This is a genomic window from Streptomyces sp. NPDC000345 (assembly GCF_042898825.1).
Lineage (GTDB): Bacteria > Actinomycetota > Actinomycetes > Streptomycetales > Streptomycetaceae > Streptomyces.
In genome coordinates, this window is the sequence record NZ_JBIAZE010000007.1 from 57672 (window position 1) to 113495 (window position 55824).

The window sequence follows — 55824 nt, forward strand, 5'->3', positions numbered from 1 at the left end:
ACAGAGCCGCTGGTGAAGCCGATGCGGTGGCCGGCGCCGACGATCCCGGCGCCGCCCCGGTGGCATCCTCATCGGAACCGGAGCCGAAACCTCAGCAGACAGTGAGGGTCAGCGCGGCGGCCGTCAGACACGCGGCGGCCAGGATGCGCGGCCGTGCCATGAGCGGTACACGACGTGCAGGGAGGTCAGCAGCTCGCCGCAGTCGTCGGCATGGGCCGCCTCCCGGGCCTCTCGCGGCAGCGTGGGGAGTGCCTGGCGGAGCAGGGCGACGACGCGCTACGTCCCGGCAGGACCCAAGCGATCCACGCGGCCGACGATCCGGCGGCCGACGCGACCGGTGTGCAGTCGAACATCGGGTTCTCCGCCTCGCTTACTACGTAGCTGGTCGCCAGAATCCAAAAGACCGTGGACGACGTACCCAGGCTGCAGTGGTCAGCAGCCGATGGCCCGCCCCGCGGGAGTCTCGCAGTGTGCCGATCGGCACCGGCCCCATCACAGCAGGATCGGTACCGTCATCGACTCCGCCAGGAAGCAGCGGCCGTCTTGCCTGAACGCGACGCCCCGATGGCCGATGCTGCAGACATCCACCACGTCGTCCCCGGGCCACTCGTAGTAGTGGATGAAGACCAGGCAGATCACGGTGCTGAAACAGAACGTGGTCCACCACGGGAAATACCGAGTCCCACGGCGGGTTCGCACTGACCTGCGGCGAGGCCCGGTCGGAGTTCACGGATACTGGGACGGAAGGTCCCGCAGAGGGCAGTCCAGGTAGTGAACAGGAAGGGCAACACAGCAAGCGGTACACGGCCGAGTTCCAGGAGCCCTCACAGAAACGTCGCCCTGCCAGGCCCCTCCTCGGTGAAGCTGCGCATCCCCCGCTCGCGGTCCTCCGTCGCGAACAGGCCGGCGAACCAGTTCCGCTCGATGGTGAGACCGGTGTCGAGGTCGGTCTCCAGACCCTGGTCGATGGACTCCTTGGCGGCCCGCAGGGCGAGTGCGGGGCCCTCGGCCAGCCGTGCGGCCCAGGCCCACGCCGTCCCCAGGTGGTCAACAACAGCGAATGCACCCAGCGGCAGTACGCCCTGCGCGGCCGGGCCGTCGCGCTGGGCTGGGAAGACTCCCAGATCATCGTGATCGACTCCGACGAGGGCCGCTCCGGGGCCTCGGCGGCGGGCCGGGACGGCTTCCAGCACCTGGTCGCCGAGGTATCCATGGGCCATGCCGGGATCGTCCTCGGGCTCGAGGTCTCCCGCCTGGCCAGGAACAACACTGACTGGCACCGGCTGCTGGAGATCTGTGCGCTGTCCGGGACGCTGCTCCTGGACGAGGACGGTCTGTATGATCCGCGGACCTTCAACGACCGGCTCGTGCTGGGCCTGAAGGGCACCATGTCGGAGGCCGAACTCCACCTGCTGGCAGCCCGGTTGCGGGGCGGGCAGCTGGCCAAGGCCCGCCGCGGCGAGCCGAAGCTGGGTCTGCCGGTCGGCTATGTCCACGACTATGCCGACCGGATCGTCAAGGACCCCGACGCTTCAGTGCGGGCCGTCGTCGAGCACGTCCTGACCCTCTTCGCGGCCACCGGATCAGCGCGCGGCGTCGTCAAGATCTTCGCCGCCGACCGTCTCACCTTCCCCTCCGGATTCGCACCGGCCCGCGCAAGGGCGAGCTGGTCTGGGGCCCGCTCAAGCACTGGCAGGTCCTCAGTGTGCAGGGCGGCCTCGATGGCGAGCGGGGTCAGCTCTTGCAGCAGCAGGGTGGCGATGGCCTGTTCGATGCCGGGAGCCCACCTCGCCGGCGACGTGCACCGGCTCTGGCACGATCCCGACACGCCGATGCGGGAACGCCAAAGCATCGCCCGCCTGCTCATCACGGACGTCACCCTCACCAAGGCCGAAACGGATCACCGCCCAAGTGCGGTTGTCCGCAGGCCGCCACCACACCCTCGACCTGCCCCTCCCGCTGGGCGGCGGGAAACAGTGGCAGACCCCGAAATCCGTCGTCGCCGCCATCGACACCCTCCTCGCGGACCACACCGACGTGGAGATCGCCGACATCCTCAACCAGCGCGGCCTGACCAGCGGCAAGGGACTGCCCTTCCACCGGCTCCTGGTCCGCGACATCCGCCAGGACTACCAACTCACCAGCCGCTTCGACCGGCTGCGGGACCGCGGCCTGCTGACCGCCCACGACCTCGCCGAACTCCTCGACGTCAGCGTCCCCACCATCTGGAAGCGCCACCGGGCCGGACTCCTCGAAGGCGAGAAGTACAACGACAAGAACGCATGCCTCTACCCCCAACCCGGGCCCAACCCGCCCCACGTCCAGCGAGGCATACGCCTCGACCACCGCCGACCAGCAACAACGACCTCAAGGCGAACCCGATAGGAGAAGAGGAGCAGTGTGATGACAAGTGCTTGTCCGCGCTGGTGCCGACCGCTCCCATCGACCGGGTCACCCCGAGTTGGCCGCAGGGATCGGCGAAGGCCCGGGAGCCATCTGCAGTGCGTCGGCGACCAGGCTGGTGCGCATGTGGTCGGCGATGGACCAGCCGACGACGGATCTTCCCCCTGAGTGGTGAACCCGCTGGTACCCGGTGGGGTGGAGCTGTCCAGGACTGCACCGCACGGAAGTCTTCGTGTCCCACCGTGATGCCCGGCTGACCGTTCACGGCAGGCGGCTGCTGGTCGGGCGAGTCTGCGCAGGCCGCCCGGTCGCGCATGTCGCGGCCGGGATGGGCATCTCACGAGTCACGGCCTGCGGGCGTGGTGGGGAGAGCCTGTTCAGCCCAGATCGTCTTGCCGGTGCGGGTGGGGCGGCTGCCCCAGCGCTGGGTGAGCTGGGCGACGAGCAGCAGACCGCGGCCTCCCTCGTCGAAGACCCGGGCTCGGCGCATGTGAGGGGCGGTGCTGCTGGAGTCCGAGACCTCGCAGATGAGCGCGGTGTCACGGATCAGGCGGAGCTGGATGGGGGATCCGCCGTACCGGATGGCGTTGGTGACGAGTTCGCTGACGACGAGTTCGGTGACGAATCCGAGGTCCCCCAGGTGCCAGGCGGTCAATTGTTTGCATGCCAGCGAACGGGCCCGGGCGACGGACGAGGGGTCCGCCGGTACGTCCCACGTGGCGACCCGGCCCGCTTCCAGCGCGCGGGTGCGGACCACAAGGAGGGCAACGTCGTCGGTGGGTTGGTCGGGCAGGTTGTGCAGGATTCCGTCACAGATCTCCTCCAGCGCACGGCGGGGCTCGCCGAGGGCTCCGCGGAGCAGGGCCAGTCCGTCGTCGAGGTCGCGGTCGGGGGCGTGGACCAGTCCGTCGGTGTAAAGGGCGAGGACGCTGCCCTCGGGGAGGTCGAAATCTGCAGTTTCGAACGGCAGACCGCCCAGCCCGAGGGGTGGTCCGCTCGGCAGGTCGAGGAAGGAGACGTGCCCATTTGGCGTGACCATGGCCGGGACGGGGTGACCGGCGCGGGCTGCGCTACAGCGGCGTGAGACGGGGTCGTAGACAACGTAGAGACAGGTGGCGCCGACCTCGCCCGGGCTCTGCAGTTCCCCGGCAGCTGCCGGTGCCCGCTCGGAGTCCAGGCGCAGGACGATGTCGTCAAGGTGAGTGAGGAGCTCGTCGGGGGCCAGATCGACATCGGCGAGAGTGCGTACGGCGGTACGGAGACGGCCCATCGTGGCGGACGCCTGCACCCCGTGGCCGACGACGTCGCCGACGACGAGAGCGACCCGTGCACCGGACAGGGGGATGACGTCGAACCAGTCGCCGCCGAGGCCGGCACGGGAGCTTGTGGGCCAGTAGCGGGACGCGACCTCGACAGCCGCCTGCCGGGGAGTGTGCTGCGGGAGCAGGCTGCGCTGGAGGGCGAGTGCCGTCTCGCGTTCCTGCGTGTAGCGGCGGGCGTTGTCGACGCAGACCGCCGCGCGCGCCGCGAGTTCCTTGGCGAGCAGCAAATCGTCGTCGTCGAAAGGCTCAGGCGTTCGATGGCGGCCTAGGATCGCCAGGCCGAGCGTGATGCCGCGGGCACGCAGGGGCACGACCAACAGGGCGTGGATGCCGTGTTCGTCGATGCTGCGGACGCTGTCGGGGGAGTCCGCGGCCCACCAGCGTCGGCCGGCGTCGTCGACCGCGTGGAACATGCCGCGGCCGTCGGTCAGCACGCGCCCTTGCGGCGAGCCCTCGCGGTAGCCGTGGAGGGCGCCGACGGGAATCGTCACCTCGGGGCAGCCCTCCAGCACGGAGCAGCAGGCGGTGCGACGGAAGACGGGCGCGGTAGGAGGCAGGGGCGCCGTCTCGTCCCCGGCCAGCGCGGAATCCAGCAGGTCCACGAGGGCGAAGTCGGCGAAGTGCTCCGTGCACACCTCGGTCAGTTCTTCGGCAGTACGGGTCACGTCCAGGGTGGAGCCAATGCGGACGCTGGATTCGTTCAGGACGCTCAGTCTGCGTCGGGCACGGAGCTGGTCCGTACTGTCCATGGCCGCCAGACACATGCCTCGCACGCGGTCGGCACTGTCCTTCAACGGGCTGAGGGACACCAGCCAGGCGTGTTCGCGGGGCTCCCCGTGGGGTTGCAGCCAAGCCTCGTACGGCACGGTCTCCCCCGTGCGCAGGACTCGCTGCCCCGCGTCACCGAGACCCTCGAATCCGGGAAGGCGCCGGAGGCTGTCGGCGGAGTCGCCCACCCGCTGGCTCCGCAGTTGCCAAGAGGGGCTGCCTGTCACCCTCTCCATCGCGGCGTTGGTCGACACTACGATCCCGTCCTGGTCGAAGAGAGCCACCGGTACGGGGAACTGCTCCAAAGCCCACTTCTGCAGCAGCGCAGTCGGCTCCGGCGCGGTGGCTCTCAGGAACCAGCGGACCGCGTTGTCCGAGCTCAGCAGCGGGTATGCCTCGAGCCGCACCTCGACGTGGTGGCCGTCCTGGTGCCGGACCGTGACCGTGCCGGTCCATCCGTCCGAGTCGGCGAGGCTGTGCCGGGCATCAGGCGGCAGGGGTTCGGCCAGCAGATCTGTCGCAGGGCGGCCCAGCACGTCCCTGGTCTCGAAGCCGAGTAGGCTGCGGGCCGCGTCGCTCCACGCGGTGACCAGCCCCTCGGCGTCCGCCTCGGCTGCGGCGGCGCCTCTCATCGGCGTGGCCCTGTGCTCGTCCACGCGTACACCCTTCTGCACGACACCGGTGCCGATACCCATTGTGCGCCGGGCTCACCTGGGTACGCGCTGTCACTCCGCGATTCGGATGGATGACCATGACCTGGTCGTTTTCCTGGAGGCCGCCGGGCTGCCCGCCCGGAAACAGCTCTCGAAGATCAGCCACCGTCGGCCGCAGCCTCCACTCCACCCCACCGACGTTCACCTCACAGGGCGGCCGTCAGGATGGGGTGACGGGCCTCGGTCACCGGCAGCCACAGCTGGAGAATCACCTCCACGACGGCGGCGATCGTGATGAGCCACAACCCGTACAGAAAAGTCCGGGCCGCGCCCGACGACGCGAGGCCGACCACACGGGCCACGAGGCCACCGAACCCGCGGCCAGGGCCACCACAACAGCGGTGGACAGTCCGTCCCTCATGGACTGCTCCCGCCGCATGGTGTCACAAGACGCGGGAGCAGGACGGGGCCCGGTGCTCACAGCGGACGAGCGCGGCACCCTTGGCGGACTCCAGGGGAAGCGCATCGCCCACCCCGCCCCCAGGGAACCTCAGCCGCAGATCTCCTCGACGGCCAGCCCGAGGGCGAGCAGTTCGCGGTCGGCTCCGACGGGAGCGTCGATCTCGAGGCCCGTCGGCAGGCCGTTGGTCGCCACGCCCATGGGGATGCTCAGGCCGGGGGCTCCGATGACGCTGGCCGGGCCGGTGTTGCGGATGAAGGTGGCGAAGGTGTCGGCGTCTTCGCCGCGCAGAATCATGCCCTGGTCACAGGTGGCCAGGTCAAGAGCGGTAGCCGGGGTGGTCGGGAAGGCCAGGCCGTCCAGGCCGTGTGCGGCGAACGTGTCCGCGTAGGCCGCGCGCAGGCGCTGCCGCTGGGCCAGGCACTCGCGGTAGACGTCCTCGGAGACCAGGCCCGGGGCCCCGTCGAGGATGCAGCCCTCGAAGACGCCGCGCACGTCGGGGCCCGCGATGAGGGCGGCGAGCGCGGCGAGGTCCGTCTGCGGCCGGTACTCCGCCAAGTAGGCGGACAACTCCACCCGGGCCTCGTACAGCACGATGGCCATACCGGTCTCGAACTCGCCCGCGGTGAACGAACTGACATCGACCGGGACCAAGTCCACGCCGGCCGCCGCCAGGTTGCGCAGGGCCGTCTCCCACTGGACGGCCACCTCGTCCTGCAGCGGCTCGGTGAAGTGACCGGTCGGCACCCCCAGCCGGATCGACTGCGGCGGACGGGCGACGACCGGAGCGCCGTCACCGCTGAGGACACCGTCCAGCAGAACCAGGTCCGCGACCCGGCGCGCCATGGGCCCGATGGTGTCCCTGGTACTCGACAGGGGCGTCACACCCTCCCCGGGGTAGCGCCCGACCGTGGGCCGCAGCCCGCAGATGCCGGTGACGGCCGCGGGAACACGCACCGAGCCGCCCGTGTCGGTGCCCAGGCCCGCCCGCACCACCCCGGCCGCGACGAGTGCGGCAACCCCGCCACTGCTGCCACCGGCGAAACGGCTGGGATCGCACGGGTTACGGACCGGGCCGAACGCCTGATTGTTGCTGGTGATGCCGAACGCCAACTCATGCATGTTGGCCTTGCCGAGGATGACGGCACCGGCGTCGCGCATCCGCCGGACCGCAGGCGCGTCGGACGGGGGGACGAAGTCCCGCAGGGCGGGGGTGCCGGCCGTGTTGGGCAGCCTGGCGACGTGGATGTTGTCCTTGATCGCGAAGGTCATGCCGGACAGCGGGCCCGGCTCGTCGGAAGTCTTGGCGGCGGCATCACGGTCGAGGGTGATGAAGCCGCCCAGGTGGGCCGCCTCCTCGGCACGTTCCAAGGACGTCTGCACGGCCTCGTGCCGACTGCACGCGCCGGCGAGCGCCGCCCGGCCGTTCTGCGTGCCGGGTTCCTTCGTGGTGGGTTCGCTCATGGCCTGCTCCTTCGTGCGGATCCGCTTCGACAGCTCACGGACGATCACTGCGCCGCCGCCCGTACGACGCCGGCTTTGGTGGCGGCTTCTTCGAGGGTTGACCACCCCCAGGGCTCATGTCATCGTTCGCTCACGCGATGACATGTTGGAGGAAATCGTGCCCCCCATCAAGCCCATCCACCGGTGCAAAATCGCCGTCGCCGTCACGTCGGCAGCCGCGCTCGCCCTCTCCGCCTGCGCCACCGACAGCGGCAAGTCGAGTGGCGTGCCCCAGCGCACCGACTCCGACGGCACAGTGAAGATCGGGCTGCTGACCAGCATGTCCGGCTCGGCCGGGCTCTTCGGACCGGCGACGCGGAACGTCGCGGAACTGGCGGCAGAGGAGATCAACGCCGCCGGCGGGATCCTCGGGCGCAAGGTCAGCATCGTCGTCGGCGACGACGCGACCAACCCGGACATCGGCAGACGGGCAGGGAGCCGCCTGCTGACATCCGACGGCGTCTCGGTGTTCATCGGCATGCACAGCTCCGCCACCAGGGAAGCCGTGCTGCCCGTGGCCAAGGCCGCCAACACCCTCTACCTCTACACACCCGTCTTCGAGGGCGCCACCTGCGACCCGAAGCTCTTCACCAACGGCGAGGTCCCCAGCCAGCAGCTGAAGCAGTCGATCCCCTGGACACAGCAGACCACCGGTCGCAAGAAGTGGTTCCTGATCGGCAACGACTACGCCTGAGGGCGTGCGAGCCTGGCCGCGGCCGAGCGCTACATCACCGCCTCCGGCGGGCAGGTCGCCGGGACGGCGTACGTGCCACTCGGTACCACCGACTACCAGGCCGTGATCCAGAAGATCCAGCAGGCGGACCCCGCACTGCTGCTTCCCGCCCTCGTCGGCGGTGACGCGATCGCGTTCGAGAAGCAGGCGTACGACGCCAGTCTGGGCAACAGTGACGTCCAGCGCCTGGGCATCCTCTACGAGGAGAACACCCTGGCCGGCATGGGACCGAAGGTCACGGAGGGGATGTACACCGCCCTCGGGTACTTCCAGAACCTGAACACCCCCGCCAACTCCGCCTTCCTGACGGCGTACCGGAAGAAGTTCGGCGCCGAGGCCCCGGTCGTGACCTCCCTGTCGGAGCAGACCTACGTCGCCATCCGAGCATGGGCCCAGGCGGCCAACGCGGCCGGAAGCACGCAGGCGGAGGACGTGGCCGCCAAGCTCGGCGGGCTCTCCCTCGACGCGCCCGCCGGCAAGGTCACGTTCGAGAAGAACCGGACCGCCACCCAGTCCATCTACATAGGGAAGGTGACCAGCGGCGCCATCAAGGTCGAGAAGACCTTCGCGGACATCGCCGCCGAGACCACCTGCAAGGGGTAACGGCCCATGAGCCAGACCATCCCCCTGACCCTGGGCATCCTGTCCTCCGCCGCCATCCTGGCCCTGACGGCCGTCGGACTGTCGCTGTCCTTCGGTCTGATGCGCATCATCAATCTGGCCCACGGCGAGTTCCTCACCGTCGGCGCGTACACCTCCGTCGTCACCGCGGAGCGCAGCCTGCCCTGGGGGGCGGGCCTGGCGGCGGCGGCCGTCGTCGGACTCGGAATGGGGGCACTGACCGAAGTGCTGCTGGTGCGCCGGCTGTACCGGTCACCGGAGCTGTCCATCCTCGCGACCTTCGGCCTGTCCCTCGTCGTCCGCCAGCTCATGCAGCTGGAGTTCGGCAAGGACTACCGCATGGTGGCCAATCCGCTGCCCGGCGCCACGCAGGTCCTCGGTGTCCCCTTCCCCACCTACCAGCTGCTGCTCACCGGGTTCGCGGTCACGGTCGTCCTGGCGGTCCTCGCCGTGCTGCGATTCACCTCCCTCGGTCTGCGGGTCAGGGCGGTCGCCGACGACGCCGCGCTGTAGGAGACCCTGGGCGTGCGCTCTGCGCGGGTGAATCTCGTCGTGTTCGCGGCGAGCGCGGCGCTGGCCGCGATCGCCGGGGCACTCGTCGCACCCGTCACCAACGTCCAGCCCGACATGGGCCTGGACTACGTGTTCACCGCCTTCCTCGTGGTCATGGTGGCCGGACGGCGTGTGGCGCCGGTGCTCGTCGCCGCGCTGGGGCTCGCGGCGGTGCAGAACCTGACGACCTTCTGGACCGACCCGCTCCTGGCCCGTGTGGCGGTACTGCTGCTGGCGTTCCTGGCGGTGCAGGTCCGTCCCTCCGCTCCCTACCGGGTGGCCGCATGAACCTCTTCGTCCGACATCTGCTGCCCGTGCCGCTGGCGGCAGCGGCGGCCGTCCTCGCCGGACCCTGGACGGGCGGGCTGCTGGCCCAGTTCCTGGTGCTCGGCACGGTGACCGCCGCACTGGCCCTGACCTGGGGCACCTGCGGGATCCTCAACCTCGGTCACAGCGTGACCTTCGGCGTGGGCGCGTACGCGGGCGCCTGGTTCAGTCTGCACGCGGGGGCATACGGATCGCTCGCCGGGCTGGGTGCCGGGGCGCTGCTCGGCGGCATCACCGCCCGGCTGATCGCCGCGGTGGGACTGCGGCGCAGGCTCGACCCGGTCGCCTTCGCCCTCGCCACCTTCGTCGTGGCCCTCGCGGCGGAGCAGGTCGCCAACCGCTGGACCAGGGTGACCGGCGGCTTCAACGGCCTCACCGACATCCCCCGCTTCCACGTCGGTGCGCTCGCGTTCACCGCGACGGCCGGACGGGGCGTCACGGCGGGCCTGTCGGTACTGGTGATCCTGCTGCTGGCGAGCCTCGCGCGGCGTCCGTACGGGGTCGCCCTGGCCGCCGTCCGCGACAACGAACGCCGGATGGCCGCACTCGGCTACGACGTGGGAGCGGCGAAGACCGGCGTGTTCACCTTCACCGGCGTCGTGGCCGGGCTGATGGGCGCGGTGTACGCGATGCAGGTCCAGTTCGTCTCCCCCGGCCTGATCGGCCTCGCCATGGGAACGAACTTCGTGGTCTGGGCGATGCTGGGATCGCCGCGGACCATCTGGGGGCCGGTAGCGGCCACAGTGGTGGTCAACGCCGGGGCCAGCGCACTGGCCGATGCGGCACTCGACTACTGGCTGCTGGTGACGGGCGCAGCCTTCGTCGCCGCCGTGGTCCTCGTCCCCGACGGGGTGACGGTCGTCGTCCGCCGCCACCTGCCCGCACGGTGGTTCCCACCCCGGCAGGTGGAGCTCGGCGCGGCGGCCCCGTCGACCCGTGGCCGGGTCGGCGGCGGACTGGTCGTACGGTCGGTCGGCTGCCGCTTCGGTCCCTTCACCGCGCTGCGGGGGGTGGACCTGGACCTCACCGAACCGGGCGTGCACTGCCTCATCGGTCCCAACGGGGCGGGCAAGTCGACGCTGCTGGACGTGCTGTCCGGGTTCACGCCGGCGACCGACGGATCCTGGCGGCTGAACGGGCAGGACGTCACCGGTCGGCCTCCGTGGGAACTGACCCGCTCCGGACTGGGCCGCAAGTTCCAGGCACCGAGCGTCGCCGGTTCACTGACCCTGGCGGAGAATCTCGCCCTGGCCCAGTGGGGCAGGACGCACGGTGCGCTCGCACTGGTGCGGCAGCGGTGGACGGCAGGCCTGCCGCCGGAGGCGTGGTTCGTCCTCGACGCGGCCGGGTTCGCGGACCGTATGGGCACCCCCGCAGGCAGCCTCTCGCACGGCGAGCAGCAGCTGCTCGAGCTCGCCATGACGCTGACCGCGGGCTGCGACGTGCTGCTGCTCGACGAACCCACCGCGGGTATGACCCGGAGCGAGACGGAGCAGGTCGCCGAGGTGCTGCGAGGACTCGTCCGCGACCACGGACTGCCGGTCCTGGTCGTCGAGCACGACATGGCCTTCATCCGCAGCGTTGCCGACCGGGTCACCGTGCTGCGCGGCGGCGAGGTCATGGCCTCCGGGACGGTGGCGGAGATCGAGTCGAATTCCGAAGTGTCGGCGGTCTACGTCGGCCGGGCGGCGGGAGGCCGGTCATGAAAACCCCCTCTTCTCCTGTCCGGGACGCTTCGCGTGTCCCCGGTGGGAAGGCGCTCGAGATCCGTGGGCTCACCGCCGGCTACGCGGGAACCACCGTGGTGCGCGGCGTCGATCTGTCGGTCGCGCCCGGCGAGGTCGTAACGTTGCTGGGCCGCAACGGCGTCGGGAAGACCACGCTGGTGTCCGCGGTCTCGGGCACCCTGGGTGCCGACGCCGGGGTGACGCTCCTGGGGGGCCTGGATGCCACCGACTGGTCCGGCTCCCGGCGCAGACGGGGCGGGCTGCGGGTGGTCGCCCAGGACCGGCCGGTGCTCGGCGGACTGACCGTGGCCGAGAATCTGCGGCTGGCCGGGATCCGCGATCTGTCGGAGCCGGCGGAGCTCTTCCCCTTCCTCCGAGGCCGGGAACGTCAACGTGCGGGAACCCTCTCCGGCGGGGAGCAGAAGATGCTGGCGATCGCCCGGACAGTCGCGGCTCCGGGCGCGGTGTGCGTCTTCGACGAGCCGACGGAGGGCCTCCAGCCCGCCAACGTGGACCGGTTGGCCGAGGCGCTGAGACAGCTCGCTGCCGCCGGGGTCGCCGTACTCCTCGTTGAACAGTACCTGGACATGGCGCTGGACGTCGCGGACCGGTGGTACCTCATGGAAAAGGGTCAGATCACCGAGGAAGGGCAGGTCCACGAGGGAATCCTTGAGCATGTGGCGGGCCGGATGGCGCCCTGAGCACCCGCCCCGGTCTGGCCCGGCGAGCAGGTGAACGGTAAAGTCAACGGGTACACATACATTGGCATGTTGTCGCTGAATCACGCTGCCGCCGCATTCCGAAAGGATGAGAGGTCCCAGGAAGTGATCGACCACAGCCACGAGAGCGACCTGGTATTCCGTGCCCTCAACGACGCGACCCGTCGGGCCATTCTGGCCCTGCTGGCATCGGAACACGAACCCACGGCCGGAGACATCGCGGCCGCGTTCCCGGCGATCGGCCGGACCGCGGTCTCGGCGCACCTGAGGGTCCTGCGGGACGCGCAACTGGTCTCCGAGATCCGAGACGGCAAACACCGGCGGTACCACCTGGGTCCCAACCGCGCGGACGCGGCGATCACGTTCCTGCGCCAGATCTATGAGCAGTCGCTGCCCGCGGACCAGGGGGTTGCAGCGGACAGACCGGAGGGCAGGCTGCGTGAAGCGAAGAGCGGATGACGGCCGACGGGCACGCCTCTCGGCGTGCCCGTCGGCCGCGCCGTGTCACGGCCTGCTGAGGAGAGCCCATGCACGAGATCGTCCTCGTCAACGAGACACACCTCGGTGTTCCCCCGCACGAGGCGTTCGGCATGTTCGGACGAACCGGCGGCCCGGGCTGGTTGTTCTCCGCGCGGTTCGAGCACGCGGAGCCCGGCGCGGCGGCCGGCATCGACATACCCCTGCCGTTCACGGCCTCAGGGGGTGAGACGACCGTACGGGGCACTGCACGCATCGTGGAGATGCGACCGTACCGGCGGATCGTGCTGCAACACGAGACGCCGTGGACCGGGCGGATCACCATCACCTTCGCCCGTGAGCCCGGGGGCACGCGGGTGCGCACGGTCACCGAACTCGATCAGGAGGCTCTCGGCTGGATGACGGGCAGCCTGGGCTGCGCGGCACCGGACGGCGAGAGCCGAGCCGACGAGATGTGTGTCGCCTTGCTGACCAGCATGTCGGGGAGCGCCGGCCTGTTCGGCCGGGCCGCCGCCAACTGCGCGGCGCTGGCGGCCGAGGAGATCAACGCCGAGGGCGGGATCGGCGGCTGGCCAGTGCGGGTCGAGGTGATCGACGATCGCACCCACGCCGCTACGGGGCTGGCCCGGCTGCGGGAACTCAACCAGCGGCGCGGCCTGGCGGCCGTGGTGGGCGTACACAGCTCGGCGACCTTCAACGCGGTGAGCCGCTACGCGCGGGCTTCGGGCCTGCTGTATCTCTACACCGCCGCAAACGAGGGCAGCCGCGTGCAGGACGGAACGCTGTTCCGGCTCGGTGAGTCGGTGGCGGACCAACTGGCGCAGGCGGTTCCGTCGCTGATGCGCGAGAGCGGCGGTCGCTCCTGGTACCTGATCGGCAACGACTACTCCTGGCCTCGGGCCGTCTGCACGCGAGGCCGCAGCATCGCGGAGCACCACGGCGGGCATGTCGTCGGCGAGCGCCTCGTTCGGCTCGGCGAGTCGTCCTTCGACGACGTGCTGGAGGACATCGAGGCGTCCGGCGCCGACCTGGTGCTCTCCAGCCTGGTGGGGTGGAGCTCGATCGACTTCGAGCGGGGGTTCCACGCCGCGGGGCTGCGCCGTCGTATCCGTACGCTCGCACCCCTGCTGGAGGAGAGCACCCGAGAACATCTGGGCGCCGCGGGCAGCGGGATCTGGTCCTGCCTGCCGTACTTCTCCGCCCTGGACACGGCGGAGAACGCCGACTTCCTGCGACGCTACCGGGCTGCTTTCGGTCCCTGGGCGCCGTCACCGTCGGCGCTGACGGAGTCGGCGTACGAGGGCCTGCATCTGTTCGCCCGGGCCGCGCGGAAGGCGGGGTCGCCGAGGGGCGGTGAGGTCTCCCGGACCCTGCAAGGTCTCCATCTGGCCGGACCGCGCGGCAGGGTCTCGGTGGGAGCCGACGGCCGGCTGCGGCAGAACATGTACCTGGCCGAGGCCACTGCCACAGGGTTCGCGATCCGCGGACAGATGCCGTCCGGTACCGCCTGACCATGCGCACGGCTTGGCGGGGCACTGGCCACCAGGTATGCCAGCCCAGTCGCCCCCCGCACACCCACCCAACGCAAAGTGCATGATTTGACCATCTCTATGGCAAGCCCACAAGGTGCGCTCTCCGTGGACAGTGGCAGTCGTCGACAACAGTCCGCGGGACACAGGCCACAGTGGCTGGCCACCGAGTACGTCGCCGCACCTTCCCTCGCGGACTGGGTGGAGCGGCACGGCCCGCTGCCCGAGCCGGTGGTCCGCGCCCTCGCGGCGGAACTCGCAGAGGGCCTGCGGGCAGTGCACCGGACGGGCCTCGCGCATCGCGACGTGAAGCCCTCCAATGTGCTGCTCGCCCGCCGCCACCCCCTGCTCATCGACTTCGGCATCGCCCGAGCCGCCGAAGACACCCGCCACACCCGGACCGGCGGGGTCATCGGCTCACCCGGATACATGGCACCGGAGCAGGCGACCGGAGGGCAGGTCGGCAAGAAGCCCTGAAATGAATGGAGTACCTTCGAGCACATCGGCGGGAAAGTCGCCCGGCCGCACGATGGCTGCTGGACAAGAACCGCAGCCACGGACTCCCGCTTCTGCGAGCTGCGTGAACACTTCGGCCGGCAGGCTGCCCGAGCCGCCACCGAAGCGGGTCGAGGGACGGCCGCGAGTGCCCGCCCGTCGGGGCGCGGGGCGACCTGGCTCAACGTCGTATCCGACCGGGTGATGGGCCTGGGAGGCAAGAGCAGGGGCCCGACCGCAGCGTTTCTCAATCGCGCTGCGCTTCGTCGTGTGACCGCCAGGACGGGTCATGGCACGTCCGTTGCGGTCAACTGCTGTTCGGCCCAGATGGTCTTGCCACGAGGAGTCTGGCGGCTGCCCCAGCGTTCGACGATCTGGGCGACCAGTAGCAGGCCGCGTCCACCTTCATCGAAAATGCGGGCCCGGCGCAGGTGCGGCGCGGTACTGCTGCCGTCCGACACCTCACAGATGAGTGTCGAGCCGCGGATCAGCCGCAGCTCGATAGGGGTGCTGCCATATCGGATCGCATTGGTTACCAGCTCGCTCACGATCAGTTCGGTGGCGAACACCGCCTCAGACAGGCCCCAGGCCGCAACCTGCTCACCCGCCATCCTGCGAGCTCCTGCAACAGCCGCAGGGTCCCGTGGTAGCTGCCAAGTACGAACCCTATCGGCGTCGAGTCTCCGTGTACGTGCAATCATGGGCACGATGTCGTCGGAGTGACGGCTGGTGAGCACGGTTCGCAGCACCCGGTCACAGGTTTCCTCCAACGCGCCGCCGACCGGGCTGCTCAGTGCTTGGTGCATCAGTTCAAGCCCGACCTCAATGTCGCGGTCGGCGGCCTCGACAAGGCCGTCGGTATACAGAGCGAGCAGGCTGCCCTCGTCGACTTCGACCTCGACGGCCTCGAACGGCAGGCCGCCAAGGCCAAGCGGGGGCCGGCAGGAAGGTCGAGGAACCGTACACTGCCGCCTGGGGTGACCAGGGCGGGCGGCGGGTGCCCCGCGCGGGCCATGGTGCAGCGGCAGGACACCGGGTCGTATACCGCGTACAGACAGGTGGCCCCCACTTCCCCCGAGGCCTCTGTCACCTTCCCTCGTGTTTCCGGGCCTTCCTCGCGGTCGAGCCTGATCACGAGGTCGTCAAGCTGGGTATCGTTGCCGATGCGTGAAGGCCATGGCCCACCACGTCACCGACGACGAGGGCAACCCGAGCGCCGGACAGCGGAATCACATCGAACCAGTCTCCGCCGATGTTCGTGCCAGGACCGGACGGGAGGTAACGATAGGCAACCTCCACTGCGGGCAGCGTCGGCGGCCGTTCGGGCAGGAGGCTGCGCTGGAGTGCCAGGGCCGTCCGTCGCTCACGTGTGTAACGGCGGGCGTTGTCCACACTCACCGCCGCCCTGGCGACGATCTCCTCCGCGAGCACCAGGTCGTCGTCGTTGAAGGGTTCCGCCGTACGATGGCGGATGAACTGCGCCAACCCCAAGGTCACTAGTTGGTCGAGGTCGCGGTAGTGGAGGGCGGCCATTCCGGCCTCGCGGGCTGCGGTGACGTTGGCTTCGGTGTCGTCGATGAACAGGCAGCGCTCAGCCGTGGCCCCGACGCGTTCGGCCGCGATGCTGTAGACGCGGGGGTCGGGTTTCGCGACGCCGATGCGGGCGGTGTTCACCACGGTGTGGGCAAGGCTGTCTAAAGGGCTGTCCCGTAACTGTGGTTGCGGAACAGCCCTCAGGCCCTCGGGTTCCTCCACAGATGTCGCTCGTCCAGGGTCCCGAATCGCACGTCTCCGCGTTCAAGGCCGACGAGGATGGGCCAGCAGTCCAACAGTTGCTCTCTCGCGTCACGCGAGGCGAGGTACTGCACAGAGTTGTAGGGCACGATCAGGAGCCCTTTGCCCTCACGGACCCGCTCTGTGTCGATGGCGAGAGGCGGCTCGTCATCGCGTTGGCTGTGCGCGAGAAAGGCCACCGCGAGTTGCAGGGCCTCGTCTTGCTCCATCATCCGTCTCCAGTCCGTCGACTCGGAGAAGGCACCCTAACCGGCCTGGGATGATCTTGATGTGGCCTGGTGTGATCATGGCGTCGGAGCCCTCCTGGATGGCCCCGTTCACCGGGGGTATCGCCGTTTCAGCAGATGAGCCGGACTGACCGCGAGCTGGTGCCAGCCATGCATGCGTTGTCAGCGGCAGCCCATAAGGTGCGCCCAACATCTCGAAGGAGGAACTGTCGTGGGATTCTCGGGTCATCTGGTTTTTGCTCACAGTAGCCGGCCTCTGTTGGAAGCTCCCGTGTTCGACAGCCTTGACGAAGAACTCAAGGGCACCGTGTGCACATGGGAGTCGCGGCCGGGCGGCTGGCAGACGCTCCAGTTTGATTTCGGGACATGGGACGACGCCGACCTGCCCGCCCTTGTTGAGTGGAGCAGGGCACCGGCCTGTGTCGCCGAGGTCTCCGACAGTGACGTGGCCCTCGTGACCGGGCTGGACGCCACTGGCCGCCGTTGGCAGGCATGGCTCAACCTGGACATCGCCGCCAGGCTTCTGGCCGAGGAGCCCGAAGATCTCGAAGATCAGCTCCTGTGGCTGGACACACCAGAGTTCTATGACGCAGTCAGACATAAGCGCGCGGAGCTCGACGCGGAGATTCCCACCGACGCCGAGGGCGCAGTTGTATGGGCCGCAGCCGCCGGCATTCCCGCGACGACACGGACTGTCAGGATCGAAGAGCTGCTTCGCTCACACGAGACCCCCGTGGAAGACCTCTTCAGCACACTGCTCGACGAGCTGGGCTTTCCCCAGGCCGTTGAGCCCTCACCTGCACCATAAGAAACGACGTCTTAAAAGCCATCTCAATTGGTCCGGCGGCGCGCTTGAATGTGGGTGGTCTTGAGGGAGGGCTGTGCCGCATGATCACGCCATGACGAGTCCGGCCTCCTTCCGGGACCAGACCAACTGGTCCGACGGCTACTACGAGCTGGCCATAGAGGTCGGGTCGAGTGACGATGCCCGAATTCAAGCCGTACTGAGCGCTCTGTGGTCCGCCGCGGACGTGCACGGGTGCTTCGGGCGGAGAGACCGTGAACCTGAGGAGCAGGATCCCGTGCCCTGCACAGTTGGATCATTGACCGCGTTCGGGCATCTCCACGGTCAGGTACGGCTGCCGACAGGCCAACTGGTCGTCTGCGGTTGTGTGGCGATCCGGGGCGGTGATGAAAGCAACGACTGGCTGGACTTTTACGTCCCGGTGGGCGCGCTGGACAACGCCGGTCTGGCCTACTGGGACGGTCGGCCCTTCTTCAGATCCGACGTGATGGACGACTGGCTGGCTGCCATCGGCAAGGAGACGTTCACCAGAGCGGCCTTCAGCTTGGGGGTCGTCGGGTTCGAGGTCTCCGGCTGCTCGGACGCTGCAACGCTGGCAGGGCAGATGCCGCAGGAGCGAGGCATCGGATACCTGCTTCCCGTAGATGGCACCCTCCACTACGGGGCCGCCAACACCTGAGCGCCCGCGCAGCTCCTCCCGGACTCGAGTCTGCGGTAGCAGATGATGGTGCAGGCGATGCTCGCGAAGGCGAGGAAGTGAGCGGCCTTGCGTTCGTAGCGGCGGTGGAGCCGGCGGCAGCCGGAGAGCCAGGCCATGGTGCGTTCGATGGTCCAGCGGTGTCGGCCCAGTCGCTGCGAGGACTCGACGCCCTTGCGGGCGATGCGGTGGGTGATGCCGCGCTCGCGTAACCATCGCCGCAGGTGGGAGTAGTCGTAGCCTTTGTCGCCGTGAAGCTTTCCCGGCTTGCGCCGCCGGGGCCCACGGCGGGAGCGGATCGGCGGTATGCCCTTCGCCAGCGGGATCAGGGCCTGGCTGTCGTGCAGGTTCGCCGCCGAGATTCCGACAGAGATGGGCAGACCGGTCCGCTCGGTGATCAAGTGAATCTTCGAGCCGTACTTGCCCCGGTCGACAGGATTCGGACCTGTCAGGCCCCCCTTTTCAGGGCCCGCATGTTCACCGAGGCGATCGCGCAGCGGGACCAGTCCAGCTCGCCTCGGGATCCAAGCTCGTCGAGGACCAGGCGGTAGAGCTTGGCCCACACTCTGGCCTTCGTCCACTCGGAGAAGCGCCGGTGGGCAGTCGCTCCCGACGGCCCGAACGACGCGGACGGCAACTGTTGCCACGTGCAGCGTGACGTGGCCACGAACACAATCGCGGCCAGCACTTCCCGGTCGCCATGTCGACGACGACCGCCACCCTGGGGCCGCGACGGCGCCTCCGGCACCACCCGCTGAAACAACTCCCACAACTCGTCCGGCACCAGCCGCTCAATAATCCCCACCACACCTCACAGCCTACCGAGTCGACCAAATGAGATGGCTTCTAAGACCGTGTCCTACGTGGTGAGGCGTCGTTGACCTCGGTGTGGGGCGGGATACGTGGAGTTGGATTGTTCCGGACGGGCTGTGGGAGATCGCGAAGCCGCTGATCCCGCCCTCGAGGGTGCGGCCGCAGGGCGGCGGGACGCGGGACACACCGGATGAGACGCTGTTCGCGGCCATCATCTACGTCCTGGTCAGCGGTTGCTCCTGGCGCCAACTGCCGCCCTGCTTCGGCATATCGAAGTCGACCGCCCACCGTCGGTTCCTGATCTGGTCGAGAGCCGGCGTCTGGGGCCGCCTGCACGAAGCCGTGCTGCACCGGCTCGACGACGCCGGCCTCATCGACGTCACCCGTGTCGTCCTCGACACTGCCCACGTCAGAGCGAAAAAGGGGGCGAACATACAGGTCCGAGCCCCGTGGACCGGGGCAAGCCGGGTTCCAAGATGCACGTCCTGTCGGACGCGAACGGACTGCCCCTCCTCGTCGGCGTCTCGGCCGGCAACACCCACGACAGCGAAGGGCTGAAGCCCATGGTCGAGGGTCACCAAACGAGACACGACCCCCACCGCGGCCGCCACTTCAAGCCCCAGCGCCTACACGCGGACAAAGCCTACGACCGCGCCGACCTGCGAAAATGGTTACGCGGCAAGCGCATCGGAGTACGGATCGCGCGTAAGGGCATCGAGTCCAGCGAACGATTGGGCCGCCGCCGCTGGGTCATCGAGCGGACGATGTCCTGGCTGTCCGGCTACCGCCGTCTCAGCCCTCGCTACGAGCGCGGTCCCCGCAACTACCTGGCATTTCTCGGTCTCGCCGCTGCCCTGTGCTGCTACAAACGACTCGTCCGCCTCACCACGTAGGACACGGTCTGAAGGTGCAGGATATAGAACTCAAGGAAGGGGTCTCAAGCAACTACAACGAGAAGACCCAGCGCCAACTACACGACCGCCGCGCCCAAGAGTTCGACTTCGGACCAGAGATCGCCCGCCTCACCCTGCCTCCGGCGGCGGTGGCGAAGGTATTGGTGAGCGCGTGGCTCCGTAGGCGGGAGGGGCATGCACTCGTCCACCGGCTCACCCAGGTGACTGATGGCGTCGATGTTGGAGGTTACGCACTATTGTCGCTCAGTGACTCGGACGCGTAAGCGACAATCACGGACCTACAGTGGGAGTTCATCGAGCCGTATCTGCCGATCGGCGAGTACGGCCCGTGTCCCGGTAACGGCAGCAGTTCAAGGGTGTGATCTTGCGATTCAGGACCGGCGGACAGTGGCGGGAGATGCCCCGAGGAGTTCGGTGCCTGGTCGACCGTACACAACCGCTTCCGGTGATCACGACTCGATACGCGCCCTAGTCGACCACGGCGTGTACACCAACGCCCTTCTCCCGCCCGTCTGCGTTGGCTACCAGTTGAGGATCGCCTGCACGGACACGCACACACCCGACGCGCGGGAGGCGGCAATCGGTGTCTTCGCCTCCCGAGCGCGAGGACCTGCTCCCCCGCTACCGCCAGGCAGCATAATCCGAGTCAGCAGCCGTGGTCACCGCAGCCGCCCGCGATGCCACGACGACATCGAGAGAGCCTGCGCCCGCCCGGGTGCGCCACCCCGCCCCCGGGCCGGGCGTCACCCGAAAGTGAGTAACAGCCCAGCCGCCGGCCGGCCGTGACGGACGCTCCGGCGCCGGTTGAGCCAGTCCAGGACGGGCATGCGCGGGAGGGAAACAGTGGCCGCCGACGACAAGACCCTCGACCTGCTGAGGACCGTGGAAGCGCGCCGGCGTAGGGCGGAGCACGGCTGGGCGGTGGATGCGGTGCTGGCGCCGGTCAAGCAGCGTGTGCTCAACCTCGCCGACCGCGGCCTGCTCGAACTCGCCGGACGGGAGGAACGCGCGACACTCTCGGCCGGGGAGGGCCGGCCCGTGAGGTGGGCGGCCCGCCTGGCACCCGACGGTCACGACCTCCTCCTCTACGCCGCCTCCCGCCCCCGGCACACCGCACCCACGGACGGCCCCGGGCCGGGGCGCCGGCGGGTCGAGCTGTGCCTGTCCCAGATGGCCGCTCTGTGGCAGGCCGTCAGCCTCGGCACACACCTGCAGCGCCCGCTCGCCGACGGTCTCACCGACCAGGTCCGCACCGCGCGCTGCGACCACCGCGTGAAGCGGTGGGTCCTGCACCTGACCGACGACCGTGGCCTACGTGTTCTGGCTGCACAAGACGACCGGCTCCGCTTTCGAGGCCAATCGCTTCGCCCATGACACCGGCGTCACCCACCGGCCCGCCCCCGCCCGGCGCACGGCGATTCCCGCCTCCACACCGCTCCTGCACCGCCCGCCATCGGCCGTACCTGCCGATCACCACACCTGACGGGAACGGCGGGCGGGCGTCCTCCGGTCGGCCAGGTCCGGGCGGCGGGCGGTGAGTTCGGCGGCCAGGATGCGCAGGGACGGACGGCGTGCCTCTTGCGGTGCCACGGTCTTCTCCTGCTGCAGCTTCAGGTACGCGCCCGCGATGTCGCCCGTGTGGCTGTGTCAGTGCGTACGGATGCCGTTTCGCGATGACTTCGGATGTCACTGCGGCCCTTCCTCGCGGGCCGTGGCCGTCGCTTGCCGCCCGCACGGGGAGAGCCCCCACCTCCTCCACCACAGGCCGGACCAAGGCGAACCCGCCACCGGCATGCAAGCACCGGGCGCGGCGTCCCGGCCCGTTTGCAGGCACGACGGCAGTGTCTGCTGGGGTGGTGGCCCCGGACCAGGGCGCGGTGTCGGGGCCGCCGATGCCCTGCCGTCCTGTGGAGCGGGGCATCAAGACCATAGATCATTAATGGAGCAGCCGCCCGTCCGGCACGATTCGCACAGACGAAGACCTGAACGGTCGGCGCAGTGCGGCTGGCGCCCGCTGGATCCGCGGGCGCCGCAGGCGTGGGACTGGATCAGGTGACGTCGACGTAGTCGGCGGCGGCGGTGGCTGCGGGCGTGGTGGAGGTGCCGGCGAAGACGTAGCGGTAATAGCCGTCGGCAGAGGCCTTGACGGTGGTGCTCAGCTTGCCGGTGCTGGATGTGGTGAGTGTCTTGACGGTGGTGTAGGTGCTGGCGTTCTTGGGCCGGTACTGCAGTTTCACGCTCTGGCCGCTGTAACCGGCCCAGGTGTGGGTGTTCCAGTTGGCCCGGGTGAGAGCACCCGTGACGGTGATCGTCTTGCCCTTCCTGACGGGCTCGGGGGATGCGTTCACGGTGAGCTTGGAGGCGCGCTGCACCTTGATGGTGGCGTAGTCGTACAAGGCAGTCTCCGTGCGGTCCTTGCTCCAGGCGTAGGCGAAGACGTGCCAGGTGCTGGCCTGCACGTTGGAAACAACGTTGGTCATTTCCCTGGGGTCGGGTGTGATCTGGTGCTTCAAAGTGCAGGTGGTGGCGGTGCCGCTGGTCGTGCACTGCGGCACGTCCGAGTAGGAGACAGCACGGTCGTAGGTGTCGTAGGTGGTGCCGTGCCAGAGGTTGACGAACTGGTAGGAGACCCCGGCGGGGTGGCTCGCGGTGATCTGGCTGGTGAACGAGGTGGTGGCGCTGGGGCCGACCACGATGTTCTTGCCTTTGTTCACGACGACCTTGGTGATCACCGGGGTGGGCGACGCCTGGGCGGGGGTCGCGCCCAGGGACAGCAGCAGGGCGGCGGTCGCTGTTCCAGTGGCCGCCACAGCAGATGTACGCATACGGGTCCGTATCGCAGAAGAGGCCGGCCCGACGCGCCGTGCGGGCGGTGAGACCAGGCATAGATCAAAGTTCGCGATCTCAGACCCACACACCCGGCCCAGGGTTGTACCAAGAAAGCAGCCTCCCCCAGGACAACCCCAGGCCAGGACAGACGGTGGTATGCGGGGCGGGGCGGGACGGGGGATGGAGTCCATTCGAAGCATCGACGGCCGACGACAATGCGGCGGCGTGCGTGCCCGAGGCCAGCACACCGACAGGAATGGTCAGGCACTCCGGAATCGCGGGCCGAGCCAACGCGGCGGAAGGCATCGCCCGTGCCGTCATCGACTTCGCTGTGCAGTTCCTCACCGAGAACCACAAGAATGTCGCCGGAGTTCATCCGCCAACGGCGTCGGCGTGGGTCAGGCCCCCGATACGTACCTCGTACCAGCTGATGCGCACCTGGTGCGCCTCATCGGCGCATACGTAGCTGGGACAGTCTTGCGGCCGTGACAGCCAGAGGCCGGCGCTCGTCCTCGTCGGCTCTGGCTGCCGGTCTTTCCAGCGGGCCAGGAGCCTGCTGGAAAGACCGGTGCCAGTGAGAGTGTCCCGCTCAGATGACTCCGAGGAGCCCGTTGCCGCCGAGGAGGGTGCTGTCCTTCTGCGGGAAGCCGACAGACGGGGCGGTGATCATGCGGCTGCCCTTGCCGGTGGGACCGTCGGTGCCGCCCGGGAAGACCCACACCGCGCCGGTGGCGTTGTCCTCCTCCGCAGCGCTGACGAAGAGTTCCGGTCGGCCGTCCTTGTTGATGTCGCCGACGGCCACGGTGGTACCGAAGTGATCCCCGGCCTCACCGGCCCCGGGAACGTGGGCGGTGTCCTGGGTGAAGGCGTAGGCGCCACCGCCCAGGGCGCCGGTGCGGCGGCCGGGGACGACCGTGACCTGCCCGGCGTTCGTCTTGGCCGTGTCCTCCTGCGGCGAGCCGATCACGATGTCCGCCAGCCCGTCACGGTTGAGGTCGGCCACCGTGAGGGCACCGCCGAATCCGTCCCCGCTCTCGCTCGCGCCGGGGACACCCGAGGTGTTCTGGGTGAGCTGCACGGGTTGCGCGTCCCGCGCGATGCCGTGTGCCGAGCCGTACCAGACGAGCACCCGGCCACCGACCGCACCGTCGATCCCGGCCCTGTCGGGCTCGTCCGGGTCCCCGGCCACGAGATCGGCGTATCCGTCGCCGTTGACGTCCCCGGTGGCCGTGACCAGGCCGTTGCCCCTCTGCTGCGCGCCACCGTAGACGGGGTCGACGTACACCTCGCCGCCGCTGAGGTCGCTCAGCCGGACCGTGACGGCCACCTCGTCCGGGGAGCCGTCGTGGTCGAAGTCGCCCAGCGAGACGCTTCCGACGGAGGCGGTGTCCCGGTTCTGCACGGCCCCGCCGTACGTGCCGCGGCTGCTGAACGGACCTGTGAAGCGCATCGACCCCTCGTACCCGGCAACAAGCACTTGGCTCTTCGCGCCGGGGCCGACGCTCATCGCCGCGACGTCCAGGCCGTAGTACTTGCCGGCATCGGTCTCCGGCAGGTTGGTGCCGGAGGTCAGCCCCTTCTTACTGCCCCACAGGACCGTCACCGTGCCGGCATCCTGGCCTCTCGCGGTGTCCTCGTACGGAGCGGAGACCACCAGGTCCGCATAGCCGTCCCGGTTCAGGTCGGCCGTCGCGGTGGCGCCACCGAATCCGTCGTGCGGCTCGGCCGTGTCCGGAATCCCCGCGGTGTTCTGCGTGATGATCGCCCTGCGGGACGTCGACAACCCGGACTTCGATCCGTAGAGCACTGCCACGGCACCGGCTCCCGCCTTGCCCGCGACGTTCGCCCCTGGAGCGGGCAGCACGGCGTCGCGGTAGCCGTCGCCGTTGAAGTCACCGGGCACCGCTCCGTGCACGGCCACCGCGGGCGCGGCCGACAGCAGCGGAGCACCCATGACCGCAGCGATCAGGAGCGCTCCCGTCCTCCAACCTCCGTACAGGCCACGTCTGTTCACCATGAACTGAATCCCCTCCCCCTTCGACGCACCCGGCGTGCGCCGCAGTCAGGGCATCCTAAAGCGAGCCCCCGAAAGGCCCGGAGAACGCCCCGGGAAATCGCCCACCCGGCGATGAGAGAGACCTGAGGCCTCACACGGAGCGGGCACACGGCCAACGCCGAGAACCCGAAAGCCCGCCATGACCGGCTGGCGGCCGTCCCCACCACGCGATGCTGCCGAGAAGCCTGGTCCGTCCCGCCAGGGCCACGGCGGCGCACGTCCCGCACCCCGCGCTCAGCACTGCCCTGCGCTTCACCGGCCGCCTCCGTTCGCCCCTCGCTTGGCCGGTTCACGGTCGGCAGGCACACAGCAGGACGGTTCGGCGGGACCGTGACAGTGCGCAGCGGGCGGCCCGTCGTGCGCCCCGCGGCGCGGCGTCCTCAGGCGGCGCGGGACGAGGTGTTGAGCCGTTTCCACGGGCCGGTGTAGGCGGCGTCGCATCCGGTGCAGCGGGCGAGGTGGAGGGCGGAGGCGGGGGTGTGGGCGGGCGCGGGAACGACCGGGTGGACGGTGCCCTCGATGACGGTGGCCAGGGCGGGCCAGGCGGGCAGACAGGTGCAGGCAGGCGCAGCGCTCTCGGGGTGGTCGGTCATGAGGGCTCCGGCGGGGCCGGGGGGCGGGCGCGGTGGCTGTCGGGTGTGCGGCCGATCCGGCCGGCGACGGCCTGGATCTCGCTGGGGCCGTAGGCGGTGCGGATGCCGGAGGGGGTCATGCCGCCGGCCCGGGCGAGGGGTTCGAGCTTGTAGGGACGGTCCCCGTGGAACTCCCGTCCGTAGGCGAGGAGGTGGCGGATCTCGCGGTCGGCGGCCTCTCGGGCGGCGCGGGCGTGGCCGAGAGCGATCAGCAGGGGGTCCTCGCGCAGGTCGTCGTGCTGCGCCTCCAGGGCGAACGCGTAGTCCGCGCGGGCCTGTTCGGCCTCCGCGAGAGCGTCGGGGTAGAGCTCTTCCGTCGTGACGTCACCGGGCTGCGGCACAGGGACGCGGATGGCTGCAAGGTCACCGATCAAATCCATGATTACGGTCATCGCAAAAAACTGCGACAAGCGCAATACCGTTGAGGGGCAGGGAGCTGACCGTGCGGGAGGCGGCGTGGGCCGGGACCGGCGCCTGGTACCGACCGCATGGACGCCTCCATCTCGCTACCGTGTCCACCCCGCCACATCGGCTGCTGCGAGACGGCGATACGGATGGCGGCCGGCGCCGGTCAGGGCAATGCCTCAGGAGAGCGGAACGTGAACAGACAGCACCGCGTGGACGCGGTGGACCGGGAGATGGCCGCATCTCTGCTGCCCGATGCCGCCGTGCGGGCACTGGGCCGCTGGTGGAGCGAGAACGCGTCGGCCTATGCGGACGGGACGCCCGGGGCGCACACGGTGCGCTACACCCCCGGGCGGTGGGCGCAGATCACTCCGTGGCCTTCGGCGCTGGCCCCCACCTCCTGCGGCGGCGACGCCGGGGTCAGCCGGGCGGAGGTGGCCTCGGCCGTCGCAGACGCGCTGCGGCGTGAGGCCTTCAGGGAGGCCCTGGTCGCGACCTACGTGTGGGGCAAGGGCAAGCGCGGCACTCCCGGCGGCAGCGGTCCGGCCACCCTGCAAAAAATCCTGGCCGCCGAAGGGCTGGATGCGGCACTGGCCCGTGCGGTCACCACGCTGAGCGAGCACAGCGCAAAAGCTGCTTACGCGGGGCTCCAGAGCCTCGTTCCCGAGTTCGGTCCGTCGTTCTACACCAAGTTCCTGTACTTCGCCGGCAAGACGGTTTCGTCGGCAACTGGCCCCCAGCCGCTCGTCCTCGACCGGGTTCTGGCCCGGCGTATGCGGTCCCTGGCCCAGGCGGTCGGCCGGGAGACCGGCCAGGACCCCGACGGCTCGATCGCCAACTGGGTCTGGCGAGACAGGAACTGGTCACCGCACCGCTACGCGGTCTACCTCTCCTTCATGCACGCCGCCGCCCGTCAACTGGCCGCCGCCGGCACCTGGTCGTCCGACGCATCGCCCGACCTGCTCGAATACGCCCTGTTCAGCGCCTCGTGGACGTGAACCCCTCGCCGCGCCGCCCGCGGCTTCGGCAGGCCGCCGGCAGAGCTGGGCCCTGGTCTAGGACGGGTGGTACGCGCTCACCAGCAGGGTGTCGGCGGTGCGCGGCCCGCCGGTGGCGGCAGGTAGCACGTCGACGGTGATGTTGGTGAATCCGGCCTCGTCGAGCAGCTTGGTCCACACGTGCTCTTGGAGGACCCAGCGGCGCATCGTGGTGGCTTCGCCGTCCGGTGTCTTTGCCGGGACATCCGCAGCCACGGCATCGGGCTGGGCGGGCGCCCCGTTCAGGTAGTGGGCGAGGGTTGCGAACACCAGTCGCCCGCCCGGCCTGAGGGAGCCTGCCGCCGCGGGCAGTACCTCGCGCGGGTCGGTGAAGTCCACGGCGCCGAAGACGCTGTACAGCACGTCGTACGTGCCGGTCCTCGCCTGCAGGTGGGGCACCGCGCCGGACTGCAGGATGCGCAGGCGAGGGGCGAGGTGAGCGTAGAGGTCGGTTGCCATGGCGTGCTGGGCGGGCGAGGCGTCGACGGCGACGACCCGGGCCGGCCGATGGTGAACCGCCAGGTGTGCTGCGTGCCTGGCTGTGCCTGCGCCGAGGTCACCCCTCCGGGCAATCGGACCGGCTCGCCGGCGTCCGCGACAACGGAAACGACCTGTGGTTCAGCCAGAGGCACAAGACGTTCGGCGGCAACATCCAATTCCTGTCCGCGCCGGACGGCACTCCGCTGTGGGTCTCCGACGTCGAGCCCGGTTCCACCCCTGACATCACCGCCGCCCGCCTCCACCTCCTGCCGGCCCTCTACAAGGCAGCGGCCGAGGGCCTGCCGACCCTGGCAGACAAGGGATACCTCGGCGCTGGCATCGGCATCCTCGTTCCGGCCAGGCGCCCGAAGGGTCAGTCCGAACAGGCCCTCCACCCGGATACGCGGACCAGGAACAGCCTGATCAGGGGGATCCGAGCTCTCGGAGAGCGCGCTGCCGCTGAACTCAAGCAGCGTTGGCGAGCACTGTGGCACGTCACCCTCAGCCCGAGCCGGATCGGCGACATCGCCCGCGCGGCGCTCGTCCTCAACGTAATCTGGAAATGATCTCCGCTGAGAAAACGTCACTGCCTACGAATCTCCGACTCAGGTCACTAGGTCCGTGTAGGTGGACCGTGTCACCGACGCCGGACAGCAAGCGGCGGCCGCATCGAGAAAGTCGATACGGCCGCCGCTGCCGTGACGAGGTTCCGTCGCCCGACGGTGATGGCGGGATGACAAGAATCAGACGCCGTAGGGGTTGTCGATGATGTAGACCCAGTCCCCCTCGCTCGTCCTTCTCATCACCTCAAGCGCCTTTCCTTCCACGGTGCCGCTCTCGCTCGTGATCCGCCAGGACGCCTGGACCATCGCCAGGTCGCCGTTCTGATGGACCGACGTGGCCCCCACCTCAATGGTGCTGGGCGAATCGAGGTAGACCTTCAGCGCTTCCTTGATGCCTTCCCTGCCGTAGACCGGCTTCTGTCCCGGTCCCGGTACGAACATGGCGTCTTCGTCGAACAGGGAACCCAGTCCGTCGAGGTCCTGGTCCTTGAGGTACTGGGCGAAGCGCTCGTGCACGACTTCCGGTGTCATATTCTTTCCTCTTCTTTCCTTCGTTGCGGACGGGCGAGCCGGCTACAGGCCGATCCACGTGAGCCATTGACCGGTGGTGCGCGGCGTCAGCCCCAGAAGCTGCTGGGCACTGTTGTCCGCACTGATGATCTTGTCCGGCGCGATGGCGAGGCCCTCGTACAGTGCGGTGACCGCAGCCGCTCCGGCGTCTCCGGCGGCCTAGAAGGAGCAGGCTGGTGCGCCGACGGCGGCCCTGGGTGAGGTGTCAGCGGGTGTGCGGGTCGGGCAGGGTGATGGGCTCGCCCGGGGTGGGCCAGTGCAGCGGGACGCCGGCGGCGTCGAAGACCTGCTGGACGTGGCTGCGGTCTTCGGTGTAGTGCGCCCAGCCCTCCGCGTGCACAGCCACCACGAAGGGGTCGCCGAGCAGGCGGCGGGCCTCGACGGCCTGGACCGCGGTCAGCGACAGTCGTATGTCACCGAATGCCTCGAAGCCCGCCGCGCCCAGGTGCAGCAGCGCCACGTCGACGCGGTACCGCTCGGCCAGGGCGCTCATCGCGCCCAGGTCGACGGTGTCACCGGAGACGTACACCGTCGGTGCCGAGCCGTCGTCGGTGTGCAGGAGGAACCCGGTGACCGGACCGGTGATGTCCTCGGTGCCGACGGGACCGTGGCGGGCGGGAACCGCGGTGATGTTCAGCGGCATGCGGCCCGGTTTCGACAGGGTCCGGGTCTGCCAGGGCTCCAGGCCGACAGCTGCGCCCCCGAGATCCTCGGCGCCGGCGACGGTGGTGAACACCTCCGCGGCACCGGAGGCCACCGTACGCCCGGTGGCGTCGAGGTTGTCCTGATGCCCGGTGTGGCTGACCACGACGGCGTCGAGAGCGGGCAGTTCCCCGGGCTTCAGTGCCGGGTCGGCGGTCTTGCGCACCAGGACCGGGCCGTCCTGGTATTCGGTGCCGGCGGCGTCGAAGGTCGGGTCGGTCAGCAGCGTCCAGCCGGCCAGGCAGATGAGCGCGGTGGGACCGCCGAGCACCGTCACGGTGTTCGCGTCACGGGTCACGGCATCGTCGGTTACCACAAGTACTCCTTGACGATCAGGGGTTGGCTCACTCACTCTGACCGAGTTACTTTCTCCTGGGAAGTACATACCTTCAGGTGAGGTGAGCACGTGCAGGAAAGCACGCGAGGCAACGTCCGCAATCCCGCCTGCCCCGGCAGGCAGCTGTTCGACCTGGTCACCGCCCGGTGGGCCGCCCTCGTCCTGGTGGACCTCATCGACGGCCCGCAACGCTGGTCCGAGCTGCGCCGGCGGGCCGGCGGCGTCAGCGACAAGATGCTCGCGCAGACCCTGCGCGACCTCGAAGCCGGCGGACTGATCACCCGCACCGTGCACACCGGCCGCCCACCGACGGTGCAGTACGCCCTGACCGACCTCGCCCGCGGCGCCACCGCCGCACTGCAACACCTGCAGAACTGGGCCGAACAACACACCAGCGACTACGCCCACCACCGACACACCCACACCACCGACCCGAAGCCCTGAAAAGGGCAGGCTCGGTGCGCACTCCGCCCCGTGCTTCCGCCGTATGAGCGAGCGCCCTGACCAGCATGAACTGCGTGCAAAGCTCAGGGCTCGACTCGCCGTCGCTGACGGTAGATGCGCAACGGCTTCTGACCCTGCTGATCGCGGTCGACGCGGGATCGTCGGTGTTCTTCGTGCGGGGCACCGGAGAACCCAGGGACAAGGGTGCAGGCCGAAGCGGCACGACATCTTCGGCGTGCCCAGGTTCGGATGCGGCCGGTCTGCGGTCCCCTCAGGCGGACGGGGCCGACGTGTCCGATCCGGCCCGCCCGGCATCCGCGCCCCAGCTGGCAAGCAGCCTCAGGGCCTCCGCGGACGGTGACCCCGGCTGCGCGTGATGCGTGATCAGGGCCGAGTTCCGCCGTTGGGCAGGCTGAACGTCTCGAAGGACAGGGTGAGGTCGCCGACGAGGGGATGCCAACCGAAAACTCAGTTGTCGAACGGCGGTACGTCGCCCGGTGTGAGGTCTTCTCGAAGCCGCAGGAAGCGCACTGGGTGACGGTAATGGCCCTCGTCGACAGCGGTATCGGCCAGCCGGTCCGACGATCCCCTCCCGTTCCCCCGAGTCGACGCTCCCACTGCACAGCGACGGGCGGATGCCGGAGGCCAGGTCCCCGGGTCTGTCGTCGTACGGGTGCTCGAAGGCCTGGGCGCCCGGCACGAGGCCTGCAACGGACCTGGGACTTCGCACGGCACTATGTGCCGCCCCGGTACGCGGAAGAGGAGTCCGCCGTCTTGACGGCGGTCGTGACGGAGCCCGGAAAAGAATCAGCGGATGGTGCTGCGCCAATTGGACGCCGATCCGCGCACGCCGCAGCAGGTACCGGCGCACGCCACGGCCCGGCTGTTCACCGCGGGTGATCCCGGCATCGATGTGGCCGTCGGCGACCGCGGGGGAGATCTCCGGCGTCGCCATCGGGACCGCGCCGACCTCGAGTCCGGGACTGCTGCGAATCAGCTTGTCCACCAGGGCCGGAGCCGTCTCGGCCCCGGCGCTGAGGCTGTATCCGATGCGGAGCGTGCCCAGCTCACCGGCCCCCGCCCGCCGGGCGGTGTCCCATGCCCGGTCCAGCGCCGCCAGCGCAGGCGGCGCGGACTCCGCCAAAGCCGCACCGGCCGTGGTCAATACGACGCTCCGCGTGTCTCGAACCAGCAGGGCGTTACCGAGTTCCGTTTCCAATCGGCGAATCCGGGCGCTGAGCGCAGGCTGCGCGATACCGATTCGGGCGGCCGCGCGGGTGAAGTTCAACTCCTGCGCCAGCACCAGGAAGTACCGCAGGCTGACCGTATCCGGTGCCATGTGCCCTCCCTGCCGATTGATAACGATCCGTTCTGAGTCTATCCCGTATTGATCTTTCCCCCGACCCCACGTCAAGCCCTAACCTGCGCATATGACGATTCAACTGACCACGGTCCTGGACATCGCACTCACGCAGCCCGCCGACCCTGATCTGGACGGAGGTCGTCATGCATAAGTTGGTGGTCCTGTATTCCAAGCCCGCCGACCCTGACCACTTCCGCGACTACTACGTGACCAACCACCTTCCACTGGTCATGAATTGGCCCGGCCTGCTTGCGTGGCGCTACAGCTTCGACGTGGCGGCGACCAAGGGAGAAGCGCCGTATTTCGCGGTCTTCGAAGGCGACTTCGCTGACGCCGCCGCCATGGCCGCGGCGCGGGCGTCGCCGCAAGGCCAGCGGGTTGCCGCCGATGTCGCCAACTACGCCACCGGCGGTGCGGTCATCATCCACTATCCGGTGCAGGACGGCACCGGCTGAGGCAGGCCGGTACGCTCCGGGACGCGTTCGGTCGGCCGTTGCGGCCAGGTCCGGCTATCGGCGGACGCCGTTCGCGGTTGCCGGTTCGTTGAGCGTCAAAGGTGGGCCGATGTCCTGGCCGGATGTCACGGTGGTTGATGCGTGCGTGCGGCGCGACGGCCGGGGCGGTAGCCCCACATCCGTTACCGACGACGACCCGGCGGCGACGGACGCGGACCGGCGTGCGGTCGCTGCTGCGGCCGGCACCTCGCACGCGGCGTTCCTCGGCCCGGGGCGGACGCCGGACGGTGGCTGGCCGGTCCGGTTCTTCACCGCCACCGCCGAACTGTCCGGCTGCGGCCACGGCACCGTTGCCGCGCAGGCCGTCCGGTTGACCCGCACCGCGCTGGGCGAGCTGAACGACCGCCAACACACCGGCGGGCGCACGTTCGACACCGTCGCGATCCGCCGCCCCGCCGGCATCGAGGTGTGGTTCGACCAGGGCCTCGTCGCGCTGCGTCACCCGGCACCGGACGAGCGCGCCGCGATCGTCGCCGCGCTCGGGCTCACCGCGGACGACCCGCATCCGACCGACGCGCCACGGATCGCCGCGCCCGGCGCACCACGCATGCTGGTACCGGTCCACGACCGGTCGGCGCTGCTCCGAGTCCACCCACACCTCGGCCGGCTGACAGCGGCGTGCCAGCGGTACGGGCTCCTCGGCTGTTTCGTGTACGCACCGCCGGTGGGCGACCGACCGGGTGCGGCGCGGATGTTCGCGCCGGCGATCGGTGTCGACGAGGACGTCGCCAACGCCAACAGCACCGGCTGCCTGGCCGCCCACCTGCTCGACACGACAGGGGCACAGACGGTCGCGATCGAGGTGGAGCAGGGTGACAGCCTCGGTCGACCGGCCAGCGTGCTCGCTTCGGCCCGACGCGGGCCGGCGGGCATCACGACCCGGGTCGGCGGGTTAGCGGTGGTCCGCGACGGACACCGAGGCGACAACTAGACGAGTAGTTCCGATGTGGCTCAGTGGTCGTAGGCGATGAGTGAGCGGGTGATGGGTGCGCCGGTGTTGCGGTTATGCCAGATCGCGCACGTCATCGCCAGGATCCGCTGGGCCACGCGGACGCCGACGCCTTCGATGGTGCGTCCGCCGTGCTGCTCCAGGTCGAGCTGGCACTTGAGGGTGTCGTTGACCGATTCGATCAGCTGGCGGACCGTTTTTGGCAGGGGTTCGGCCGGGTGCGGGGTGCCGCGGTCGCGGTAAGGGGGCCGCAGCAGCTGGATGCCGCGGGCGGCGAGGAAGCGGTCGAGTTCGGCGGCGATGTAGCCCTTGTCGGCCAGGATCAGCAGGCCCGGCCGGGCGGTGGCCAGGGGCGGTTCGTTGTCTATCAGGGCGGCCAGGACCTGCCGTTCGTCGATCTTCGGGTCGGCCAGGGCCCAGGTGACAGGCAGCCCGGCCGGGGTGCACACCAGGTGCAGTTTCAGGCCCCAGTAGACGCGGGAGTGGGAGCGGCAGTAGCCGTAGCCGGCCAGCCGGCCAGGTCGGAGCGTTTGACCGTCTCACGCGAGCGGGCGCACTTGACGGGTGTGGAATCCACGATCCACACGTCGTCCAGCCACAGGTCACAGTCGGCGGCCAGGGACCGGATGGCCTTCTTGACCAGGCCCAGCGCGGCCCGCAGGCGTTTGTTGTAGGCCGGCCGCTGGGGCAGGTAGGGGAACATGCCGTGCAGGTGGGCGTGAGCGAAGCGCAGCCAGCGGGCCTCGCAGTGGAAGCCCAGCATGGCCTGGGCCACGGCCAGGTGACCAGTTCCGCGTCGGTCAGCCGGGGCGGCCGGCCGCGCCACCGCGGGGTCTTCAAGCGGTCGTCGATGTGCACGTACAGTGCGGTCAAGAGGGTGTCCAACTCGGTCGTCACAACCCGATGTTGGACACCCTCCCTGCGTCCGTGAACCCCGCAGTCGGAACTACTCGTCTAGCTTGCTGCACACGTGCCCAGAGCTACCAACGTGCCATTCTGCGTGGGGCTGACCTGCCCCACCACATCCGGCAAGTCACGCACTGTTTCCTTCTTTCCCAGGAAGCTCGTCGTGCGGAGCCAGGACTGTCCAGCACTGTCTGCGAACTCAACTGACGCCACATGCCACTCGTCGGCCTGCGCGAGGCGGAAGGGTTTCCGATCCTCGCCTCTCTCAATCAACAGATCGTCCACCCTAAGAACCGTCTCCGAACAGGGAGGCACGCTGCCCACATACAGGGTGTAAGAGCCTTCATGCCTCAAAAAAACCATGGCTTCGAGTCCGTTCACTGGGTCAGGTGAGCCGTTCGCCAGGTGAATTTCGCGGTACCGCCCATCGGGGGAAGGCTGGTCCCAGAACCCAACTCGGGTCGCCTGCTCTCGCTCCTTCAGCTCGTTATCTTCCTGCGCCTGCTTGAGCTGTTGCTCAGCAATCACGGCGCTGTAGTACGTGGCAACACCTGTGAAGGCGACGCTGCCGATCGCCGCCACGGCACCAACCACGGTTCCGATGGTGACCCAGGGGATCCGCCCTCCCGGCTCTCGGCGAGGCTGACGCCTGCGGAGGTTGCGCGGCGCGTTCCCTCGGCGGGCAGGCCGTACCTGTGGACGCCTCCGCTGACGAGCAGTCATAGTGGTTTCCCTCCCACTGTCGTAGACACTGACAACAGCTTGCGCGACTTCGACTGCAGACGGCCGGACTCATCGGCCTCGTGGTCAGGATTGCCTGCGGTGTCCGCGGCGCCGACACCCGAACGGAACGGGGCAGGCCGTCATAGGCGGAGAGCCGGTACGCGACGGTGCGGCGGGCCTCCTGTTCCTCATCGCTCGCCCCGTCAGAGGTCAGCGGGAAGACCGCAGCCTCGTACATCGCGATGCTCAACAGGACCGTGTCGGCGATCCCTTCCGCATAGGCGTCGCCGCTCACGGCTTGGACGACGGTCACTGCGGGCCGGGGCGGGCAAGCATTCCGAATCCCGCGCCCACGCTGGTGGTTGACGCGCCCGCCACGGCGCCCACCCAGCCGTCCACGACGAAGCCGAAGCAGGCTCCGCTGCCCACCACGCACACCAGCAACGCGACGGTCATCACGTACACACGGGTGCCGAGCGGGGACGTCATGGCCAGCAGGATGAGCCACTCGGGTGGCGGACAGGCCAGGTGGAAGGGATGGGACGTGACATGGACGCTGCCGGAGCCGATGCTGACCACGCCAGTGCCCAGGCCCGATCTGCCGCCGGGCTTTGCCGGAGAGCCGAAGTTATGGACAGGGTTTGTGATCTGTCCGTTGTCCATCTCGTGGTTCCTCGGAGACGATCCCTTGGAACCAGCAGGCTCTACTCGGCTGGTGCGGCGGTCAAGGCGATGGTTGGGGGTACGACGCGTGCGCACAGGGGTCCGCCGCGTGCGTCGGTCAGGCCAAGGCGTCCGTGCAGCCGGCCGGTGCGTACGGCGGCGTCGAGGACGTCGGTGGAGACGGCGTCGAGGAGGAGTTTGGCGCGGCGGAACATCGTGAAGGTGCCGGCGTCGTCGACGGTGCCCCACGAGAGGTAGATGAACCGGCCGCCGGGGCGCCCCTGTAGGTAGGGGCCTTTTACGTCGATTTACATCGATGCCGGTCGGCGTGGCATGGGTGGCAGTCCATCGTCCAGGGGGCGTCGCCGGGCTGCGGGCCGAGCAGGTCGTCGCGGCGGTCGCGGCGTTGCACGGCGACGTGGAGTTCATCATCGGTGTTCCGGTTCCGTCAGGAGGGCGCCGAAGACGGATTGGCCGAGGTCCTCTGCTCGGGCCTCAGTGTCCATTGCTGGTTGGCGGCGTCGGTTCTAGGCGGTGCCCGGCCCGGTTTGTGAGAGGCGGACCATGGCGCGGTAGAGGGCGGTGGGCCTCGGGGCTTCGGGCAGCGGGGGGATTGGTGCGCCGGGCGCGGCGTAAGAGCGGATCATGTGGCCGACGAGGCGGCGCCAGGTGTCGGGGGCGGCGTCGCCGGTGGCGGTGACGACTCCGGCGTTGGCGATGAGCAGGATGACGACGTCCTGGTGAGTGAAGTCCTCGCGCAGGTGCCCGGTGTCCTTGGCGCGGGTGATGAGTTCGAGCAGCCGGTTGTACGCCTCGGCGCGGCGGGCTTCCAGCGCCTTGGCGGCGGGGAAGGTCATGGTCAGGACGTCGGCGAAGCCGCGGTCGGCGGCCTGCATGGCGCAGACGGTGTGGAGGTATCCGGTGAAGCCGCGCCAGGGGTCGGGGTTGGCGAGTGCTTCGGCGACGGCGTCGGCGTAGGCGTCCATACGGTCGGCGAAGACCGCGTTGACGAGTTCCTCCCGGGTGGCGAAGCGCCGGCCGAGGGTGGCCTTGCCGACGCCTGCCTCGCGGGCGACGGAGGCCATGGAGACGCCGAGTCCTTCGGTGGCGTAGAGGCGGCGGGCGGCGGCCAGGATGCGGCAGCGGTTGCGTTCGGCGTCGGCGCGCAGTCCCGTGCCGGGCTGCTGGCCTGGCGTCTGGTCCGAAGGTGGCGAGGTCATGCCCCCACTCTACCCAAGTGGAACGGGCGGCCCGCTTCTGCTGTACGGTGGGCGACAGCAAAAGTGGGACGCCTGGCCCACTTACTTGAAAGGACTTAAACGTGCCCAGCATCGCCATCGTCGGAGCCGGCCCCGGCATGGGCCTCGCCATTGCCCGCACCTTCGGCTCGCGCGGCTACGACGTCGCTCTCATCGCCCGCAACCGCGCCAAGCTCGACGACCTCGTCGGCCGGCTCACCGCCGAGGGCATCACCGCCGCCGCGTTCCCGGCCGACGTGCGCGACCACGGCGCGCTGACCCAGGCCCTCAAGGACGCCGCCAGCCGGTTCGGCGGCATCGACGTCCTGGAGCACTCCCCCGCTCCGAGCATCGCCTCCGTGAACCTCACTTCCCCGTCCCAGACCAGCCCCTCCGATGTGCAGGGATGGATCGACTTCCTGCTCTACAGCGCCATCACCGCCACCCAGGCCGTCCTGCCCGCGATGCGTGAGGCCGGCGCGGGCACCCTGCTCTTCACCAACGGCGCCGGCTCGGTCGATCCCATCCCGATGCTCGGAAACGTCAACCCCGCTCAGGCGGCGCTGCGCAACTGGGTGCTCAACCTGCACAAGGAGCTGGCCGGCACCGGTATCCAGGCCGCGCACGTCGCCATCGGCGTGTGGATCGGCGCGGGCGGCCCTCCCGAAATCCCGACCGCCGAGGCCGAGGAGATCGCCCCTCTCTACTGGGACCTGCACACCCAGCGCGACGAAGCCGAGCGCGTCTTCACCGTCTAACGCCTCCCGGCTCTCCCCCGTTGAGTCCTGATCCGCTCAATCCCTGTCCGCCGCGGCGATGCCCGCCGCTGCGCGGCCGAAGAAGAAGAAGGTCTCCGCTCCGATGAACGTTCCTGTGGATTCTGCAGGGCGTGCTCGCCGCGTTGTTCGTGGCAGCCGGCGTCACCAAGTCCACCCAGCCCCGCGAAAAGCTCATATCCCAGCTGCCGTGGGTCAGTGACGTCTCGACACCCGTGGTGCGTCTGATCGGCGTCGCCGAACTCGCGGGCGGCTTCGGGCTGATCCTGCCGGGCGCTTTCGACATCGCCACGGTGCTCACCCCGCTGGCCGCCACCGGCCTGGCTGTGATCATGGTCCTGGCCATGGGCCTCCACGCCCGCCGCAAGGAGCCGCAGGCCATCGGGTTCAACGCGATCCTGCTCATCATCGCCGCGGTCATCATGTGGGGCCGGTTCGGGCCCTACTCCTTCTGACCACCCGGCCCCTTGCCCCTTCACAGCGGCCCGGTCCGCGACCACGCTGGCCGGGCCGCTCCCTCTCAACCCCTGTCCGCCTACCGGAGACGACCGTCGAACTGGGCATCATCTCCCTGTCCGACCTGCAGACCGACCCCGCCACAGGAAAACCGCACGACCCGGGGCGCCGCACCCGCGAGATCGTCTCCTACTCCGTCGCCGCCGACCAGGCCGGCCTGGACGTCTTCGGTCTCGGCGAGCACCACAGCTGGGACTTCGCAGTCGCCAACCCCGCCGTCCCGCTGGCCGCCGATCGCCCAGGCCGCCGCCCGTATCCGGCTGGCCAGTGCCGTGTCGGTGCTGTCCACCGCCGATCCGGTCCGGCTGCACCAGGACTTCGCCTTCCTCGATCTGATCAGCGACGGCCGCACCGAGATCATTGCCGGGCGCAGTGAGTTCGTCGAGGCGTTCCGCCTGTTCGGCGTGGGCCTCGAGGACTACCACGACGTGTTCGCGGAGAAGCTGCGGCTGCTGCTCCGCCAGATGGACGGCGAAGCCCAGCCTGGTGGCGCCGCTTTTGTTCCGTAACCAGCCCGCCTCGTCGCCGGACAGGGTGAAGTAGTCCACCACCCCATCCAGACCAGATTCCGCCCCACCGACAGCCCCTTTCGTCACCCCCGTTCCCAGCGTTCGGGCTGGACGGTATGGGCGCCGGTGTACAGCGGGGACGGATATCGGCGACGGACTCCCTTACAAAAGGCGGACCTGGTGGATGGGCCGCCGCCGGAAAACTGTCATAGGAGTCAGCTGTGACCGAAGGCCGCCGCGGGGGCCACGCACAAGAGCGATGTGCTCGCCGAGGTCACCGAGCGCAGGCTGACCAGAAACCTGCGGACCGTCAACGCCCTGACGGACCCGACGGTCCTCGAGCCGGTGATCGCCGGTGTGACCGCGGGCTCAAAGAGGCGGGCACAGTGTCGCCGGTCGGGCGCCTGTCCATGGGTGAGTGGGGTTGCCGCATGGACAGGCGTGACTGTGGGCCTCAGGCCGCTTCGAGGAAGGGGTAGTCGGTGTAGCCCTCGGCGCCCGGCCCGTAGAACAGTTCCGGCCGCGGCTCGTTCTCCGGGTGGCCACCCTGCCAGCGCTCGACCAGGTCGGGGTTGGCGATCAGGGCTCGGCCCACGACCACGGCGTCGGCGTGGCTGGCCTCGATCTGCTGGAGCGCCTCCTCGCGGGTGGTCTGCCCACCGAAGGGGCCGCTGTTGACGATCAGCTTGCCGTCGAAGCGCCGCCGCAGCTCCTGCACCAGGTCGCCGCCCGGCTCGGCGTGCAGTACGGAGAGGTAGGCCAGGCCCAGCGGGCGCAGCTGGTCCACCAGGGTGCCGTAGATGGCCAGGACGTCGTCCCGGTCGGTCTCGAAGACGTCCCCGAGGACGACCTCCGGCGAGATCCGCAGCCCGACCCGCTCGGCACCGACGGCCTGGGCGACCGCCGTGACGACCTCGACGACGAAGCGGGCGCGGTTGTGCGGCGAGCCGCCGTATCCATCGGTGCGCTGGTTGGCCGCCGGGGAGAGGAACTGGTGGAGCAGGTAGCCGTTGGCGCCGTGGAGTTCCACGCCGTCCGCTCCCGCCTCGACGGCCCGGCGGGCCGCAGTGACGAAGTCCTCCAGGGCGGCACGGATCTCTGCGGTGGTCATCGCTTCCGGTACGGGATAGGGCTGCTCGCCCTTCTCGGTGAACGTCTTGTTGTCGATGGCGATCGCGCTGGGGGCGAGGATGCGGCGGCCGCCGTTGATGTCGGGGTGGGTGCCGCGGCCGGCGTGCATGATCTGCAGAACGATGCGGCCGCCCTCGGCGTGCACCGCCTCGAACACCCGCTGCCAGCCGGCCGCCTGCTCGTCGGTGGCGATGCCCGGCTCACCGACATACCCCTGCGACGCGTGGTCGGGGTAGGTGCCCTCGGTAATGATCATTCCGACGCTCGCCCGCTGCCGGTAGTACTCGACCATCAGGTCCCCGGGGATGCCGGAGGAACCGGCCCGGACCCGGGTCAGCGGTGCCATGACGATGCGGTTGGCGAGCTCGATCTTCCCCAGAGAGACGGGGGAGAAAAGTGACGGGACGGGCGAAACTTCTGAAGTGTTGACAGGCATGGGTTTCTTTCTTTCTGCACTACGGAGGGAAACGGGATGAAGGTCTGCGCCGCAAGGGGTCCACGCTGCCCCGGCGGAGGCGCGGATGCGGCCCTCGGGCAGGCGCGGGCCCGCTGACGGTGACGCGTTCCAGCACCGCGATCGGGGCGTGGGCGGTGTCGGCGGCGAACACGGTGAGAGCCGCATGCCGTCGGCGTCGGTGTCGGTGTCGACGCCGGTCAAGCGCAACTGCCCGCCGGATCCGGTACGAATCGGTGTCTGCAGGCCGCGCCGCGACCGACGAAGGCGCGGGCTTAGCTGAGCGGGACGTCCGCGACACCCTTGAGGTGGCTGAACGTCTCAAGGGAGTACCGGCCGTGGTAGCGGCCCATGCCGCTTTCACCGACGCCGCCGAACGGCAGGCCGGGCATGAGCAGTTGCATCACCGGCTGGCCCCAGGCGACGCCGCCGGAGGACGTCTCGTTCAACAAGCGCGACTTGACGGCCTCGGACTCGGTGAAGGCGTAGAGCGCGAGGGGCTTGTCGCGTTCGTTGATGAAGGCGATGGCGGCATCGAGGTCTTCGACTTCGACGACGGCGAGGATCGGACCGAAGATCTCCTCCTGCATGACCGGCGACGCGGGGTCGACATCGGTGAGCACGGTGGGTGCGATGAACAGGTCGTCGCGGTCGTGCTGGCCTCCCACCGCCGCCCGGCCGGAATCCAGCAGCCGGGTGAGCCGGTCGAAGTGCCGCTCGTTGATGATCCGGCCGAAGTCGGCCGAGGTCTGCGGGCTGGTGCCGAACTGGGCGTCGACCGCCGCGCGCAGGGCGGGGACCAGGGCGGCGGCGGTGGCAGGATCGGCCAGCACGTAGTCGGGGGCTATGCACTGCTGGCCCGCGTTGCCGAACTTGGCGCCCACCAGCCGCTTCGCGGTCTCGTCCACGTCGGCATCGGGTGCCACGAAGACCGGTGACTTGCCCCCGAGTTCGAGTGTGACGGGGGTGAGGTTCTTGGCGGCTGCGGCCATGACGATCCGGCCGACGGTGCCGTTGCCGGTGTAGAAGATGTGGTCGAAGCGTTGTGCCAGGAGGGCCGTGGTCTCCTCGGCGCCTCCCTCGACCACGGTGAGCACGTCAGGGTCGAAGTACTGTCGCAGGAGGCGTGAGGCGACCGCCGAGGTGTGCACCGCGATCTCGCTCGGCTTGGCCACCACGGTGTTCCCGGCGGCCAGTGCGCCGATGATGGGGTCGATGAGAAGGTGCAGCGGGAAGTTCCACGGGGCGATCACCAGGACGACCCCGAGCGGGTCGTACGTGGTGTAGGCCGTGGTCGTGGGACCGAAGTGGGCGGGAACCTCCACCGGGCGAGGCTGAAGCCAGTTCTCGAGATTCGCCAGCGTCTCGTCGATGTCGGCGACGGTGAAGTCGATCTCCTGCGTCTTCGCCTCGGCGGGGTTCTTCCTCAGGTCCGCCCAGAGCGCCTCGATCAGCTCCTGCTCGTTCTCGACCAGCAGGGCCCGCAGCCGCCGCATCTGGTCGACGCGCCAGTGCAGTCCGCGGGTGACGCCGGTGTCGAAGGTCGCACGAAGGCGGCCGACCACCTCCGCGGCCGTTTCCGTCTGGGGGGTCCTCGACTCGGTCCCCTGTGTCGCGGTCATGGGATGTCTCCGTTCTCGATGCAAGGCCACGCCCGGCTGCCTTCCAGCCGGGCACGGTCTCCAGCGTGCTGGCCGATCCGGTATTCACCCAGGTCACGGCTGTATGTACATCCGCTGTGCCTACCACTGACTGGTGCAGGCTGATGTGCGTCCGACCGGGGATACTCGAAGGCATGGACGAATACCCCGAACCGGTGCACGAGCCCGCCGACGGCGCTCTGGACGCGCGTGCCGAGCTCAGTGAGTTCTTGCGCACCCGGCGAGCCCGGCTGAAGCCGGAGGACGTGGGACTGCCGGACTTCGGGCGGTACCGGCGGGTGCCGGGGCTGCGCCGCGAGGAGCTGGCGCAGCTGGCCGGGGTGTCGGTGGGGTACTACACGCGCCTGGAGCAGGGCAACGGGCAGCACGTGTCGGCGGAGGTCCTCGACGCCATCGCCCGCGCTCTCAGGCTGAGCGACGCCGAGCACGCCCACCTCACACACCTGGCGAAGCCGAAACAGCACAAGAAGAAGCCGGCCGGCCGCACCCAGCAGGTGCGGGGCCCCCTGCGGATGCTGCTGGACACCATGGAAGGCGGCCCGGCGATCCTCGTGGGGCGGCGCTCGGACATCCTCGCCTGGAACCGGATGGCCGCGGCGGTCTTCGGCGACTGGGCCGAGTTGCCCGAGCACGAGCGGAACTGGGCGCGGCTGGTGTTCCTGCGGCCCGAGTACCACGACCTGTTCGTGGACTGGGAACGCAAAGCGAACGACGTCGTCTCTCAGCTGCGCATGGACGCCGGCTCCCATCCCAACGACCCCCGGCTGTCCGCGCTGGTGGGCGAACTCTCCGTGAAGAGCGAGGAGTTCAGGCGGCTGTGGGCCGCCCACGACATCAAGGACAAGTGTCACGGCATCCAGCGCCTGCAGCACCCGCTCGTCGGCGAACTCGATCTGCGCCTCGAGTCGTTCCATCTGGCCGACGACCACGAACAGACGCTGGCGACGTACATCGCCGAACCCGGTTCCCCGTCCGCGGAGGCACTACGACTGCTGGCCAGCTGGGGCACCGACGCGGCAAGGGCGGGAGCCGGGATGCCGCCGGCACGCACGGCTTGATGAACAGTTGATCATCGGTAGTCGGCTGCGCGCCACGCCCAGCGTCCCGTCGACCTTGCCGCCCCCGGAGCCCCCGGCCCCGGCACCCGCCGTCGCGCCAGTCACACCGGCCTCGCGCGAACCACGGAAAACCGAAGTACGTGCGCAGATCCCGGTCTGACTGGCTGACTACGGCTTTGGCCAGCTGCCCAACGCGAGGTCGGCGACTTGCAGCAGCTCAGGGCGGGAACTACCACTCGCGGCCTGGACGGCAATCCCATTGGCGACTGTTCTCAGGTAGAGCGCAAGGAGATGAGGATCTGTGGAAGGCGGAAGGTCACCGGCGTCCACCGCCTGTTGAAACCGGCGCGTCAAGTGGGCTATCCCGTCCTCGCGCCATGCGATGAGTGCGTCTCGGACTGGGCGACTGTCATCCCCGGTGGCCAACGCACCGTGCACGCCAAGACAGCCCGCGGGGAGTCCCGGCGTGGTTGCCGCCTCGACCGTCCCGTGGAGCACGGCAGTAGCCACTGCTGCACTTGTGGGCTCTGCCAGGGCTTGGCCGAAGTAGGCGGTCAAGCCCTCGGTGTACCGCTCCAGCGCCTTGTAGAAGAGGTCTTCTTTGCTGCCGAACGCCCTGTACAGGCCGGGGCGGCTGATACCCATCGCCTCGGTGAGGTCGTCAAGGCTGGCTCCCTCGAACCCCTTTGACCAGAACACCAGGACTGCATGATCGAGTGCCTCGTCGATGTCGAACGAGCGAGGCCTGCCGGGAGGGACCGGTGTCGTCGAGGTCATTTCTTCATCCTACTCCTTTGGTACCGATCGGTACGGATGTGCTAACGTGTTTCGTACCAATCGATACGGTATACGGAGAGGCGACATCATGTCACAGACCGTACTCATCACTGGCGGAACCTCAGGCATCGGCTTGAGCCTCGCGCAATCCTTCGTGGAGCTCGGGATGTCTGTCGTCGTTTGTGGACGCTCGCAGGCTGCGCTTGACCGATTCGCGCAGGCACACCCGCAGGCGCTGGCCGTGCGGGCCGATGTGACGGACGCAGCTGACCGGGCAGCGTTGCTGCAGGCGATCGCTGATCGCTTTGGGCGTCTGGACGTGTTGGTCAACAACGCCGGTACGTTCGAGGAACGAGACTATGCAGCCGGCAAGAACCCCAATGCGACTCTTGATGCCGAGGTGGCGTTGAACCTCACCGCCCCCATCCACTTGACGGGTGAAGTGCTCGAGCGATGGCCAGAGCCCGACGCGATCGTATTCATCACCTCGGGGTTCGCTCTGGTCTCGCCCACTCGCGCGCCTACCCACGGCGCGGTGAAGGCCGGCCTGCACGGCTTTGCGGACGGCTTGCGCCGGCAACTCGCCCCGCAGGGCACCCATGTCCTCGAGGTCCTCCCACCGTCCACGGACACGCCCATGAACGCCGAAGCCACGGGGAAGAAACTGACTCCCGAGCAGGTGGCGGCGGTCACGATGAAGGCTCTTCGGCGGGGGCGGAACATGGCATTCCCCGGTCAGACGAAAGTCATGCCCGCCATGCTGCGCATCGCGCCGGGCACACTGCGACGCGTCGTCGCCGAGCTCTGAACCCCATGAAACACAACTGACCGGCCCGTTCCGGATTGAAAGGGTTCTCAATGTCCAAATTCCCCCTCCACCTGGTTCCTTCCCGCAGAGCGCTGACGACCGGGCGCTTCATCGTCGCGGCCACCCACTTGTTCACCCCGCGGCTGGCCGCGCGGTTTTTCCAGCTCACGGCTAGCGGTACCCCCGCGATCCCTTATTCGCGAATGTTCGCGATACGCAACGCTGCTCTCGGGCTTGGACTGCAACGGATGGACAGTTTCACCCGGCCCCAGCAGCAGCAGTTTCTTGCGGTGAACATCGTCATGGACTCGGTCGATGCCGCCGCTTTCCTGGCTGCGGGCCTGCGGCGCGACGTCAGCCGTACCTCGGCCATGCTGTCCGCCGCAGTGGCTCTTTCTGCGGTGGTAGCCGGTACCACGGCCCTCATCGAGCACAAGCAAGCGGCCGCCCAAGAAACGGAGCCAACAGCGACGGCGCCATCGAACAGCGACTGGAAGTGACCGCACCGGTGTGGCACCGCAGCTGATCCACCGCACCGCCTCCATTGGCTGGAGGCCGCCGAGGACGGGGTGGCGGTCTCTGTCGAGTTCAGCATCGGGCGGATGAGGTTCTGGCGAAGACGTGGACGACGGTACCCGGGGCCGTCGACGGTGAGGGCGGCCGGTTACCCCCGACGGGCATGCCGGGTCACCGGCTGCGGCACGTTCCTGTACGAGGGCATCGACGTCACCGCCGGCGCGGTGTTCTCCGGGGTACGCGGCGCGCAGCTGGCCGGGCGCGCCTCACTGATCGACTGCGGGGCGCTGCCCGCCCGCGCCGGCGGCCGCGAGCCGTTCCGCGAGCTGATCGCCGCCCTGGAGCAGGCCCTCGACCTCACCGCGCACCGGGCGGGCAGCCTGCCGAAGCTCGCGCCGTGCCTGCATGAACGGACCGCAGGCAGGATCGGCAGCCTGGCCCGCCTCATACGCCGGGCCGCCGTCGAAGCCATCCTCGACGGCACCGAACGCATCACCAGACCACTGCTGGACACCATCGCCCTGGACCACCTCGCCGAGGAGCACTACCGGCCCCGCACCCCCTCGACATCCGACCTGTCCCCGAAATCGCCCACGCCCGCCTCACCGCCCGCCGCCCCACAACAGCGGCTCCCTGAGCTGGGCAACAACGATCACCACGCGCTGGTACGACCACCGCCAGCACCTCCACACCCGCTGGCACACCCGCCTCCACCAGCTCACCACCGCCAACCCCCACCTCACCCACGGTCCGGCTTCCCCCACCCTGACCTGCCGGAACCCGATCACCTACCCCGAGACCCTCATCCTCGCCGCAGCCCTCGACCGCCTGCCCCCGCGCCCCCTGACACGCGCGCAGCAGAGCGCCTTCCTCCACCAACTGGCCAGCCGCCTCCACCTGCCCCGCCTCGCACCCGCCGACCACGACCTGCTCCGGCAACGCCCGACCACCCGCTGAACCAGCCCCCTGGCCGCCCCAGCCCCCGAAGGCCGGCCGACACCGGTACCTATAGACACGCCAACCACACTGAGCGAAAACCACCATGCCACGCAGCCCACTGCGCAGCACCAAACAGCCAGCTCAACCCACATACCATCAGTCGCCCACACCTTGGCGCCGTGCAAGCCTCCCCCGCAGAACAGAACTACCGCCCCATACAACTGAGCAACAGCAGGTCACAACCAAGATCAATAAGCACACGCATCAGCTACACCACAGTCGCCATAGCTGTTGTCGGCGGGGTTGACGGTCACCCCGGGTGCCACGATCTCGTCGATACGGTCGAGGACGTCGACCGGGAGCGTGACATCGGTGCGCCTGCCCGCGGTCGTGTGGAGGAAGCCGAGGACCGGGCCCGCGACCGGGCGAGGGCCGCCCACAGCGCTGTCGCCGGTCTCGGCGCCGCCCTCGGCCCGGTCTTCGGAGGGCTGGTCGCCGACCTGGTCTGACCGCCCGCACCACGAACGTCGAACCGGCTGCGCATCACTCGATCGACCATCCGCCCCGAAGCGGGCCTTCACAAAGGTTCGTCGAGCAGGCGAGTCCGGGCGCCTTGCTCCTGTGCCTCCCCAGCCGCGGGCGCCGGCGAGCGGGCCGCGGTGGACCCGCGCACGATGAGCTCCGGCATGAGCACGCACCCCCCGTTGTCGGTCCCGTTGGTCCCGCCGACCGGCAACAGAGTGGCGACGGCGGCCGTGGCGATCGCCCCGACCGGCTGGCGTACCGCGGTGAGCGGCGGCCGGGTGAACTCCATGAACGGCGAGTCGGTGAAGGTGACCACCGAGACGTGCCCGGGCACCGAGAGGCCGCTCTCGTGCAATGCCTGCATGATGCCGAGGGCCGTCAGGTCGCTGTCGCACAGGACTCCCGTGCAGCCGTCTTCGAGGAGCGTTCCCACGGCCACGCGGCCGCCCGCCACTGCGGGCAGCGTGTGATAGACACGATGGGGCTCGACCACCGCGTCGGCGCCACGCACCTCTTCCAACGCGGCGATGAATGCGTCGATGCTGTCCTCGGACGAGGGATGCCGGCTGTTTCCGACGACCATCCCGATGCGGGCGTGCCCGAGTTGATGGAGATGCCGGACGGCCATCCGCACGGCCTCGCGATGGTCGACGGAGACGGACGGGGCGTTGCCCAGCGTGTCCCGGCCGTTGACGAACACGTAGGGAAGCCCCGAACCCTTCAGCTCGACGAGGGTGTCCTCGGAGAACACGGTGGTGTCGGGCCAGCCGGACACGAACACCACACCCGCCGCTCCGTGCTCGATGAGCAGGTCGAACGACTCGTGCGCCAGGACGGCGTCGGACGGCTGAACGTAGACGGCCGGCACATAGCCGTACCGGCGCACCGCCTGTTCGAGCTCCTGGACCAGCGCGGCGACGACGGGTGTGCTCGTCAGTTCCGGGGTGACGAGCGCGATCAGCCGCACGGCCTGACGCGCCGAGCGGCCGGTTGCCACTCCCGCCTCGTTCAGCGCGTCCAGCACGGCCTGCCGCATCTGGTGGGAGACACCCTGCCTGTCGTTGAGAACGCGGGAGACGCTCGCTTCGCTCACCCCCGCCTTCTTCGCTATGTCCGCCAGCCGCACCCGAGCCATCGACTCAACTCCCACGCTCCGTAACCACCGCAGTACATCCTCGCCAAAGGCTTGTCTCTTTGGAAGTGTTCGCCTAAGTGACCACCGCCCCCCGCGAACCACGGTCGTACGCCCGCGCACCGTGGACACGGCCCGGCGATGCCGTCTTGCCTCCCGACGCGCGCGGTTCCGGCCCGGAGCACCTTTCATCGTGCCGCCCCCGTGAAAGGAGTCCGAAAGTGCGCTGAAAGGTCGTCTGTGGATATTGGGGGCCCTTATTGAGCCAATCGCGTCGGGGCAACCTGCGTTTCCCGCACGGCGCCCGGACTTTCGGAGCAGACAGCGATGAAGTGCCTCTACATCACTCAGGAATACGCCCCGCTCTTTTCCGAGGGCGGGCTCGGTCTGACGAGCGCGGCACTGCCGGCCGCCCTCGACAGTGGGCACGGCACCCACCATGATCTGGTCCTGCCCTACTACCCGCGCCTGGTGGACCGCCTGGGGCTGCAGACCGAGGAGGTGTGTGTTCTTCCCGAACGCCGGGTGACGGGCATCCGGTCCTGCGCGACGGTGCACCGGCTCCTCGGACACCGGCACAGCGGCGACATCTTCCTGATCCGGGCAGACGCCTGGTACGACCGGCCGGGGATGTATCGGGACGAGCAGTACCGCCCCTTCGCCGACGAAGCCGCGCGAGGCGCCTTCTTCGGCTGGTGTGTGGCGGAGTGGGCAGCCGCGGAGCAGCGGGGCTACGACCTCGTGCACGGCAACGACTGGCAGTCCGGGGCGGCCATGGCCCACTTACGCGACCGGTTCCCCGGCCTGCCTCAGATCCTGACGATCCACAACGGTCTGTACACGGGCGACCTGCGGACCGACGAACTGGACGCGCTCCTTATGCCCGCGAGCGCGCTGCAACTGCTGCGGCAGCACGCCGGTGAGCGGCCCAGTCTGCTCCTGGCCGCGCTGCTCGCGGCGGACGCCGTGGTGACATGCAGCGCGGGCTACGTCGACGACCTGCTCCGGGAGACGCGGGGTACGGCGGTCGGAGCCGTTCTGGAACGGATGCACCCGACCGGCATCGTCTTCGGTGTCGACACGGGGCTGTGGGATCCGGCCGCCGTCGACCGGCCGACCTGTCCCTACGACGCGTCGACCGTGCTGCTGGGCAAGCAGCTGAACAAGCAGGAGTTGCAGAAGACACTGGAGCTTCGTGCGGACGACGACGTGCCGGTGATCGGAGTGTGCTCACGGCTCGTGCACGAGAAGGGCAGCGACCTGTTGCTGGAAGCACTGGAGCCGATGCTGCGCGGAGAGAGGGCGCAGCTCGTGCTCGTGGGTCCCGCCGACGGCTGCCTCCGGGAGAGGCTGCGTGCACTGCTCGCGGACGTTCCCGAGTATCTGGCCTATGTCCCCCGGTTCGATCAGGAGATCGCCTGGCTCACGTACGCGGGGTCCGACCTCACGGTGATGCCCTCGCGCGTGGAACCCTGCGGCCTCAACCAGCTGATCGCCTACCGCTATGGCACGCTTCCGGTGGCCAGCCCGGTCGGCGGGCTGCGCGACACCGTGATCGACGTACGCGTGGATCCGGTCCACGGAGGCGGTTTCCTGATCCCGGAGCACAGTGTCGGGGCCGTGCGCGCCACCGTCGACGAGGCACTCGCCTGGCTGGAACGGCCCGACGAGCCCACGGCGGTCCGCACCCGGGTGATGCGCCAGGACTGGTCGTGGGCGAGAACAGCCGGGCAGTACGCCCAGGTCTACGCCCGTCTCGGCGGGCGGGGCGCGTGATGCCGGCCGGGCGGACCACCGTGGTGGCGACGGACCTGGACGGCACGCTGCTGCGCAGCGATCTCACCGTCTCCGCGTACACCCAGGCCGTACTGCGGCGCCTGGACCAGGCGGGGATCCGGCATGTCATCGTCACGGGCCGCCCCGCATCGGACTGCGGTCCCGTGTTCCGGTCTCTCTGCTACCGGGGCCTCGCCGTCTGCGGTCAGGGCGCCCAGGTCTACGACGTGGACCGGGACGTCCTCCTCTCCCACACCGAACTGGACCGGGACGCCGCACAGGCTGTCGTGGCCCGGCTGATCGACCGGGTCGGACCCCTGCGCCTCGCTGTCGTCACCTCCGCACCCCGGGGCGAGTTCGTCATCACACCGGGTTTCAGCCGCGGCGACGAACGCCAGCTGTCGCCCTTCCGCCTCGCGACCGACGAGGATCTGTGGAGCCGGCCCGTCGACAAGGTTCTCCTGCGCCATGAGGCGCTGTCCGACGGCGAACTGACCGCCGAGGCCCTCGCGCACTGCGGGCCCGGACTGACGGTCGTGCACGCCGGCCCCGGGATCGTCGAACTCCTCCCGTCAGGGTTCGACAAGGCCACCGGGCTGTCACAGGTGTGCGCGGTACTCGGCGCCACCCCGCCGGAAGTCGTCGCATTCGGTGACATGCCCAACGACATCCCGATGCTCAAGTGGGCCGGTCACGCGGTCGCCATGGCCAACGGTGAGCCGGAAGTGAAGGCCGTGGCCGATGAGATCGCACCGTCCAACGACGATGACGGGGTGGCTGTCGTCCTCGACCGGCTCCTGCGCGAGGCGGTCTCGGAACCCAGACCTACGTCGGCCGCGGTCTGAGCGCCAGACGCTAACGACGGCGCCGCCCCGCGTGGGCGGAGCGGCGCGAGGCCGTCGTATGCGGTCGGAGTTCCGGCACGTCAGCGTCGGTCGCGGCGCGGCAGCCACGAGCCGCTCACGGCGACCGCGGCGAGCACGGGGAGGGTGGCGGCGAGGATCGCCGCCCGATAGCCGTCGGTGAGGCCTGCGAGTTCCGTGTCCCGGTTGAAGGTGGCCGCGACGGTGCTCAGGAGCGCGAGTCCCAAGGCGCTGCCGACCTTCTGGGACGTGGTGAGCAGACCGGAGGCGGCGCCGGCGTCGCGTGCTTCGAGCCCGCTCGTTCCGCACACGGTGAAGGTGACGAAGACCAGCCCGCCCCCGAAACCGATGACCAACTCGGGTCCGAGCACTTCGGCCCAGTAGGCGCCACCGGACATGGCCCCGAGCCACAGCAGACCGGCCGAGAAGAGGGACAACCCGCAGATCATCACCGTGCGGACGCCGAAGCGCGCGAGCAGGGATCCGGTGAGCCGTGAGGAGACCGTGATCGCGGCGACGATGGGAAGGATGGCCAGACCGGCCGCCAACGGGTCGAAGTCCAGCACCTGTTGTATGTAGAGGCTGAGGAAGAAGATGACGGGACCGATCGCCATGTTGATCAGGGCTGCGACGAGGTTGGCTCCGCGGACCTCCCGGACGCGCAGAATCCGCAACGGGAACAACGGATCGGCGCTCCGGTTCTGACGCGCCACCACGAACAGCAGCAAGGTCAGGGAGGCCAGGACCAGGCCGCACGTCCACGTCGAGAGCAGGTTCGACGGTGCGGAACCGACGAGGGCGTACACCAGGAGCGTCATGCCGAGGCTGGCCCCCACGGCGCTGACGAAGTCGACCCGCGCCCACCCCGTGCCCCCGGCGTCCGGCGGCAGGAGCCGCTGCGAGAAGCAGGCCAGTGCCAGCGCCGCGGGCACGTTGACCAGAAAGGTCGCCTCCCAGCCCACGAGGTCCGTGAGCAGCCCGCCCAGGAAGTATCCCGTCGAGCCGCCGACCGCGGCGACCGCGCCCAGCGTGCCCAGGGCCTTGTGGCGCTGCGCCCGCTCCGCGGCCGTTCGGTCCGGGAAGAGTCCCACGAGCAAGGACAGCGCCGTGGGCGAGACGACAGCGGCAGCCAGGCCCTGCGCGCCCCGGGCCAGGATCATCACCTCGGGTGAGGAGGCGAGTCCACCCAGCAGCGATGCCAGCGCGAACGCCACGAGTCCGCCCGTGAACACCTTGCGGCTGCCGAGCACGTCGCCCAGCCTGCCGCCCAGCAGCAGGAAGCCGCCGAAGGTGAGGATGTAGCTGTTGGCCACCCAGGACAGGCTGGAGACGGAAAACCCCAGTTGTTCCTTGATGGTCGGCACCGCCACCTCAATGATCGCGGAGTCCATGTTGAGGAGGAAATGACTGCTCACCAGGAGTACCAGCGCGGTGGACCGTCGAGTGCCCGGTGGACCGAGGACGACGGCGGAGTCGTCGTCCGCCCCTTTATCTGTCAGTGACACGCGGTTCCCTCACGAATCGATGATCGGAGCCGGCGTGGAACGGCCGCTCCCGACCCGGGCAAGGTACTGACAGTGCAGGCGGCTGACACGCGGTGTTCGACTGTTCAAGTGCTGCAGTGCAGCACTTGAACAGTCGAACACCGCGTGTCTCCGAAGACCGGGCTCATACGCTTGCTGACGGGTAACCAGCCACCGTGTCATGATCTGCGCCGTGAGGTTTTACGTTCTCGGATCCTTGCGGTTCTCCTCCGCCGAATCACCTCCCATAACTCCGGCCGGAACGAGGGACAGAGCATTTCTGGGTGAACTACTGGCCCACGCGGGACGAGCGATTTCCATCGACCATATCGTCGAGTCTGTGTGGCCGGACCGTCCGCCGGTCAACCGCGAGAACGCCGTGCATGTCAGAATATCGCGCCTCAGGTCCCTTTTTCGTTCTCTGGTCGGGCGGGAAAGCGCCGGGAGCGTCATCACCACAGAGCACGGCGCCTATCGCCTGGTCCCGGAGGAAGTGGACGCCGACCGGTTCGAGCAGCTTCTGGCGGCCGGGACCCGTGCCTACGAAAAGGGCTTCGCCGACACCGCGGCATCGCTGCTGGACCGCGCGCTGACGCTCTGGGACGGCGACGCGTTCACCGATGTCGTCGCCGGGGACTGTGTCACGGCGGAGGCGGGACGACTGGCCGAGTTGCGTCTGTTCGCCCATGAGCGGCAGGCGGAGGCGATGCTGGCACTCGGAGCGTACGCCCACGTGGTGAACGCGCTCACACCGCTGACCGAGCAGTATCCCCTGCGCGAGACCTTGCACGGTCATCTCATGACCGCGCTCGACCGTCTGGGCCGAACGGCCGAGGCCCTCGCCGTGTACGCCGGTATGCGCTCGTCACTCATCAGTGAGCTCGGTACGGAACCCGCCCCCGACCTGCGGGAACTGCACTGGACCATCCTGCACCGGCGCACCACCGACGTCGGCGCGCCAACGGTCGGGACGACAGCGACCGCCATGCCGAGGAACTGGTCCTCCCCTGCCCAACTCCCCCGCGAGCCAGCCGACTTCGTGCCCACCGAAACCGCGGAGGCGATAGCACAAGGGTTGTCGCGGGGCGGTCGTACGGCCCCCGCCGTCACCGCGATCACGGGTCAGGGCGGAGCCGGCAAGACCGCCATCGCCGTGCATCTCGCCCGGCGTCTGCGCGCCCCCTTTCCCGACGGCCAGCTCTACGTGAACCTGGGAGGCAGCGGCACTCACCCGACAGAGCCCGGCGAGGCACTCGCCCAGATGCTGCGCTCCGTCGGCCACTCGCCGTGGGACCTGCCCGAGAGCACCGAGGCGCGCGCCGCGTGTTTCCGCGACCGCCTCGACGGCCGACGCGTCCTCATCGTGCTCGACGACGCCGCCGACGAGGCGCAACTGCACCACCTGCTGCCCGGCAACGCGGAGAGCGGGGTCATCGTCACCAGCCGGGCGTGGCTCGCCGGCATGTCCTTCGACGTACGGCTGGAGCACGACCGCCTGGAACCACGAGCGGCCTTCGCCCTGTTCCGTCAGGTCGTCGGAGCCACCCGTACGGACTGGGAGCCGGCGGCCGTGCGGGAGGTGACACGTTTGTGCGGCTACCTGCCGCTCGCCCTGCGCCTCGCGGGCGCCAGGCTCGCCGCGCGAGCGCACTGGAGCGTACGTGACCTGGTTCAGCGGATGACCGACGGCGCCGGGCTCCTGAACGAACTCACCCAGGGTTCGCTGACCATACGCTCCTGCTTCGAGCCCGCCTATCAGCGACTCTCCGAGGAAGACCGCGGGCTGTTCCGCATGCTCGGACTGTGCGGGGCGGGGGTGTACGCCGGATTCGTGGGTGCCCGACTGCTCGACCGACCGGAGGACGAGGCGGTCGAGGCACTCGAAAGACTCGCAGACGCACGGTTGCTCAGCGTTGCGCGCCCGAAAGTGCAAGGAGTCGGACCCATGTTCAGGCTGGAGACCCTCGCGGCGGCCTATGCGAGGGAGCAGGCGGACGTCGAGTCGTCGGACGGCGAGCGCCGGGCGGCAGCGAATCTGCGTCGTCGGGAAACCGATCCGCCCGAGCGACTGCTGCATCTCAGGGCCGTCCCGTGAGATGCGCCGCCGGTACCGGATGAGCGTTGCCCGCGCGTCATCTCCGGCAGGACGAGTGCTGGGGGGTTCAAGGCCTCACACGACGCTCCGATAGACCTCGGCGACCTGACGGGCCGCCCGATCCCACGAGAAGTGGGCCAGCACCCGGCGTCTGCCGGCCCGGCCCATTCGTTCAGCGCTCACCGGGTCCGTGAGCAGCGCGTTCACCCGGACAGCCAACTCCTTGGCCAGTACGGAGGACTCGTCGAGGCCGACGCGGTCCGCCGGTGCGGTCTCCAGCGGAACCAGGTATCCGGTCTCGCCGTCCACGACGGCCTCCGGAATGCCCCCGGTCGCCGTCGCGACCACCGGAGTTCCACACGCCATGGCTTCCAGGTTGACGATACCCAATGGTTCGTAGAGCGAGGGGCAGAGAAAAGCGCGGGCATGGCTGAGGAGTTGGATCAGCGCCCGTCTCGGGAACGGACCCTCGACCCAATGGACGTCGACCGGGCTGTCTTCCATCGCCGACACCGCCTCGGCGAACTGCGCACGGTGAGCTGCCGTGTCGGCTGACTGAGCGACCACCACCAACTGCGTACCCGGGATGAAATGCCGCGCCGCTCGCAGAAGGTGCAGCAGGCCCTTCTGGGGACTGATGCGCGCCACGCAGGCCACGGTGGGGCGTTCGACACCGATTCCCTGTTTCTCCAGAGCGTCCGTGCCGAGGTCGGGCGCGTACTCACCGGCGTCGACGCCATTGTGCACAACCGTGACGCGCGCGGGTTCCACGTCCGGGTACACCTCGATGATGTCCCGGGCCATGGCATGGGACACCGCGATGACCCCGTCCGCACGGCTGAGCGCCTCCCGCTCCATGAAACAGGAGATCTCGTACCCCCCACCCAATTGCTGGGATTTCCAGGGCCTCAGTGGCTCCAGGCTGTGTGCCGTGATCACATGCGGTATGTCATACAGCTGCTGGGCGAGTCGCCCGGCCAGGCCGGTGTACCAGGTGTGGCTGTGGACCAGGGACGCGCCGGCAACGGCGTGTGACATCGAGGCGTTCACGGCCAGTGCCTGGAGGGACGGATTGGCCGCCTCAAGAGCGGTCGGCAGGTCGTGTGCCAGAACCGAGGGATGTCCGTCGACCGGATCGAAGCAGTGAACGCGCAAGTCGACCAGGTTGCGCAAATGGGGGGCCAGGGCTCCTACATGAACGCCCGCTCCTCCATACACATGGGGTGGATACTCGCGGGTGAGCAGATCCACGCGCATCGGCGTCCTCCACCTCCCGCTCATATCGCCTGACGCGACACGACACGTTGTCCTTCGCTCAACTCCATCGCGAGGTTCTGCCATATCTCGGCGTAGCTCAGCAGGAGTTCCGCGACCTGCTCGCGGCAGTGTGCCGGCACGTTGTCCAGGATCCGGCTCCTTTCCCGGGTGACAGCCGCACAGGAGTCGAACAACCGCAGGACGATTCGCCCCGTTTCGCTGAATCGGAGCGAGGGATCCTTGCATAACGCATCGAAAATGGGAGTGAGCTCGTCCAGCGAACGAGTTCGGCGCCGAGCCACGGACCCGCCGGCCGGTTTGTGAGCCTCCTGCTCCCGACGCACCGTCTCCTTGCGTAATCTCACGGGCACCGGGTCGTATCCCTGCCGCAGACGATTCCGAACGTCGGCCACAGTGGCGGGAGAGATACCCGCGGCCTTGGCGATCTGACGCAAGGAAGCCTCGGGGTTGGCTTTGATGAGTTCACCTGCCAGCTCGCGCCCCTGGGCGCGGTTCACGGGCCTTACCCGACCGTCCATGCCTACGCGGACCACGGAATCCCCGTGCGCCCCGGTGCGGTGGCGGCGCATCTCCGCCACCTTCCTCGCCGACAGCCCGGTCACGGAGGCGATCGCGCGGTCGGACCACTCCGGGTAGAACCCGAGGATACGATTCACAGCGGCAAGTCGGTCCGCTCGAGAAAGCGGCATACCGTGATCCGCGTTCGCCACCACGGACAACACGAAAGCGTCTTCCTGCTCGCCGTCGAAGAATCTGACCGCGATGTGAGTGTGGCCCCGCAACTGCGCGGCTCTGAGGCGATGCCCACCGTCGATCACCCGCATCGTTCTCCGATGCACCATAATCGGCGGGTAGGCTCGCTCACTTTCCGCCAGAGCCTTCGCATGGTCGTTGTCTTCTCCGGCTGCACGCGGCGAGTCATCGGCGACAAGCGTCGCGATCGGCACTTTCACCACAGGCGATCGCGCCACCGACTGCTGGCACTTGGCAATATGAGCCAGCACGTCGCATGCAGGATCCTCCGTCAGTCCCGCAGAACTCAACACAACTCCTTCTATGGACCACTGAAGGGCGCGACTGTTGCGACTCGGAAAACCCACGGTACGCAGCCGTGCACACCTCAGGAGCCTCCCCCGTTATTGAGGCTGCTACTAGTTAACATCAACTACAGACGATCACCTGCATCGTTTTCAGTCAGCCGGGAACCCCCCTGGGATCCGGACATTTGCACGTGCACCGGCCATGAACTGGCAGTTGGGCTCCATGGGCGGCCCGGCATGGATGTCCTTTGCGTCCCCCACCGTCACTTGGGGCACTTCCTGGGCGGGATCACGCTCCTGGCGAGCGGGCTTGGCTCGGCGCCGTGGCTCGAACCCGTCGTCATACCGACAATGCGACGGACCTCGGACTCCCGCGCGTCCTCGCCGCGCACCGCAGGGCCTGCCCACACCATTCCACCGGTCGCGGCCGGCGGTTTCTGTTCCACCTGTCCCACTGTTCCGGAATTTCCGTTTCCCCGCCGGAACGGAGACGCCC

The 55824-nt window shown here is 69.0% G+C and carries 54 protein-coding genes and 10 pseudogenes; 31 read left to right on the forward strand and 33 right to left on the reverse strand.

Translation table 11 applies throughout. The features are described 5' to 3' along the window. The first annotated feature begins 174 nt into the window (after positions 1 to 174). The gene (locus tag ACFY30_RS18210) at positions 175 to 381 is read left to right on the forward strand and encodes a hypothetical protein (RefSeq protein ID WP_390846177.1); all 207 of its coding nucleotides are present in this window, start codon (positions 175 to 177) and stop codon (positions 379 to 381) included. Between the two features lie 111 nt (positions 382 to 492). Here the strand turns inward: ACFY30_RS18210 and ACFY30_RS18215 are convergent, their stop codons facing one another. Beyond that, complete coding sequence (locus ACFY30_RS18215; RefSeq protein WP_390846178.1) at positions 493 to 639, reverse strand: hypothetical protein; 147 nt, start codon at positions 637 to 639, stop codon at positions 493 to 495. Positions 640 to 824: 185 nt separating this feature from the next. Beyond that, positions 825 to 1034, reverse strand: a pseudogene (locus tag ACFY30_RS18220) (enoyl-CoA hydratase/isomerase family protein); the annotation flags it as partial. Positions 1035 to 1130: 96 nt separating this feature from the next. On the opposite strand from ACFY30_RS18220, the pseudogene ACFY30_RS18225 reads away from it, so the two are divergent. Together ACFY30_RS18225 and ACFY30_RS18230 are read left to right on the forward strand one after the other, a co-directional pair. Beyond that, positions 1131 to 1403 (forward strand): annotated as a pseudogene (locus ACFY30_RS18225) (recombinase family protein); the annotation flags it as partial. A 508-nt stretch (positions 1404 to 1911) separates the two neighbouring features. After that, a complete protein-coding gene (locus ACFY30_RS18230; RefSeq protein WP_390846516.1) occupies positions 1912 to 2385 on the forward strand; it encodes a hypothetical protein in 474 nt (157 codons plus the stop codon). A 31-nt stretch (positions 2386 to 2416) separates the two neighbouring features. Here ACFY30_RS18230 and ACFY30_RS18235 read toward each other — a convergent pair. Then, positions 2417 to 2568 (reverse strand): annotated as a pseudogene (locus ACFY30_RS18235) (IS3 family transposase); the annotation flags it as partial. Positions 2569 to 2635: 67 nt separating this feature from the next. Between ACFY30_RS18235 and ACFY30_RS18240 the strand changes: the two are divergent. Then, positions 2636 to 2755 (forward strand): annotated as a pseudogene (locus ACFY30_RS18240) (IS481 family transposase); the annotation flags it as partial. On the opposite strand, the gene ACFY30_RS18245 reads toward ACFY30_RS18240, so the two are convergent. The 3 genes from ACFY30_RS18245 to ACFY30_RS18255 all read right to left on the reverse strand — a co-directional run bounded on the left by ACFY30_RS18245 (position 2741) and on the right by ACFY30_RS18255 (position 7070). Then, positions 2741 to 5149, reverse strand: coding sequence for a SpoIIE family protein phosphatase (locus tag ACFY30_RS18245; protein WP_390846179.1), 2409 nt, complete (start codon positions 5147 to 5149; stop codon positions 2741 to 2743). The pseudogene ACFY30_RS18240 and the gene ACFY30_RS18245 overlap by 15 nt on opposite strands. A 203-nt stretch (positions 5150 to 5352) precedes the next feature. Beyond that, complete coding sequence (locus ACFY30_RS18250; protein ID WP_390846180.1) at positions 5353 to 5508, reverse strand: hypothetical protein; 156 nt, start codon at positions 5506 to 5508, stop codon at positions 5353 to 5355. Positions 5509 to 5696: 188 nt separating this feature from the next. After that, the gene (locus ACFY30_RS18255) at positions 5697 to 7070 is read right to left on the reverse strand and encodes an amidase family protein (protein WP_390846181.1); all 1374 of its coding nucleotides are present in this window, start codon (positions 7068 to 7070) and stop codon (positions 5697 to 5699) included. Positions 7071 to 7365: 295 nt separating this feature from the next. Between ACFY30_RS18255 and ACFY30_RS18260 the strand changes: the two are divergent. From ACFY30_RS18260 to ACFY30_RS18290, 7 genes and pseudogenes are all read left to right on the forward strand, one after another. Continuing rightward, positions 7366 to 8445, forward strand: a pseudogene (locus tag ACFY30_RS18260) (substrate-binding protein). Between the two features lie 6 nt (positions 8446 to 8451). Then, positions 8452 to 9303: pseudogene (locus ACFY30_RS18265) on the forward strand (branched-chain amino acid ABC transporter permease). After that, complete coding sequence (locus ACFY30_RS18270) at positions 9300 to 11048, forward strand: ATP-binding cassette domain-containing protein (RefSeq protein ID WP_390846182.1); 1749 nt, start codon at positions 9300 to 9302, stop codon at positions 11046 to 11048. The pseudogene ACFY30_RS18265 and the gene ACFY30_RS18270 overlap by 4 nt, the downstream one beginning before the upstream one ends. Beyond that, positions 11045 to 11770: an ABC transporter ATP-binding protein gene (locus ACFY30_RS18275; protein ID WP_390846183.1), complete on the forward strand. Its 726-nt coding sequence runs from the start codon at positions 11045 to 11047 to the stop codon at positions 11768 to 11770. Before ACFY30_RS18270 ends, ACFY30_RS18275 begins: the two co-directional genes overlap by 4 nt. Before the next feature lie 123 nt (positions 11771 to 11893). Then, positions 11894 to 12247 carry an ArsR/SmtB family transcription factor gene (locus ACFY30_RS18280; RefSeq protein ID WP_390846184.1) on the forward strand — a complete coding sequence of 118 codons (354 nt, stop codon included), beginning with the start codon at positions 11894 to 11896 and terminating at the stop codon, positions 12245 to 12247. 68 nt (positions 12248 to 12315) lie between these two features. Then, positions 12316 to 13776 carry an ABC transporter substrate-binding protein gene (locus ACFY30_RS18285; protein ID WP_390846185.1) on the forward strand — a complete coding sequence of 487 codons (1461 nt, stop codon included), beginning with the start codon at positions 12316 to 12318 and terminating at the stop codon, positions 13774 to 13776. A gap of 126 nt (positions 13777 to 13902) precedes the next feature. Next, positions 13903 to 14271: a protein kinase gene (locus ACFY30_RS18290; RefSeq protein WP_390846186.1), complete on the forward strand. Its 369-nt coding sequence runs from the start codon at positions 13903 to 13905 to the stop codon at positions 14269 to 14271. A 305-nt stretch (positions 14272 to 14576) separates the two neighbouring features. On the opposite strand, the gene ACFY30_RS18295 is transcribed toward ACFY30_RS18290, so the two are convergent. The 4 genes and pseudogenes from ACFY30_RS18295 to ACFY30_RS18310 all read right to left on the reverse strand — a co-directional run bounded on the left by ACFY30_RS18295 (position 14577) and on the right by ACFY30_RS18310 (position 16295). Next, positions 14577 to 14900: an ATP-binding protein gene (locus ACFY30_RS18295; protein ID WP_390846501.1), complete on the reverse strand. Its 324-nt coding sequence runs from the start codon at positions 14898 to 14900 to the stop codon at positions 14577 to 14579. Between the two features lie 135 nt (positions 14901 to 15035). Then, positions 15036 to 15424 (reverse strand): annotated as a pseudogene (locus ACFY30_RS18300) (PP2C family protein-serine/threonine phosphatase); the annotation flags it as partial. Then, positions 15421 to 15966: a PP2C family protein-serine/threonine phosphatase gene (locus ACFY30_RS18305; RefSeq protein WP_390846187.1), complete on the reverse strand. Its 546-nt coding sequence runs from the start codon at positions 15964 to 15966 to the stop codon at positions 15421 to 15423. The pseudogene ACFY30_RS18300 and the gene ACFY30_RS18305, both read right to left, overlap by 4 nt. Positions 15967 to 16022: 56 nt before the next feature. Further along, positions 16023 to 16295 (reverse strand): hypothetical protein, encoded by a 273-nt coding sequence (locus tag ACFY30_RS18310; protein ID WP_390846188.1) that lies wholly within the window; start codon positions 16293 to 16295, stop codon positions 16023 to 16025. A 286-nt stretch (positions 16296 to 16581) separates the two neighbouring features. On the opposite strand from ACFY30_RS18310, the gene ACFY30_RS18315 reads away from it, so the two are divergent. Together ACFY30_RS18315 and ACFY30_RS18320 are read left to right on the forward strand one after the other, a co-directional pair. Continuing rightward, entirely contained in the window at positions 16582 to 17118 is a 537-nt protein-coding gene (locus ACFY30_RS18315) for a hypothetical protein (protein WP_390846189.1), read from the forward strand. 91 nt (positions 17119 to 17209) lie between these two features. Then, positions 17210 to 17794 carry a hypothetical protein gene (locus tag ACFY30_RS18320; RefSeq protein WP_390846190.1) on the forward strand — a complete coding sequence of 195 codons (585 nt, stop codon included), beginning with the start codon at positions 17210 to 17212 and terminating at the stop codon, positions 17792 to 17794. Here the strand turns inward: ACFY30_RS18320 and ACFY30_RS18325 are convergent. Continuing rightward, a protein-coding gene (locus ACFY30_RS18325; RefSeq protein ID WP_390846191.1) for an IS5 family transposase occupies positions 17773 to 18620 on the reverse strand; the annotation gives its coding sequence in 2 pieces (ribosomal slippage) (positions 17773 to 18273 and positions 18276 to 18620; 846 coding nt in all). The genes ACFY30_RS18320 and ACFY30_RS18325 overlap by 22 nt on opposite strands. Before the next feature lie 80 nt (positions 18621 to 18700). On the opposite strand from ACFY30_RS18325, the gene ACFY30_RS18330 reads away from it, so the two are divergent. The 4 genes and pseudogenes from ACFY30_RS18330 (at position 18701) to ACFY30_RS18345 (ending at position 21022) form a co-directional block, all read left to right on the forward strand. Beyond that, positions 18701 to 19518 (forward strand): IS5 family transposase gene (locus ACFY30_RS18330; protein WP_390846192.1). Its coding sequence is split into 2 segments (ribosomal slippage): positions 18701 to 19043 and positions 19043 to 19518, totalling 819 coding nucleotides; the frame shifts between segments, so codons are not numbered across the junction. A gap of 290 nt (positions 19519 to 19808) precedes the next feature. Beyond that, positions 19809 to 19985, forward strand: a pseudogene (locus tag ACFY30_RS18335) (transposase); the annotation flags it as partial. 397 nt (positions 19986 to 20382) lie between these two features. Further along, positions 20383 to 20913, forward strand: coding sequence for a hypothetical protein (locus tag ACFY30_RS18340; RefSeq protein ID WP_390846193.1), 531 nt, complete (start codon positions 20383 to 20385; stop codon positions 20911 to 20913). Continuing rightward, on the forward strand, positions 20855 to 21022 hold the full coding sequence (locus ACFY30_RS18345; protein WP_390846194.1) for a hypothetical protein: 168 nt from the start codon (positions 20855 to 20857) through the stop codon (positions 21020 to 21022). The genes ACFY30_RS18340 and ACFY30_RS18345 overlap by 59 nt, the downstream gene beginning before the upstream one ends. A 565-nt stretch (positions 21023 to 21587) precedes the next feature. On the opposite strand, the gene ACFY30_RS18350 is transcribed toward ACFY30_RS18345, so the two are convergent. The 4 genes from ACFY30_RS18350 to ACFY30_RS18365 all read right to left on the reverse strand — a co-directional run bounded on the left by ACFY30_RS18350 (position 21588) and on the right by ACFY30_RS18365 (position 25397). Beyond that, positions 21588 to 22364: a calcium-binding protein gene (locus ACFY30_RS18350; protein ID WP_390846195.1), complete on the reverse strand. Its 777-nt coding sequence runs from the start codon at positions 22362 to 22364 to the stop codon at positions 21588 to 21590. 593 nt (positions 22365 to 22957) lie between these two features. Further along, positions 22958 to 24322: an FG-GAP repeat protein gene (locus tag ACFY30_RS18355; protein WP_390846196.1), complete on the reverse strand. Its 1365-nt coding sequence runs from the start codon at positions 24320 to 24322 to the stop codon at positions 22958 to 22960. Between the two features lie 482 nt (positions 24323 to 24804). After that, on the reverse strand, positions 24805 to 25017 hold the full coding sequence (locus ACFY30_RS18360) for a hypothetical protein (RefSeq protein WP_390846197.1): 213 nt from the start codon (positions 25015 to 25017) through the stop codon (positions 24805 to 24807). Further along, a complete protein-coding gene (locus tag ACFY30_RS18365; RefSeq protein WP_390846198.1) occupies positions 25014 to 25397 on the reverse strand; it encodes a hypothetical protein in 384 nt (127 codons plus the stop codon). The genes ACFY30_RS18360 and ACFY30_RS18365 overlap by 4 nt, the downstream gene beginning before the upstream one ends. 258 nt (positions 25398 to 25655) lie before the next feature. On the opposite strand from ACFY30_RS18365, the gene ACFY30_RS18370 reads away from it, so the two are divergent. Beyond that, positions 25656 to 26459 carry a hypothetical protein gene (locus ACFY30_RS18370; protein ID WP_390846199.1) on the forward strand — a complete coding sequence of 268 codons (804 nt, stop codon included), beginning with the start codon at positions 25656 to 25658 and terminating at the stop codon, positions 26457 to 26459. A gap of 57 nt (positions 26460 to 26516) precedes the next feature. On the opposite strand, the pseudogene ACFY30_RS18375 reads toward ACFY30_RS18370, so the two are convergent. Beyond that, positions 26517 to 27059: pseudogene (locus ACFY30_RS18375) on the reverse strand (class I SAM-dependent methyltransferase); the annotation flags it as partial. On the opposite strand from ACFY30_RS18375, the gene ACFY30_RS18380 reads away from it, so the two are divergent. Continuing rightward, a complete protein-coding gene (locus ACFY30_RS18380; protein ID WP_390846200.1) occupies positions 27023 to 27544 on the forward strand; it encodes a transposase family protein in 522 nt (173 codons plus the stop codon). The pseudogene ACFY30_RS18375 and the gene ACFY30_RS18380 sit on opposite strands and share 37 nt — an antisense overlap. Positions 27545 to 27721: 177 nt before the next feature. Here ACFY30_RS18380 and ACFY30_RS18385 read toward each other — a convergent pair whose 3' ends face one another. Together ACFY30_RS18385 and ACFY30_RS18390 are read right to left on the reverse strand one after the other, a co-directional pair. Continuing rightward, complete coding sequence (locus ACFY30_RS18385; protein ID WP_390846201.1) at positions 27722 to 28072, reverse strand: YybH family protein; 351 nt, start codon at positions 28070 to 28072, stop codon at positions 27722 to 27724. Positions 28073 to 28316: 244 nt separating this feature from the next. Further along, on the reverse strand, positions 28317 to 29129 hold the full coding sequence (locus ACFY30_RS18390; RefSeq protein ID WP_390846202.1) for an MBL fold metallo-hydrolase: 813 nt from the start codon (positions 29127 to 29129) through the stop codon (positions 28317 to 28319). Between the two features lie 90 nt (positions 29130 to 29219). Between ACFY30_RS18390 and ACFY30_RS18395 the strand changes: the two genes are divergently transcribed. After that, positions 29220 to 29594, forward strand: a complete 375-nt coding sequence (locus tag ACFY30_RS18395) for a winged helix-turn-helix transcriptional regulator (protein WP_390846203.1) — start codon at positions 29220 to 29222, stop codon at positions 29592 to 29594. Positions 29595 to 29865: 271 nt separating this feature from the next. Here the strand turns inward: ACFY30_RS18395 and ACFY30_RS18400 are convergent, their stop codons facing one another. Next, positions 29866 to 30933, reverse strand: a complete 1068-nt coding sequence (locus tag ACFY30_RS18400) for a LysR family transcriptional regulator (protein ID WP_390846204.1) — start codon at positions 30931 to 30933, stop codon at positions 29866 to 29868. 167 nt (positions 30934 to 31100) lie between these two features. Here ACFY30_RS18400 and ACFY30_RS18405 point away from each other — a divergent pair, with 167 nt between their 5' ends. After that, a complete protein-coding gene (locus tag ACFY30_RS18405) occupies positions 31101 to 31412 on the forward strand; it encodes an EthD family reductase (RefSeq protein ID WP_060905596.1) in 312 nt (103 codons plus the stop codon). Positions 31413 to 31521: 109 nt separating this feature from the next. Continuing rightward, positions 31522 to 32403 (forward strand): PhzF family phenazine biosynthesis protein, encoded by an 882-nt coding sequence (locus ACFY30_RS18410; protein ID WP_390846205.1) that lies wholly within the window; start codon positions 31522 to 31524, stop codon positions 32401 to 32403. Positions 32404 to 32423: 20 nt separating this feature from the next. Here the strand turns inward: ACFY30_RS18410 and ACFY30_RS18415 are convergent. The 5 genes and pseudogenes from ACFY30_RS18415 to ACFY30_RS18435 all read right to left on the reverse strand — a co-directional run bounded on the left by ACFY30_RS18415 (position 32424) and on the right by ACFY30_RS18435 (position 35933). Next, positions 32424 to 33318 (reverse strand): annotated as a pseudogene (locus ACFY30_RS18415) (IS982 family transposase). Positions 33319 to 33375: 57 nt separating this feature from the next. Next, positions 33376 to 33921 (reverse strand): hypothetical protein, encoded by a 546-nt coding sequence (locus ACFY30_RS18420; protein ID WP_390846206.1) that lies wholly within the window; start codon positions 33919 to 33921, stop codon positions 33376 to 33378. Positions 33922 to 34359: 438 nt separating this feature from the next. Continuing rightward, positions 34360 to 34713: a hypothetical protein gene (locus ACFY30_RS18425; protein WP_390846207.1), complete on the reverse strand. Its 354-nt coding sequence runs from the start codon at positions 34711 to 34713 to the stop codon at positions 34360 to 34362. Between the two features lie 41 nt (positions 34714 to 34754). Next, positions 34755 to 35021, reverse strand: coding sequence for a DUF5990 family protein (locus ACFY30_RS18430; protein WP_390846502.1), 267 nt, complete (start codon positions 35019 to 35021; stop codon positions 34755 to 34757). 219 nt (positions 35022 to 35240) lie between these two features. Then, positions 35241 to 35933, reverse strand: coding sequence for a TetR/AcrR family transcriptional regulator (locus ACFY30_RS18435; protein WP_390846208.1), 693 nt, complete (start codon positions 35931 to 35933; stop codon positions 35241 to 35243). Positions 35934 to 36034: 101 nt separating this feature from the next. On the opposite strand from ACFY30_RS18435, the gene ACFY30_RS18440 reads away from it, so the two are divergent. Both ACFY30_RS18440 and ACFY30_RS18445 read left to right on the forward strand, forming a co-directional pair. Next, a complete protein-coding gene (locus ACFY30_RS18440) occupies positions 36035 to 36709 on the forward strand; it encodes an SDR family NAD(P)-dependent oxidoreductase (protein ID WP_390846209.1) in 675 nt (224 codons plus the stop codon). Between the two features lie 131 nt (positions 36710 to 36840). Then, positions 36841 to 37182: a DoxX family protein gene (locus ACFY30_RS18445; protein WP_390846210.1), complete on the forward strand. Its 342-nt coding sequence runs from the start codon at positions 36841 to 36843 to the stop codon at positions 37180 to 37182. Positions 37183 to 37262: 80 nt separating this feature from the next. On the opposite strand, the gene ACFY30_RS18450 is transcribed toward ACFY30_RS18445, so the two are convergent. Next, a complete protein-coding gene (locus ACFY30_RS18450) occupies positions 37263 to 37532 on the reverse strand; it encodes a hypothetical protein (RefSeq protein WP_390846211.1) in 270 nt (89 codons plus the stop codon). On the opposite strand from ACFY30_RS18450, the gene ACFY30_RS18455 reads away from it, so the two are divergent. Beyond that, the gene (locus ACFY30_RS18455) at positions 37522 to 37752 is read left to right on the forward strand and encodes an LLM class flavin-dependent oxidoreductase (protein WP_390846212.1); all 231 of its coding nucleotides are present in this window, start codon (positions 37522 to 37524) and stop codon (positions 37750 to 37752) included. The genes ACFY30_RS18450 and ACFY30_RS18455 overlap by 11 nt on opposite strands. 454 nt (positions 37753 to 38206) lie before the next feature. Here the strand turns inward: ACFY30_RS18455 and ACFY30_RS18460 are convergent, their stop codons facing one another. Then, positions 38207 to 39319: an alkene reductase gene (locus ACFY30_RS18460; RefSeq protein WP_390846213.1), complete on the reverse strand. Its 1113-nt coding sequence runs from the start codon at positions 39317 to 39319 to the stop codon at positions 38207 to 38209. Positions 39320 to 39612: 293 nt separating this feature from the next. Continuing rightward, the gene (locus tag ACFY30_RS18465; protein WP_390846214.1) at positions 39613 to 40959 is read right to left on the reverse strand and encodes an aldehyde dehydrogenase family protein; all 1347 of its coding nucleotides are present in this window, start codon (positions 40957 to 40959) and stop codon (positions 39613 to 39615) included. A 173-nt stretch (positions 40960 to 41132) separates the two neighbouring features. Here ACFY30_RS18465 and ACFY30_RS18470 point away from each other — a divergent pair, with 173 nt between their 5' ends. After that, positions 41133 to 42056 (forward strand): helix-turn-helix transcriptional regulator, encoded by a 924-nt coding sequence (locus tag ACFY30_RS18470; protein ID WP_390846215.1) that lies wholly within the window; start codon positions 41133 to 41135, stop codon positions 42054 to 42056. Between the two features lie 168 nt (positions 42057 to 42224). On the opposite strand, the gene ACFY30_RS18475 is transcribed toward ACFY30_RS18470, so the two are convergent. Continuing rightward, positions 42225 to 42833 (reverse strand): TetR/AcrR family transcriptional regulator, encoded by a 609-nt coding sequence (locus ACFY30_RS18475; protein ID WP_390846216.1) that lies wholly within the window; start codon positions 42831 to 42833, stop codon positions 42225 to 42227. Positions 42834 to 42921: 88 nt separating this feature from the next. On the opposite strand from ACFY30_RS18475, the gene ACFY30_RS18480 reads away from it, so the two are divergent. Continuing rightward, positions 42922 to 43641 (forward strand): SDR family NAD(P)-dependent oxidoreductase, encoded by a 720-nt coding sequence (locus ACFY30_RS18480; protein WP_388398366.1) that lies wholly within the window; start codon positions 42922 to 42924, stop codon positions 43639 to 43641. A 50-nt stretch (positions 43642 to 43691) separates the two neighbouring features. After that, positions 43692 to 44141 (forward strand): hypothetical protein, encoded by a 450-nt coding sequence (locus ACFY30_RS18485; RefSeq protein WP_390846217.1) that lies wholly within the window; start codon positions 43692 to 43694, stop codon positions 44139 to 44141. 282 nt (positions 44142 to 44423) lie between these two features. Here ACFY30_RS18485 and ACFY30_RS18490 read toward each other — a convergent pair whose 3' ends face one another. Both ACFY30_RS18490 and ACFY30_RS18495 read right to left on the reverse strand, forming a co-directional pair. Then, entirely contained in the window at positions 44424 to 44702 is a 279-nt protein-coding gene (locus ACFY30_RS18490; protein WP_390846218.1) for a hypothetical protein, read from the reverse strand. A gap of 971 nt (positions 44703 to 45673) precedes the next feature. Then, positions 45674 to 47194, reverse strand: coding sequence for a LacI family DNA-binding transcriptional regulator (locus ACFY30_RS18495; RefSeq protein WP_390846219.1), 1521 nt, complete (start codon positions 47192 to 47194; stop codon positions 45674 to 45676). On the opposite strand from ACFY30_RS18495, the gene ACFY30_RS18500 reads away from it, so the two are divergent. After that, a complete protein-coding gene (locus tag ACFY30_RS18500; protein ID WP_390846220.1) occupies positions 47081 to 48529 on the forward strand; it encodes a glycogen/starch synthase in 1449 nt (482 codons plus the stop codon). The genes ACFY30_RS18495 and ACFY30_RS18500 overlap by 114 nt on opposite strands. After that, a complete protein-coding gene (locus ACFY30_RS18505; protein ID WP_390846221.1) occupies positions 48529 to 49374 on the forward strand; it encodes an HAD family hydrolase in 846 nt (281 codons plus the stop codon). Before ACFY30_RS18500 ends, ACFY30_RS18505 begins: the two co-directional genes overlap by 1 nt. An 80-nt stretch (positions 49375 to 49454) precedes the next feature. Here the strand turns inward: ACFY30_RS18505 and ACFY30_RS18510 are convergent, their stop codons facing one another. Then, entirely contained in the window at positions 49455 to 50897 is a 1443-nt protein-coding gene (locus ACFY30_RS18510; protein ID WP_390846222.1) for an MFS transporter, read from the reverse strand. Positions 50898 to 51096: 199 nt separating this feature from the next. On the opposite strand from ACFY30_RS18510, the gene ACFY30_RS18515 reads away from it, so the two are divergent. Further along, positions 51097 to 53010: a BTAD domain-containing putative transcriptional regulator gene (locus ACFY30_RS18515; protein WP_390846223.1), complete on the forward strand. Its 1914-nt coding sequence runs from the start codon at positions 51097 to 51099 to the stop codon at positions 53008 to 53010. Between the two features lie 75 nt (positions 53011 to 53085). On the opposite strand, the gene glgA is transcribed toward ACFY30_RS18515, so the two are convergent. Both glgA and ACFY30_RS18525 read right to left on the reverse strand, forming a co-directional pair. Continuing rightward, positions 53086 to 54267, reverse strand: coding sequence for a glycogen synthase (gene glgA / locus ACFY30_RS18520; protein ID WP_390846224.1), 1182 nt, complete (start codon positions 54265 to 54267; stop codon positions 53086 to 53088). Positions 54268 to 54287: 20 nt separating this feature from the next. After that, positions 54288 to 55331 carry a ParB N-terminal domain-containing protein gene (locus tag ACFY30_RS18525; RefSeq protein WP_390846225.1) on the reverse strand — a complete coding sequence of 348 codons (1044 nt, stop codon included), beginning with the start codon at positions 55329 to 55331 and terminating at the stop codon, positions 54288 to 54290. Positions 55332 to 55824: the final 493 nt, after the last annotated feature.

Excerpts from the sequence above, each read along its gene's own strand:
- ACFY30_RS18295 (WP_390846501.1), bottom strand. The coding sequence starts at position 14,900 with ATGGCGGGTGAGCAGGTTGCGGCCTGGGGCCTGTCTGAGGCGGTGTTC.
- ACFY30_RS18470 (WP_390846215.1), top strand. The coding sequence starts at position 41,133 with ATGGACGAATACCCCGAACCGGTGCACGAGCCCGCCGACGGCGCTCTG.
- ACFY30_RS18310 (WP_390846188.1), bottom strand. The coding sequence starts at position 16,295 with ATGATGGAGCAAGACGAGGCCCTGCAACTCGCGGTGGCCTTTCTCGCG.
- ACFY30_RS18475 (WP_390846216.1), bottom strand. The coding sequence starts at position 42,833 with ATGACCTCGACGACACCGGTCCCTCCCGGCAGGCCTCGCTCGTTCGAC.
- ACFY30_RS18425 (WP_390846207.1), bottom strand. The coding sequence starts at position 34,713 with ATGGACAACGGACAGATCACAAACCCTGTCCATAACTTCGGCTCTCCG.
- ACFY30_RS18350 (WP_390846195.1), bottom strand. The coding sequence starts at position 22,364 with ATGCGTACATCTGCTGTGGCGGCCACTGGAACAGCGACCGCCGCCCTG.
- ACFY30_RS18355 (WP_390846196.1), bottom strand. The coding sequence starts at position 24,322 with ATGGGTGCTCCGCTGCTGTCGGCCGCGCCCGCGGTGGCCGTGCACGGA.
- ACFY30_RS18505 (WP_390846221.1), top strand. The coding sequence starts at position 48,529 with ATGCCGGCCGGGCGGACCACCGTGGTGGCGACGGACCTGGACGGCACG.
- ACFY30_RS18405 (WP_060905596.1), top strand. The coding sequence starts at position 31,101 with ATGCATAAGTTGGTGGTCCTGTATTCCAAGCCCGCCGACCCTGACCAC.
- ACFY30_RS18480 (WP_388398366.1), top strand. The coding sequence starts at position 42,922 with ATGTCACAGACCGTACTCATCACTGGCGGAACCTCAGGCATCGGCTTG.
- ACFY30_RS18500 (WP_390846220.1), top strand. The coding sequence starts at position 47,081 with ATGAAGTGCCTCTACATCACTCAGGAATACGCCCCGCTCTTTTCCGAG.
- ACFY30_RS18515 (WP_390846223.1), top strand. The coding sequence starts at position 51,097 with ATGATCTGCGCCGTGAGGTTTTACGTTCTCGGATCCTTGCGGTTCTCC.
- ACFY30_RS18465 (WP_390846214.1), bottom strand. The coding sequence starts at position 40,959 with ATGACCGCGACACAGGGGACCGAGTCGAGGACCCCCCAGACGGAAACG.
- ACFY30_RS18255 (WP_390846181.1), bottom strand. The coding sequence starts at position 7,070 with ATGAGCGAACCCACCACGAAGGAACCCGGCACGCAGAACGGCCGGGCG.
- ACFY30_RS18385 (WP_390846201.1), bottom strand. The coding sequence starts at position 28,072 with ATGACACCGGAAGTCGTGCACGAGCGCTTCGCCCAGTACCTCAAGGAC.
- ACFY30_RS18435 (WP_390846208.1), bottom strand. The coding sequence starts at position 35,933 with ATGACCTCGCCACCTTCGGACCAGACGCCAGGCCAGCAGCCCGGCACG.
- ACFY30_RS18320 (WP_390846190.1), top strand. The coding sequence starts at position 17,210 with ATGACGAGTCCGGCCTCCTTCCGGGACCAGACCAACTGGTCCGACGGC.
- ACFY30_RS18285 (WP_390846185.1), top strand. The coding sequence starts at position 12,316 with ATGCACGAGATCGTCCTCGTCAACGAGACACACCTCGGTGTTCCCCCG.
- ACFY30_RS18460 (WP_390846213.1), bottom strand. The coding sequence starts at position 39,319 with ATGCCTGTCAACACTTCAGAAGTTTCGCCCGTCCCGTCACTTTTCTCC.
- ACFY30_RS18270 (WP_390846182.1), top strand. The coding sequence starts at position 9,300 with ATGAACCTCTTCGTCCGACATCTGCTGCCCGTGCCGCTGGCGGCAGCG.
- glgA (WP_390846224.1), bottom strand. The coding sequence starts at position 54,267 with ATGCGCGTGGATCTGCTCACCCGCGAGTATCCACCCCATGTGTATGGA.
- ACFY30_RS18410 (WP_390846205.1), top strand. The coding sequence starts at position 31,522 with ATGTCCTGGCCGGATGTCACGGTGGTTGATGCGTGCGTGCGGCGCGAC.
- ACFY30_RS18495 (WP_390846219.1), bottom strand. The coding sequence starts at position 47,194 with ATGGTGGGTGCCGTGCCCACTGTCGAGGGCGGCCGGCAGTGCCGCGCT.
- ACFY30_RS18400 (WP_390846204.1), bottom strand. The coding sequence starts at position 30,933 with ATGGCACCGGATACGGTCAGCCTGCGGTACTTCCTGGTGCTGGCGCAG.
- ACFY30_RS18485 (WP_390846217.1), top strand. The coding sequence starts at position 43,692 with ATGTCCAAATTCCCCCTCCACCTGGTTCCTTCCCGCAGAGCGCTGACG.
- ACFY30_RS18275 (WP_390846183.1), top strand. The coding sequence starts at position 11,045 with ATGAAAACCCCCTCTTCTCCTGTCCGGGACGCTTCGCGTGTCCCCGGT.
- ACFY30_RS18360 (WP_390846197.1), bottom strand. The coding sequence starts at position 25,017 with ATGACCGACCACCCCGAGAGCGCTGCGCCTGCCTGCACCTGTCTGCCC.